Source organism: Maribacter aquimaris, from assembly GCF_014596745.1.
Classification (GTDB): domain Bacteria; phylum Bacteroidota; class Bacteroidia; order Flavobacteriales; family Flavobacteriaceae; genus Maribacter_A; species Maribacter_A aquimaris.
The window spans coordinates 115,343-162,081 of the sequence record NZ_JABTCF010000013.1; the positions used below are offsets into that span (position 1 = coordinate 115,343).

At 42.5% G+C, this 46,739-nt stretch carries 29 protein-coding genes and 1 tRNA gene (1 of these 30 cut by a window edge); 23 read left to right on the top strand and 7 right to left on the bottom strand.

Features of this window, described 5'->3' with window-relative positions; genetic code table 11:
- From HPE56_RS17555 to HPE56_RS17580, 6 genes are all read left to right on the top strand, one after another.
- Nucleotides 1-760, top strand: the 3' portion of a protein-coding gene (locus HPE56_RS17555; RefSeq protein ID WP_188245059.1) for a pyridoxal-phosphate dependent enzyme. The gene continues 176 nt to the left of window position 1, outside the view; the window shows 760 of its 936 coding nt (coding positions 177-936); its start codon lies beyond the left edge, outside the window; its stop codon occupies nucleotides 758-760.
- A gap of 114 nt (nucleotides 761-874) precedes the next feature.
- A complete protein-coding gene (locus tag HPE56_RS17560; protein ID WP_188245060.1) occupies nucleotides 875-1,045 on the top strand; it encodes a DUF6747 family protein in 171 nt (56 codons plus the stop codon).
- 113 nt (nucleotides 1,046-1,158) lie between these two features.
- Nucleotides 1,159-2,262: an acyltransferase family protein gene (locus HPE56_RS17565; RefSeq protein ID WP_188245061.1), complete on the top strand. Its 1,104-nt coding sequence runs from the start codon at nucleotides 1,159-1,161 to the stop codon at nucleotides 2,260-2,262.
- 325 nt (nucleotides 2,263-2,587) lie between these two features.
- Entirely contained in the window at nucleotides 2,588-3,802 is a 1,215-nt protein-coding gene (locus tag HPE56_RS17570; RefSeq protein WP_188245062.1) for a DNA polymerase Y family protein, read from the top strand.
- Between the two features lie 1,074 nt (nucleotides 3,803-4,876).
- Nucleotides 4,877-7,891, top strand: a complete 3,015-nt coding sequence (locus tag HPE56_RS17575) for a DNA polymerase III subunit alpha (RefSeq protein ID WP_188245091.1) — start codon at nucleotides 4,877-4,879, stop codon at nucleotides 7,889-7,891.
- 160 nt (nucleotides 7,892-8,051) lie between these two features.
- Entirely contained in the window at nucleotides 8,052-8,660 is a 609-nt protein-coding gene (locus tag HPE56_RS17580) for an SAM-dependent methyltransferase (protein ID WP_188245063.1), read from the top strand.
- Nucleotides 8,661-8,680: 20 nt separating this feature from the next.
- Here the strand turns inward: HPE56_RS17580 and HPE56_RS17585 are convergent, their stop codons facing one another.
- Together HPE56_RS17585 and HPE56_RS17590 are read right to left on the bottom strand one after the other, a co-directional pair.
- The gene (locus HPE56_RS17585) at nucleotides 8,681-11,092 is read right to left on the bottom strand and encodes a TonB-dependent receptor domain-containing protein (protein ID WP_188245064.1); all 2,412 of its coding nucleotides are present in this window, start codon (nucleotides 11,090-11,092) and stop codon (nucleotides 8,681-8,683) included.
- Between the two features lie 540 nt (nucleotides 11,093-11,632).
- The gene (locus tag HPE56_RS17590) at nucleotides 11,633-12,934 is read right to left on the bottom strand and encodes a serine hydrolase domain-containing protein (RefSeq protein WP_188245065.1); all 1,302 of its coding nucleotides are present in this window, start codon (nucleotides 12,932-12,934) and stop codon (nucleotides 11,633-11,635) included.
- Nucleotides 12,935-13,334: 400 nt separating this feature from the next.
- Here HPE56_RS17590 and HPE56_RS17595 point away from each other — a divergent pair, with 400 nt between their 5' ends.
- From HPE56_RS17595 to HPE56_RS17650, 12 genes are all read left to right on the top strand, one after another.
- Nucleotides 13,335-13,796, top strand: a complete 462-nt coding sequence (locus HPE56_RS17595; protein WP_188245066.1) for a DUF1572 family protein — start codon at nucleotides 13,335-13,337, stop codon at nucleotides 13,794-13,796.
- Between the two features lie 267 nt (nucleotides 13,797-14,063).
- On the top strand, nucleotides 14,064-15,518 hold the full coding sequence (locus tag HPE56_RS17600) for a sulfatase family protein (RefSeq protein ID WP_188245067.1): 1,455 nt from the start codon (nucleotides 14,064-14,066) through the stop codon (nucleotides 15,516-15,518).
- Between the two features lie 307 nt (nucleotides 15,519-15,825).
- The gene (locus HPE56_RS17605) at nucleotides 15,826-16,278 is read left to right on the top strand and encodes a hypothetical protein (RefSeq protein WP_188245068.1); all 453 of its coding nucleotides are present in this window, start codon (nucleotides 15,826-15,828) and stop codon (nucleotides 16,276-16,278) included.
- A gap of 38 nt (nucleotides 16,279-16,316) precedes the next feature.
- A complete protein-coding gene (locus tag HPE56_RS17610) occupies nucleotides 16,317-16,541 on the top strand; it encodes an NrtR DNA-binding winged helix domain-containing protein (RefSeq protein ID WP_188245069.1) in 225 nt (74 codons plus the stop codon).
- 83 nt (nucleotides 16,542-16,624) lie between these two features.
- Nucleotides 16,625-19,495 carry a glycoside hydrolase family 2 protein gene (locus tag HPE56_RS17615; protein WP_223170361.1) on the top strand — a complete coding sequence of 957 codons (2,871 nt, stop codon included), beginning with the start codon at nucleotides 16,625-16,627 and terminating at the stop codon, nucleotides 19,493-19,495.
- A gap of 139 nt (nucleotides 19,496-19,634) precedes the next feature.
- The gene (locus HPE56_RS17620) at nucleotides 19,635-20,519 is read left to right on the top strand and encodes a hypothetical protein (protein ID WP_188245070.1); all 885 of its coding nucleotides are present in this window, start codon (nucleotides 19,635-19,637) and stop codon (nucleotides 20,517-20,519) included.
- A 245-nt stretch (nucleotides 20,520-20,764) separates the two neighbouring features.
- On the top strand, nucleotides 20,765-24,217 hold the full coding sequence (locus HPE56_RS17625) for a methylmalonyl-CoA mutase family protein (protein ID WP_188245071.1): 3,453 nt from the start codon (nucleotides 20,765-20,767) through the stop codon (nucleotides 24,215-24,217).
- Nucleotides 24,218-24,351: 134 nt separating this feature from the next.
- Nucleotides 24,352-25,974, top strand: a complete 1,623-nt coding sequence (locus tag HPE56_RS17630) for a glycoside hydrolase family 43 protein (protein ID WP_188245072.1) — start codon at nucleotides 24,352-24,354, stop codon at nucleotides 25,972-25,974.
- A gap of 155 nt (nucleotides 25,975-26,129) precedes the next feature.
- Entirely contained in the window at nucleotides 26,130-26,498 is a 369-nt protein-coding gene (locus HPE56_RS17635; RefSeq protein ID WP_188245073.1) for a DUF7009 family protein, read from the top strand.
- Between the two features lie 39 nt (nucleotides 26,499-26,537).
- Complete coding sequence (locus HPE56_RS17640; protein WP_188245074.1) at nucleotides 26,538-28,844, top strand: FdhF/YdeP family oxidoreductase; 2,307 nt, start codon at nucleotides 26,538-26,540, stop codon at nucleotides 28,842-28,844.
- Between the two features lie 351 nt (nucleotides 28,845-29,195).
- Nucleotides 29,196-31,109: a DUF5018 domain-containing protein gene (locus HPE56_RS17645; RefSeq protein WP_188245075.1), complete on the top strand. Its 1,914-nt coding sequence runs from the start codon at nucleotides 29,196-29,198 to the stop codon at nucleotides 31,107-31,109.
- Between the two features lie 452 nt (nucleotides 31,110-31,561).
- Entirely contained in the window at nucleotides 31,562-33,478 is a 1,917-nt protein-coding gene (locus HPE56_RS17650) for a DUF5018 domain-containing protein (RefSeq protein ID WP_188245076.1), read from the top strand.
- A 347-nt stretch (nucleotides 33,479-33,825) separates the two neighbouring features.
- Here the strand turns inward: HPE56_RS17650 and HPE56_RS17655 are convergent, their stop codons facing one another.
- The 3 genes from HPE56_RS17655 to HPE56_RS17665 are packed head-to-tail and all read right to left on the bottom strand — an operon-like array spanning nucleotide 33,826 to nucleotide 37,456.
- Nucleotides 33,826-35,001 carry an acyl-CoA dehydrogenase family protein gene (locus HPE56_RS17655; RefSeq protein ID WP_188245077.1) on the bottom strand — a complete coding sequence of 392 codons (1,176 nt, stop codon included), beginning with the start codon at nucleotides 34,999-35,001 and terminating at the stop codon, nucleotides 33,826-33,828.
- A 57-nt stretch (nucleotides 35,002-35,058) separates the two neighbouring features.
- Nucleotides 35,059-36,066, bottom strand: a complete 1,008-nt coding sequence (locus HPE56_RS17660) for a tRNA1(Val) (adenine(37)-N6)-methyltransferase (RefSeq protein WP_317173226.1) — start codon at nucleotides 36,064-36,066, stop codon at nucleotides 35,059-35,061.
- The gene (locus HPE56_RS17665) at nucleotides 35,981-37,456 is read right to left on the bottom strand and encodes a sulfatase-like hydrolase/transferase (protein ID WP_188245078.1); all 1,476 of its coding nucleotides are present in this window, start codon (nucleotides 37,454-37,456) and stop codon (nucleotides 35,981-35,983) included. The genes HPE56_RS17660 and HPE56_RS17665 overlap by 86 nt, the downstream gene beginning before the upstream one ends.
- 56 nt (nucleotides 37,457-37,512) lie before the next feature.
- On the opposite strand from HPE56_RS17665, the gene HPE56_RS17670 reads away from it, so the two are divergent.
- Nucleotides 37,513-38,553, top strand: a complete 1,041-nt coding sequence (locus HPE56_RS17670) for a sugar phosphate isomerase/epimerase family protein (RefSeq protein WP_188245079.1) — start codon at nucleotides 37,513-37,515, stop codon at nucleotides 38,551-38,553.
- A 35-nt stretch (nucleotides 38,554-38,588) separates the two neighbouring features.
- Here the strand turns inward: HPE56_RS17670 and rimM are convergent, their stop codons facing one another.
- A complete protein-coding gene (gene rimM, locus HPE56_RS17675; protein WP_188245080.1) occupies nucleotides 38,589-39,116 on the bottom strand; it encodes a ribosome maturation factor RimM in 528 nt (175 codons plus the stop codon).
- Between the two features lie 15 nt (nucleotides 39,117-39,131).
- On the bottom strand, nucleotides 39,132-39,734 hold the full coding sequence (locus HPE56_RS17680; RefSeq protein ID WP_188245081.1) for a 30S ribosomal protein S16: 603 nt from the start codon (nucleotides 39,732-39,734) through the stop codon (nucleotides 39,132-39,134).
- Nucleotides 39,735-39,961: 227 nt separating this feature from the next.
- Between HPE56_RS17680 and dnaE the strand changes: the two genes are divergently transcribed.
- The 4 genes from dnaE to HPE56_RS17700 all read left to right on the top strand — a co-directional run bounded on the left by dnaE (nucleotide 39,962) and on the right by HPE56_RS17700 (nucleotide 45,978).
- The gene (dnaE, locus tag HPE56_RS17685; protein WP_188245082.1) at nucleotides 39,962-44,395 is read left to right on the top strand and encodes a DNA polymerase III subunit alpha; all 4,434 of its coding nucleotides are present in this window, start codon (nucleotides 39,962-39,964) and stop codon (nucleotides 44,393-44,395) included.
- A gap of 102 nt (nucleotides 44,396-44,497) precedes the next feature.
- Complete coding sequence (trxA, locus tag HPE56_RS17690; RefSeq protein WP_109651383.1) at nucleotides 44,498-44,815, top strand: thioredoxin; 318 nt, start codon at nucleotides 44,498-44,500, stop codon at nucleotides 44,813-44,815.
- A gap of 81 nt (nucleotides 44,816-44,896) precedes the next feature.
- Nucleotides 44,897-45,826: a DUF58 domain-containing protein gene (locus tag HPE56_RS17695; RefSeq protein ID WP_188245083.1), complete on the top strand. Its 930-nt coding sequence runs from the start codon at nucleotides 44,897-44,899 to the stop codon at nucleotides 45,824-45,826.
- A gap of 75 nt (nucleotides 45,827-45,901) precedes the next feature.
- Nucleotides 45,902-45,978, top strand: a tRNA-Asp gene (locus HPE56_RS17700).
- Nucleotides 45,979-46,739 lie beyond the last annotated feature (761 nt).

Consider the following 46,739-nt stretch of genomic DNA (forward strand, 5'->3'; position numbering starts at 1 on the left):
ACAATTGACCGAGGGGCAAAGGGCAAAAGGGGTGGTTACCCATTCTTCGGGCAATTTTGCCCAGGCTTTATCATTGGCAGCGAAGAGCCTGGGGGTTAAGGCCTATATCGTAATGCCGTCTTCAGCCCCCCAAGTGAAGAAAGATGCCGTTAAGGGTTATAGCGGGACAATTATCGAATGCGTACCTACCCTTGCGGCAAGGAATGCCATGGCCCGGGAAATCCAGTCGAAAACAGGGGCGACCTTTATCCATCCTTCCAATGACCTGAATGTGATTGCAGGGCAGGGCACCGCTTGTATGGAGTTGTTGCGGGAACAACCCGACCTGGATGTTGTGGTCGTGCCTGTTGGGGGTGGCGGACTCATTGCCGGGACTGCACTGGCAGCCCATCATTTTGGGACTCATTGTAAGGTGGTCGGAGCGGAGCCTTTTGAGGTCGATGATGCATACCGCTCCTTGAAAAGCGGAAAAATAGAATCGAATGACACTACGAATACCATCGCAGACGGACTCAAGACCCAACTGGGGGATAAAAGTTTTCCGTTGATCCAGAAATATGTGGAAGGCATTGTTCGTGTTGGCGAGGATGAAATAATAGAGGCCATGAAGTTGGTTTGGGAGCGTATGAAGATCATTATAGAGCCTTCCAGTGCAGTGGCCTTTGCGGCCGTGTTGCGTAAAAAAAATCGATTTATCGACAAAAAAGTTGGAATCATCATTTCTGGCGGGAATGTCGATCTTAAAAACCTTCCATTTTAATCAAAAAGCAGTGTTTCAGCAACTTTTTATCCCCCTTAAACCAAAATAACACGTTTTTTCCAAGCGTGGAATGGGCTTTGTAATCTTACTATAAACATTAGTAAAATTTTGATTATGAAGACAACACTACTTATTAAGAAAATTTATTTGGATGGATTTCGGGATTTGGGACACTTGATTGTGAAAAATTATTTCAAGGTTTTTGCATGGTTCTGTTTTGTGATGTTTTTTATAGCACTATATGCTTTCGTATTTAGAGTGTCTACAGGATTCGCTTTTGATTAGGGGATATCTCACTTTTAGTGGTTGGTTCTGGAAAGTAATAAGGAAAATAGTGGTACTTTAGTGAGTGGAGTCACGTGTCACTATTTGTAGAATCTAAGCCAACCAATACAAGTATGAAAAGATTTAAAGCACTGGATGTCTTCCGGGGGTTGACCATTTGTTTGATGATCGTTGTGAATACACCCGGAGATCACCTTTTCACCTTTGCACCATTACTACATGCCAAATGGCACGGATTTACACCAACCGATTTGGTTTTTCCTTCCTTTCTTTTTGCCGTGGGCAATGCTTTTGCTTTTGTAAAAACACGCTGGGGCGATAAGTCCTTGTCCGAGGTTTTTGGAAAAATCCTAAAACGTACCTTGATTATTTTCCTACTGGGATATCTCATGTATTGGATTCCGTTCGTGTCATGGACAGACACTGGGGACCTTGCATTTGTTCCTTTTAGCGAAACAAGGATATTGGGGGTATTGCAGCGAATCGCATTATGTTATTTCATGGGGGCCATCATGATCTATTTTTTGACAAACCGACAACTTTTAATAGGGTCGGGAATCCTATTGTTGGGGTATTGGTTGTTGCTCTATGCCTTTGGTGACTATACGTTGGAAGGCAATTTCGTTAGAACAATAGACCAGTTTGTTTTTGGTGATGCCCATTTGTATATGGGTGACGGTATCCCTTTTGATCCGGAAGGACTCTTAAGTACCCTGCCGGCAATATGTAATGTGATAGCAGGGTATTTGGTTGGGAAATATGTTATTGATGGAGGGGTCGATTTTAAAAAGCTCGCTAAAATGCTAATGGTCGGGACCGGCCTATTGATCGTGGCGTATTTTTGGGATTTGAGTTTTCCTGTCAACAAGAAATTATGGACAAGCTCTTTCGTCGTCCTTACCGTAGGGATGGATATGATACTGCTTTCAGTACTGATTTATGGGATAGATTTGGTCAGAAAACCCGTGAACTTCAACTTCTTTGAGATTTTCGGGAAGAATCCCCTGTTCATATACCTACTGTCTGAATACTTGGCAATAGGAATGCACTTTGTAAGGGTAGATGGCGAGCAGTCTTTGTTCAACTATATTTATGAAAAAGGTTTCAGTTGGATCGGCCATTACTTCGGGTCGCTTGCCTTTGCCTTGGCTTTTATGCTATTGTGCTGGACTGTTGGTTGGTGGTTGAACAAGAAAAAAATATACATCAAGGTGTAGTTCTTATCGATTCAAGAAAACCATTTGTAAACACCTTATTCCCTTTAACACAATTGAAAAAGCATATTGGATCCAAGAATTGGAAGCCGATACGTTAAATATTTTTATTTATATGGAAATAATCCAAAAAATAGGAAATATTCCATAATTTAGCTGTCCCTTTTAGTGAAACCTAGTTTTGGCAAGCATGTAATGCGATGACAAAATAAATGGTTGAACTAACCCTGACGTTTACAGTCAGGGTCTCTGTTTGATTTTATTTTGGAGTTGTTCTATTCAAAGAAACCAAGGTTTACTAAGAGGAATATTATTTCGTAGGATAGTTATGCAAAAGACCATACTTCATTTAGATTTGGATACTTTTTTTGTATCCGTAGAACGGCTCTTGAACAGCGAGTTGCAAAATCGTCCCCTATTGGTGGGTGGTACCAGTGATCGGGGAGTGGTGGCGGCCTGTAGTTATGAAACCCGTGGTTTTGGGGTGCATTCCGGTATGCCCATGAAAATGGCGCGGGAATTATGTCCCGAGGCAGTCGTCATTAGGGGTAATGCGGGCACGTATAGCAAGCATTCCGATATGGTCACCGAGATCATCAAGGAACAGGTGCCCTTGTTCGAAAAATCGAGTATTGACGAATTTTATGCCGATCTCTCGGGCATGGACCGCTTTTTTGGTTGTTATCAATATGCTTCTGAACTCCGTAAGCGGATTATTAAGGAAACTGGCCTGCCTATTTCTTTCGGACTTTCGGCAAATAAAGTGGTATCAAAAGTGGCTACCGGTGAGGCCAAGCCAAACAATCAACTGAAAATCGATTTGGGCTATGAAAAACCTTTTTTGGCCCCTTTGTCGATAAAAAAAATACCCATGGTGGGCGATAAGACCTATCAGACCCTGCGCAATCTAGGATTACGGAAAGTAAAGACGGTTCAAGAAATGCCGATGGATTTGATGCAACGCGTGTTGGGAAAGAATGGGGAGGTGATCTGGAAGCGTGCCAATGGGGTAGACCATACACCCGTAATCCCTTTTTGTGAACGAAAATCCATTTCCAACGAACGTACTTTTGATAAGGATACCATAGATGTGGTAAAGCTGAGGGGTATTCTTTTGGCGATGACCGAGAATCTGGCCTTTCAATTACGCAGGGGAGAAAAACTGACGGCCTGTATTGCCGTCAAGATCCGTTATTCCGATTTTAATACGTATTCCAAACAAATGCGTATTCCGTATACGAGTGCCGACCATATCCTTATTCCCAAGATTTTGGAACTATTCAAAACATTGTACAACAGAAGGTTATTGGTGCGCTTGGTGGGCATACGGTTCAGTCATTTGGTATCGGGCAATTATCAGATCAACCTTTTTGACGATACAGAGGAAGCGTTGAATCTTTATGCGGCCATGGATCGTATGCGGGAACGCTATGGGGATAAAAGTGTGGTACGGGCTTCGGCCATGGGGGCTAGGACCATTGGTAGAATGCATAACCCCTTTAATGGGCAACCCCCGGCCGTATTGGCACATCGGAAACAGTAGGTTGTGGGTTGCTTGTCACCTCGAGCGCAGTCGAGAGGTCCTTGAAGCATTGCAACTATCAACATGGGTCTCGACTGGGCTCGACCGGACATTGTGGGGATGATTATTGCTCAACGGGCAACTGCCGATTGTGTTGGTACATCGAAAACAATAGGTTGTGGGTTACTTGTCACCTCGAGCGCAGTCGAGAGGTCTTTGAAGCATTGCAACTATCAACATGGGTCTCAACTGGGCTCGACCGGACATTGTGGGGATGATTATTGCTCAACCGGCAACTGCCGATTGTGTTGGTACATCGAAAACAATAGGTTGTGGGTTACTTGTCACCTCGAGCGCAGTCGAGAGGTCTTTGAGGCATTGTAATTATCAACATGGGTCTTAATTGGGCTCGACTGGACATTGTGGGGATGATTACTGCTCAACGGGCAACTGCCGATTGTGTTGGTACATCGAAAACAATAGGTTGTGGGTTACTTGTCACCTCGAGCGCAGTCGAGAGGTCTTTGAGGTATTGTAGTTATCAACATGGGTCTCGACTGCGCTCGACCGGACATATTGTGGGGGTGATTACTGTTCAACGGGCAACTGCCGACCGTATTGGCACATCGGAAACAGTAGGTTGTGGGTTACTTGTCGCCTCCAGCGCAGTCGAGAGGTCCTTGAAGCATTGCAACTATCAACATGGGTCTCAACTGGGCTCGACCGGACATTGTGGGGATGATTACTGCTCAACGGGCAACTGCCGGCCGTATTGGCACATCGGAAACAGTAGGTTGTGGGTTACTTGTCGCCTCGAGCGCAGTCGAGAGGTCTTTGAGGTATTGTAATTATCAACATGGGTCTCGACTGCGCTCGACCGGACATTGTGGGGATGATTACTGCTCAACGGGCAACCCCCGACCGTATTGGCACGGCGAAAACAGTAGGTTGTGGGTTACTTGTCGCCTCGAGCGCAGTCGAGAGGTCTTTGCGGTATTGTAATTATCAACATGGGTCTCAACTGCGCTCGACCAGACAGTATGTAACGATTTATTTTGCCAACACCCAATATCTAACATCTAAAATCTAACGTCTATCTATCTAAACTGTCACACATATTATAGCCTTCGCTTCGGAACCTTTTCCGAACTCGAACTCCTGCAATTGGCCCAAGCCAACCATGTGACCCAATTGGCACTGACCGATATCAACAACACCTCTGCCGGACTCAATTTCGTGCGTAAGGCCAAAGAGTTCAATATACGGCCTATCTTGGGCATTGATTTCAGGAATGGGATAGATCCATGTTTTGTGGGTATTGCCAAAAACAATGAAGGTTATCAAGAGTTGAATGCTTTTTTATCATGGCATCTGCACAAAGGGGAAGAGCTGCCTGCCATTGCCCCACATTTTGATAATGCCTATGTCATTTATCCTTTTGAGAAAGTATTGCTCAATGACCAGATTACCTTTTCCGATGATGAATATATTGGTATTTCGATTACCGACCTGAGGCGATTGCCTTTTTCCAAACTGGTGGAACTCAGGACTAAATTGGTGGTATTGCAACCCGTTACCTTTAGGAACAAACGCGATTTTAATGCGCATCGCCTCTTGCGGGCCATCGATAACAATGTGTTGTTGAGCAAACTTCCAAAGACCGAAGAAGCTTCAGAGGGCGAGAAGATGTATCCCGTACAGAATCTGGCAACAGCCTTTTCGGAGTATCCCTTTATTCTAGAGAATACCGAGAAGTTGATGAATTCCTGTAGTATACATTTCGATTTTTCGGAAGGACGCGAACCCCAGAACCAGAAAACCTACTTAAAGACACAGGAAGAAGATGAAAGATTGCTCGAGGAACTATGCCAAAAAGGATTGCCGTATCGCTATCCCGAAGTGAACGAAACCATTTTGAACCGATTGCACAAAGAGTTGGGATTGATTAAGAAAATGGGGTTCATATCCTATTTTCTTATCAATTGGGATATTGTTTCCCATGCCCGAAAGAAGGGGTTTTTCTATGTAGGCCGGGGTAGTGGCGCCAATAGTATCGTGGCCTATCTATTGCGGATTACCGATGTGGATCCCATAGAGCTCGATCTATATTTTGAACGCTTTATTAACCTGTACCGGGTGAATCCGCCCGATTTTGATATCGATTTTTCATGGCGTGACCGAGAGGAAATGACCCAGTATATTTTTGATACGTTCAAGAATGCGGTGCTTTTGGGAACGTATGTCACTTTTAAGCATCGTGGTGTGGTGCGGGAACTGGGCAAGGTGTTTGGGTTGCCCAAAAGTGAAATCGATCTATTGGCCAATGGGCGGCACCAACCCTCACGGTTGGATGAGGTTTCGAACCTGGTCTTAAAGTATGGGGAATTGATTAAGGGCATGCCCAATTATTTGAGCATTCACGCGAGTGGTATCCTGATCAGCGAAAAGCCGGCACATTATTTTTCGGCCACCCATTTGCCTCCTAAGGGTTTTGCTACGGTTATGTTCGATATGGTCATTGCCGAGGATGTCGGACTGTATAAGTACGATATTTTGGGGCAACGGGGTCTGGCAAAGATTAAGGAGACCTTGGAGATTTTGGAAGCGAGTCGCCCTGAGGAAATGCCAAAGTTTGATATTCATGATATCAAGGCCTTCAAGAACGACCCCAATATCAATGATATGATAAAGACCGCCCAGTGCATGGGATGTTTTTATGTAGAATCACCCGCCATGCGTATGTTGCTCAAAAAATTACAGGTAGATAATTATTTGGGTCTAGTGGCAGCAAGTTCGATCATACGGCCAGGAGTAGCTAAAAGTGGTATGATGCGTGAATATATTTTGCGGCATCGCAATCCGGGGCGGGCCAAGGAAAAGGCACATCCGGTAATGTTGGATATCATGCCCGAGACCTATGGCGTCATGGTCTATCAGGAAGATGTGATCAAAGTGGCCAACTGCTTCGCTGGGCTTGATTTGGGTGAGGCCGACGTACTACGAAGGGGTATGAGTGGTAAGTTCCGGTCGCGGGAAGAGTTCCAAAAGGTAAAGGACAAGTTTATCGACAATTGCCGGGAAAAAGGGTATGACGATAAGCTTATTTTTGAGATTTGGGAGCAGATAGCCAGTTTTGCAGGCTATGCCTTTGCCAAGGGGCACTCGGCTTCCTATGCCGTGGAAAGCTATCAGAGCCTGTTTTTAAGGACGTACTATCCATTGGAATATATGGTGGCCGTACTCAATAATGGGGGCGGATTCTACCGGGCCGAAAGTTATATCCATGAGGCACGGATGCTTGGGGCCACTATTCACGCCCCCTGTGTGAACAAAAGTCAACCCGCTAACTGCCTTTACGGTACACAGCTGTATTTAGGTTTTATGTACTTAAAGGAGTTGGAAAGCCGGGTTATGGAACGTATCCTTAAGGAACGGACAGCGAACGGACCTTTTACCTCTTTGGCCGATTTTCTAGATCGGGTAGTCATCTCTATAGAGCAGGTAAGCATACTTATCCGTATTGATGCTTTTCGGTTTACCCAGGTCAATCAGCACGAGTTGTTGTGGCAGGCGCATCTGTTCCTCTCCAAGGGAATGCGGGTGGAGCATCCCAAACTGTTTCCACCGCGGCATGAAAAGTTCAGTATTCCCAAGATGCATACCACCGATCTTGAGATGGCCTTTACCCAATTGGAACTCCTGGGCTTTTGCCTGTGTAGTCCTTTTGGGTTGTTGAAAGAGCCGCTCAGGAACGACCATGGTAGTAGGGACTTGGAACGCTATTTGGGTAACCATATCGATATTTATGGTTATTTGGTTACGGTCAAGAACACCAGTACCCATAATGGGAAGCGCATGTATTTCGCTACGTTGTTGGATCAACACGGGGAGGTGTTCGATACGGTATTGTTTCCGCCCGTAGCGGCCAAATACCATTTTAGGGGCAAGGGGGTGTACCGTTTTTACGGTAAGGTGGTGAGTGAGTTTGGGTTTTTGAGTATCGAGGTCATTAAAATGTTGAAACAGGATTATGTGCAAGACCCCCGTTATGCCGATATGAAAACTGCGAACAAGGTGTTTAAAAAGAAGGAAAAAAGAATGGAAAATTAAATAGAAGGAGGAAGGTAATAGGGATCAATTTGTAGTTTGGTCAATTTTTGAATTATCGAAATACGTATGCTTGACAACATTTTTTAGATATCTATGTACCTTTAATCTTATTTTAAATCAAAATGCCGAATTTTTAGTATAATCTAAAAAAGAGAAAAATATGTGGGACGAACGATATGCTGGTGAGGAATATGCCTACGGTATAGCACCCAATGCTTTTTTTAAAACCGTAATTGATGGGCGGAATCTTAGGGGCAGTATTTTATTGCCAGGGGAAGGAGAAGGGCGAAACGCTGTATATGCGGCAAAAGCCGGCTTACAGGTAAGTGCTTTTGACATCAGTATGGAAGGAAGGAACAAAGCCTTGAAATTGGCGGAAAAGGAAAAAGTGACAATCCATTATGAAGTCGGGGAGTTTTTCGATTTGTCCTTAGTGAATAAGGAATATGATGCGGCAGCCCTTATTTTTTCGCATTTCCCACCCCAAATCGCATCAAAATACCATCGCAAAATAGCTGATTTACTAAAACCAGACGGACTTATGATTTTAGAAGGGTTCAGTGTTGGACATTTGGCGTTGCGAAAGTTGAATCCGGCAGTGGGCGGTCCTGGTAATATAGAAATGCTGTTTTCCAAGGATTCAATACAAAGGGATTTCCCGAATTTCGAGATCCTGCAACTTGAAGAGGTTGATGTTGAGTTGAAGGAAGGTGCCTTTCACAATGGTATAAGTAAGGTGATTCGGTTTATAGGCAAGAAAAAAGGATAGTTCCCAAAAGACACAAAGAATTAATTCGCACTAAGGCGATCGCGCTCTATTTTGTCTATATCATGTTGATTGTCCTCCAACCTGAAATTACCAAAATTCAAAGTAAATCCTAGACGTATATATTGGGTTTCAGGCTTTACAAAATAAGCATTGTCCTGATTAAGGTATTTGGAAGATATACGACTGTTGGCTTTGTTCAACAGGTCATTCGCCTGTAAACTGACCACGGCCCTTTTGTGCCATAGGCTTTTTCGCAAACCCAGGGTAAGGTTTGTTGTTTCTTCCTTGGTGTAGGAACCCTCCATAAATCCGGATAGGTAGGTAATGCCCACTTCCCCCTTAAAGGTACCGTCTTTGGATAGGTTGAGATAATTGGTAAAATCAATGTAGCCACCGTCCACGGAGTTGGCAACGGTTTGGTTATTGCTTTCCAAGGCGACAAAGGTCTCATCCTCGTGAAAAATGGAAATGTAGGTATAAAGATACCACCAGTCGGTCACTGTTTTGCCGTAATTGAAATCGAAACCATAGGATGTGCTTTCAAGAACATTTTGTGTAATATCCCGTAAAACAAGGTTTTGGTTGTCCTGAAAAGCAAGGGTGGAAATATAGTTGCCATTGTCCCGATAATAAAAGTCGAAATAATAACTTCCTTTCAAGGTATAGTTTAGGTTGAAGTTATGGCTGAAATTGGGGCGCAGGTTTGGATTACCCTCGCTAAAGTTACTTTCATTGATATAATATCGGAACGGATTTAGATCCTCATATCTCGGTCGGGTCAATTTTCGGGAATAATCAAAGGAGAAGCTGTGGTCGTCATGGGGGGAGTAGGTCAGATAAAGGGTAGGGAACAGCTCAAAGTACATTAGCTCATTGATTTCCAAAAGGGAAGCTGAAAATCCGGAACTTTTGGTCTGCTCCGCACGTAGACCGGCTTTGAAACCAACTTTTCCCCAGTCCTTGGATGCACTAAGGTAACCTGCATAGACTTCTTCATCATAACGGTAATCATCGGACAGGTTTGCGATATGCAGCTGTTCCTCATTTGTGGTATTGTAATAGGCAATACTACTATTTGATTTGATAAAGGACCCTTTTAGTCCAGTTTCAAAATCAACGCTTCCAACGGAAGTCGTTATGTCGAATTGGGTGGTGTAGATTTCAATATCTTGGAGGTTATCCGTATAAAAACCGAAGGTTCTCATAAATTGGTTATCGGCATCAAAATAGTCAGACCTCGCATGTTGGCTATTGGTACGGCTATATTTTGTGTAATGGCCGTTCAACTTAAAGTCACCCTGTTCTTTAAAATTGTGTTTGTAGGTGAGATCCACAGAAATATTGTTCTTGTCCTCGAGTAGATTACTTTCAGTAATAAAGGTCGAATCCAATAGGCGTCCTGCATTGCGCATTTCGGTAAACTGTATATTGTCGAATTCCTTGTTGGGGGAAACCGACGCGGTCGAGGCTAAATTGAGGGTGTTCCTATCATTGATCACATAATCCAAATTCAGTTGAGCCGTGTGGTTTTTCGCTCTTGTGGTCTTATCATAATCCGTTGACCATCTAGAAAATATGCCGCTATTATTCATGAAATTGGTAGTGCTTTCGGTATTTTGAAAGTCCTTTCGCTGGCCATAATTATAAGAGGCAAACGCATTTAATTTTTCAGTTTTGTAAAAATGGGAGGTTCCTAGGGTGTATTTTGGAAAAATCGATTGGGTATAGGTACTGTTGATGTTTCCTTTGTAGCCCATGGAAATGTTTTTGTTGGTCACGATATTAAGGACCGGTCCGCTTTCGGCATCGAACTTCGCAGGGGGGGTATTAAAGACCTCGATCGATTTTATATGTCCGGCCGGATAATTATCCAATAGTTCGCGTACTTCTTGCGATGACAATTGAACCTTATGGTCATTGATATAGACTGTGGCCTTTTGGCCACGCACCAATAAGTCTTCCTGCATGCCTATTACTCCGGGGGTGCGTTGAAGAATATCCCAAGAACTACCTTGTGATACTACGGTATTCTCGACATTGAAGATTAGCCGGTCTGTTAAACGTTCTATTTGCGGTTTCATGGAATTAACGACTACCTCATCGAGATTTTCGATATTATGGTCAATGATAATCGTACCTATTTTAACATCCTTGGAAACCTCAATGCTGATCAAATCCGAGGATTTCGCAACATAACTGGCTTTGATAAAATAGGTGTTTGGGGTAATATTTTGTATTGTGAAATCGCCTTTTTCGTCCGCTGAAACCCCACTTGCCATTACACTGTCCCCTACCTGAAGTAAGAACACCGATGCAAAGGGGATGCTTTGGTTGTCTATGTCCTTAACCGACCCGGATACCGAAAAGGTTTGTGCCTTCATGGGTAACGTAATGGCCAATGATATCACTAAAAGTACTGGTATAAATTTCACTTAACAATTTTGTTACGCCAAATCTAACAAAAAATGTCACTTTTACTTACAAAAAGTCTTTGGATTATTGATTATCAGCTTGGTATTCTAGACTTTTGCCTTGTTTCGTTTCTTGGAGGGTATCAAAGAAAGTGTCTTACATTGGAATATCTAATTTTATTGCCCCACTTCCTTCGGTTTGGGATAATATCATGCCTAAGATTGTTCTTTTACGGGCTCTTCTAGTTTGCTTTTGGTGCTTTCGGGAGGTCATTCAAATAAAATTGTAACCTTTTTGGCTATACTTCACCCGATACTTCTTTTTGTTTTCATTGTCTACGGTTTAATAGGGATATTTGGTTTAACCGGAATATGGCACTTGCCGTTAGGGATGGTTTGGTAGCTTTGATTTTCCTACAGCCCGTTTGAAAATATGCAGTTGTGGACTAAAATTGGGGATACATATAATTGGGGAAGGACTTTGGCTTTATTCTAGGAACGACTATCTCAAAAACGTGATGTTGTATGAAGGGGGGCTTGTCGTTTCCAGTGGGCTAAAGCTTATAGGGTCGTTGCGGCAATCTGATGATGTAATTCCTTGGGGGTAGCCCGACTGTAAACCGCTTTGACAATCTCGTATAAATCTGGAATTACCGTCTTGGCAAGGGGTGAATTATTGTTCATCAATACGCAGATTCCCAAATCCGCTTCAGGATATACGGCAATCTCGTTTCTGTAGTTATTGACGCTTCCACCATGGTGCCAGATGGTTTTTTCATAGGTGCTATCCCCTTCAGTAAACTTGTGGATTCTCCATCCAAAACCGTAATACGACCTTGTATGGCCCGGCCATCGTTGATAGTATTTACGATGTCCTGAAATCTCAATAAAAGGGTTGAACGCCTCGTCGATGGCCTCGCTTTTCATGACCTCGGGATTGTGTCCCAATAAAAAACGCATCCAACGGCCCATATCGTGGGCGTTGGAACTGATGCCGCCTGCAGCTACCGCATTGTAATAATTGTCCTTAAGATGGGACGCCTTCCAGCCATTCCGTGTTTTAACATGGGGCATGGCAATGTTGGCCTCATGGGTCAAGGTCTCATAATCGGTAGTCGTGGCACACATTTCCAAAGGTTTGAAAAATCGATTGTCCAATAAAGTGTTGATTTTTTTTCCGGTTGCTTTTTTCATCACTTCCCCACAAAGTGCGAACATGGCATTTTGATAACTGTACATGAGTCCCGGCTGGCTTATGGGCATTACTTCCTTAAAACGTTTGGCTATATCCTTTAAGGGTAGTCCTGCCTCAACAAGATTCGTATAACTGTGGTATGGCGTACCCGAGGTATGCGATAAAATATTCGCCAGAGTCACTTTCTTCGTATTTGTGCCATCGCCCAATTGAAATTCAGGAAGATAATCGCTCACCTTATCCGTCCAATTTAATTTTCCTTCACTTTTGATATTTGCGGCCAATATGCCGGCAAAACCTTTTGATAACGAACCCAGCCTAAAAACGGTTTCCCCGTTTACCGTACTTTGTTCAGCACTGTTCTTTTTACCAAATCCTTCAGAGATTATAATGGAGTCCCCTTTTACAATACTCACCCCTGCCCCAATAACATCCCCTTTGGCAATGGCTTTTTTAAAATAGGCGTTTAAGGCAGTTTGTAGTTCTTTTTGTCGGGATGCGTAAAGCAATGCGTCCTTTTTGTTTGTTGAAGTTTTTTCCGTGGTTGTTATTGCTGTTCCCGCTTTTTGGGTACTATCTTTTGACTTGTGACTTACTAGGCGTGAAGTAAGCGCCGATAAAGTAAAGACAACAAGCGCAGATGCGATTAAAATTCTATATCTCTGCATTGACGAACGGTTCTTTGATAGTTTAAGAGGGATAAAAATAGGATGAATTGCTTAAATAACGGCTGAAATGCTTCTTTCTTATGATTTTTGACCATTTTTTACGCGTTTTTAACATTTTGCAGGATTAATGCACCTTTTTGTTTGGGGTAAATGGGGTTTGCCCACCAAAATGATGGCCAATTTCCCTTAGTAAGGGATTGGCATTCCTCCCAAAACAATAAAAACCCCCAATGACGTACGTTTTTGGGTTGAATTATACCCGCTTTCGATGTATCTTGCTTCGTATTCCTTTTTAGTAGAGCTCCTGTGAAGTAAGGAAGTAGGGAAAAATTGGGCCAATACTGGCCTCGATATATTAGGTGAAGTGTAAATGCTACAGGTATCAGACAATGCCCAGAATATGAAACAAACACATCAATTGGCCAACCGACTTCGTGAAGTTGTTTTAAATGGTACATGGATTGCGAACACAAACTACAAAGCACAATTGGAAGGGACGGATTGGAAGGCCGTTACGACTAAAATCGATGCATTGAATCCAATTGCGATTATAGCCCAACATATTCATTATTATATCCATGGAATAAAGAATGTATTCGAGGGAGGAAATCTTGATATTAAGGATAAATTCAGTTTTGACTTTCCACCCATTGAATCCCAAACAGCATGGGAAACCTTCCTATCCCAATTTTGGAAGGACACTGAAATGCTAGTTGATTTAATAAACAACTTGCCTGAGGAAAAATTGAAGCATGCATTTGTTGATGAAAAATACGGCACCTATTTTAGGAACATCGACGGAATGATAGAACATTGTTATTATCATTTGGGGCAAATTGTCCTAATCAAAAAGTTGTTATGAATAACCGTCAGCAAGGTAATCGTGCTACTATGGGTTAAAACCTATGAAAGATTTTATCTTCCTTTCAAAATCCAATGCTTTTCATGGGTTGAAAAACAAGAATTGCCCTTATCTTTATGGGAGTTTCCGGTCTATTTATTTTTGGTAATGGTTATTGTTTGGGAAAGGTCATATCTAGAGGGGTGTTTTCCATTAAATAGTTGTGCCGAAAGGTGGAAATACGCATAACCGGATTCGTAGATCAATAATAATTTACTTTTTTAAGCAATGGGAAAATACTTCACTTTAATTCTAGTGTCCACGGTTTTGTTTGTTGGCTGTGATCGAAAAAAACAAGAACAAATTGCCGAGAAGCCCAATGTGGTGGTCATATTTATAGATGATGAAGGTTATGGGGATGTAGGATCCTATGGGGCAACGGGTTTTGAAACGCCCAATTTAGACCAAATGGCCAGTAAAGGAATGAGGTTTACGAATTTCTACGCTGCCCAGCCAGTTTGTAGTGCTTCACGTGCGGGACTGTTAACAGGGTGTTACCCAAATAGGATTGGATTCTCAGGGGCTTTGTTTCCTAATGATTCGATTGGGTTGAATACCCAAGAGTATACAATGGCCGAAATGTTCAAGAATCAAGGCTATGCAACTGCCTGCTTTGGAAAATGGCATTTGGGTAGACCAAAGGAGTTTCTTCCCTTGCAGCATGGTTTTGATGAGTTTGTAGGTTTGCCTTACTCCAACGATATGTGGCCAAATAGCAATGTTACAGGGGAACGGTTAGATCATAATGGTTGGAATTATCCGGATTTACCTTTGATTGTCGGGAATGAAGTTGCGGGATTGATTACCAGTCTAGAAGACCAGGATAAACTGACGACGCTTTATACCGAAAAAGCGGTTGATTTTATCAATAGAAATGCGGCACATCCATTCTTTTTATATGTACCGCACTCAATGGGGCATATCCCTCTTGGGGTTTCCAAAAAGTTCAGAGGCAAAAGTGAACAGGGCCTATATGGCGATGTAATGATGGAAATAGATTGGTCGGTAGGTGAAATTAGCAAGGCATTGGAGAAGAATAATGTAGCTGATAATACGATTTTTATTTTTACGACAGACAATGGACCTTGGCTGAATTATGGTAACCAGGCAGGTTCGTCAGGAGGTCTTCGGGAGGGGAAAAGTACGAGTTGGGAAGGAGGGCAACGCGTTCCTTTTATTATTCGCTGGCCCGGTAAGACTCCTGAAGGTACTGTATGTAATCAATTGGCATGTGCGGTTGATTTGTTGCCCACCTTCGCATCGATAACAAATGGTAGTTTATCTACCAATAAAATTGATGGGGTGGATATCACATCACTTTGGAAAGGTGATTTTAAAGCTACCCCACGAGAGACCATCCTTTATTATTATGGCAAGAACAATCTAAATGGTGTACGAAAGGGAAATTGGAAGTTGGTCTTGCCCCATACCTATGGTTCCTATAATGCAAAACCCGGTAATGATGGCCATGGGGGTAAACGGATAACAACGATTGTGGAGGAGCCCGAACTTTATAATATGATGAGGGATCCGGGGGAACGATTCAATGTAATTGGATCCTATCCGGAAAAGGCGCAGGAACTCATGGAAGTTGTTGGGCAATCCCGGGCAGAATTGGGTGATTTGAATGTCGGAATCGAAAAAGGGACCGGTAATAGGGAGATTGGTAAGGTAGGAAAATAGCACAGTAAGTGTTTGTCTTGGTGTATTGTCATTACAGTCGCATATCAAAAAATGCTGTTGGTTACTAGGCGAAACTATGGGCCCATGGATCATAAGAAAGCGAATTCGGTTTGCACGATGGGAGGTTTTTGGGATTCCGATTTCCTAATCTTGCTATTAGTATTAATTTCAGAGTATGCCGCATATACTAAAAAACAACAACCTAGGGATTTATTTTGACTTTCCGGAAGAGGGCCATGCCGGTTCATGATTCGACTGGTCAGGAAAAATCACCGGGGTTAAATTCGAGGGTTGTCCGATCACTATTGTGGAAAGGACGGATTACGAAGATAGGACGCATTTGGGGAAGGGGTTGTACAATGAATTCGGTATAGATTCCGCCTTGGGTTTTGAAGATACCAAAATAGGAGAGTGGTTTCATAAAATCGGGGTGGGCTTATTGAAAAAAGAGAATCAAGAGTATCTATTCAATAAAGCCTATCAAACGCAACCGGCCCTGTTCGAAGTCAGTACTACCCCCATTGATATTACAATCCGTTGTACCTCGGAAATAGGGAATGCCCAGCAACAGGTTATCATTGGGTCAAACGAAATTGGATTCAGGGGTACGCCCAACGACCAATTCTTTTTCAGTAATCTTTCGGGAGGGGAGGATGTGAATGCTACTTGGGAGTTATATCAATATGAACATAAGATTGGCATCTGTGAGAGGGGTAATTTCAAAACCAATAAAATAAATCTTTTGGGTCGAAACATGTAATGGATCATAAATCCATTTTAATGGAAGCAAGAAATTGATTGAAAGAAGATATAAAGCAGGAAGCACTTACTTATAATTTATTACCTAGTACATTTACCATGCCCGAACTGCATCAAACAATTTTGGAAGAAAAGATAGATTGTAGTAGATTTCAAAAAAAGATGTTGGCAACGGACTTATTCGATAGATTACCGATAAAGGCCAAAAAAGATTCTCCAGGTCGAAATCCTTATGGATATAGACTGAAATCAGATGAATCATAGAACGATCATAGGTGAAATAGCGGGCATGCCCTCTGTTTTTTTATGGCTGATCAAACAACTTTAGAATTAAATAAACCAGAGGAATGAATTTAAAAAAACAGCGAAGGATGGGTAAACATGTTCAATGGGTAGTATTGTTAAGTTTCTTTACCTCTGGAATGTTTTCTCAGGAGAATCCAAAAAATATAGGCCTGACAAAACCACAGCCTACCATCACACTGCCTGTTACAAAAGGAGCCTATCAAGAAAGTGTTCGAAAGATAAAGACCGAACCTCGAACGCAACTCCTTAAGGTGAAAGACAATGAATATATCATATCCAACGGATGGGAAATGATCGAGGCCCTGAATGTAAATAAGAATGGGAAAGAAATTAGTGAAGACATCAATACGAAAAAATGGTATAATGCGACTGTTCCCGGCACCGTGCTAACAACATTGGTAGATCAAGGGGTTTATCCCGACCCTTATTTTGGTCTGAATAATTTGGCCATACCGGATTCCCTCAGCCGAATGGATTGGTGGTATCGAACATCGTTTTCTAGGCCCCAAAAGAGCATGGGTAAAAAAGTTTGGTTGCTACTGAATGGCATCAATTACACTTCTAATGTTTGGTTGAATGGGACTCATTTGGGTGATGTAAAGGGTGCCTTCATAAGGGGTGAATATGATATTACAGCACTTTTACAAGATACTAACCATTTGGCGATCCATATTCTGCCTCCCCCCCATCCGGGAATTCCACACGAATCCTCTTCCTTAAGTCCAAGAGGCCCAAATGGTGGCCAATTATGTCAAGACGGACCTACGTTTATAAGTTCTGAAGGTTGGGATTGGATGCCGGGTATACGGGATCGTAATATTGGTATTTGGCAAGATGTACGTTTAAAGACAACTGGTGCGGCAAGGATTATCGACCCCCAGGTGATTACAGACCTGCCTTTGCCCGACACTTCCTTTGCCCGTATTAATATCAAGACAGAAATAGAGTGTTTCGTTCCTGATGATTATATAATGGAGATTGAGTTGGATGGAAAACAATTGTCCAAAAAGTTGAAATTGGTATCTGGAAAGCAAGAAATTATTTTGACGCCATCTGATTTTCGAAATTTGAAAATGAAGGATCCTGAGCTTTGGTGGCCAAATGGCTATGGGGACCAGAATCTTTACAGTATTAAAATGACCCTTCGTAATTCCAAATCAGGGTTGGAGGATCGGAAAACGGTAAGGTTTGGGGTACGGGAGCTTTCTTATGAGTTTGCGGTTTCAGATAAGGATGTTGATTTTCAGCGTATTGATTTTAATCCTATCGATGCATTTACTATAAAAGAAGAGGCATTATTTGACCCATTGAACCATGTAGCCTATAAGTCGGATATAGTTTTGCCAACATTACATCAGGGTGTTGAACTTAATATGTTCGATAAATTGGAAGGTGATAATCCCTACTTGGTAATCAAAGTTAATGGACAACCCATATTCTGTAAAGGGGGTAACTGGGGTATGGATGATGCCATGAAAAGAGTAAGTAGGGAACGGCTGGAACCATATTTTAAACTTCACAAAGATGCCAATTATACGATGATACGAAATTGGACGGGCGAAAGCACCGAAGAGGTTTTTTATGAACTTGCAGATGAATATGGTCTATTGGTATGGAATGACTTTTGGATGTCTACTGAAGGTTACAATATGCCTCCGGCAGATTTTGGTTTATTCATGACGAATGCCACGGATGTAGTAAAAAGGTTTCGAAATCACCCTTCAATAGCCATTTGGTGTGCTAGAAATGAAGGATATGCCCCAAAAGGATTGGATAAATCCCTTGCTGATTTGGTAGCAAAAGAAGATGGAACACGCCTGTATCAAAGTAACTCCAGATACCTGAATCTAAGACCCAGCGGCCCATGGAATTATATCCATGATTACAGTTATTTGTTTAAAGAACATGCTGATGGTTTTTCTACGGAGATTGGAACCCAATCATTTCCCACAGCAGAATCAATGAAAACCATGATGGCAGAGGAGGATCTTTGGCCAATAAGTGAGGTTTGGTATTATCATGACCTACATACTGGGCATCAGGATTATAGAGCAGCACTTATAGATGATTATGCAGAGGCGTTCTCTTTGGAAGATTACTCCAAAAAAGCACAAATGTTGAATTATGTTAGCCATCGCGGTATTTTCGAAGCTTGGAACAGTCGACTTTGGGATGATGCTAGTGGCGTGCTTTTGTGGATGACACATCCCGCATGGCCAAGTATGATTTGGCAAACATATTCGTGGGATTATGAAACCTATGGGGCGTATTATGGGGCTAAAAAAGGTTGTGAGCCAATTCATATTCAAAGAAATACCAATGACGGAAAAGTCTTGGTGATCAATACAACCTTAAATGAATATAAGGGACTAACCGCATCCGCTACCGCAATTGATGGTTCGGGAAGTACACTTTTTGAACATAAAACAAACATTGGGGTCAATCAAAACTCAAAGAAAGATTGTTTTTTCTTCAACATACCTGATTCATTTAAGCTTCCTGAGGTATATTATATAAAATTGGAACTTACTGATCGATCTGGAAAAATGATAGCTGACAATTTTTATTGGGAAACGATAAATAATAATCATAAATATTACGATTTTAATATCATGGATCAGGTAGTGGTAAAGGCAGAAGGAAACCATCAAATCAGTAATGGTAAATTGTCAGGGAGTATAAAAGTTAAAAACCCTTCGGAAGCTATTGCCTTGGCCTTAAAACTGAATCTTCGTAACAGTGCAACGAACGAACGGATTCTTCCTGCCTATTTTAGCGACGGTTATTTTTCACTATTACCTGGGGAAGAGAAAGTATTGTTCTTTGAGTGCGATAAGGCTGATCTCCCGGATGATCTCAAAATAACGGCGGAAGGTTATAATGTTGATAGTCAAACCTTAATAGCGTGGTAGTATTGAAATTTTGTTGAGTTGGCTTAGTTGATATTTCGTAAATGATTCCTGGATTCCTGATTATTGATAGGGGGCGATTATATTTGCTATGATGATTTAAAGGAATTTATACTTTTTCTGATGAAGTCAATTTTATTCTATGCCGCATATACTAAAAAACAACAACCTAGAGATTCATTTTGACTTTCCGGAAGAGGGCTATGCCGGTGCGCGATTCGACTGGTCAGGAAAAATCACCAGGGTCAAATTCGAGGGTTGCCCGATCACTACTGTGGAAAGGACGGATTACGAAGATAGGACGCATTTGGGGAAGGGGTTGTACAATGAATTCGGTATAGATTCCGCCTTGGGTTTTGAAGATACCGAAATAGGAGGTTGGTTTCATAAAATCGGGGTGGGCTTATTGAAAAAAGAGAATCAGGAGTATCTATTCCATAAAGCCTATCAAACGCAACCGGCCCTGTTCGAAGTCAGTACTACCCCCATTGATATTACAATCAGTTGTACCTCGGAAATGGTTAACGGCTATGCCTATGTGCTAAATAAAAAAATTACCATTGTCGAAAGTGGTTTTGTAATCGATTATACCCTGCATAATGTTGGACAAAGGACAATTCGCACCGATGAATATGTACACAATTTCATGGCCATAAATAACAAATCGATGGGGAGGGATTATAAATTGGGATTTCCTTTTCCGTTACAACCTGAGCGGTTTGGTGAAACTTTGAATACCGAGCAACAGGTTATCATTGGGCCAAACGAAATTGGCTTTAGGGGTACGCCCAACGACCAATTCTTTTTCAGTAATCTTTCGGGAGGGGAGGATGTGAATGCTACTTGGGAATTATATCAATATGAACATAAGATTGGCATCTGTGAGAGGGGTAATTTTAAAACGAACAAAATAAATCTTTGGGGTTGGAAACATGTCGTTTCCCCGGAATTGTTTTACCCTATTACAATTCAACCGGGAGAAACCACTAAATGGTCAAGGAATTATTCCGTTTTCAGGATAAACTGAAAATCCGTACAAACCTAATGCTGTCCGGAAAAACATACGAGGATTGGAGGCTATGGAAATTGGGGTTGACCCAAGAAAGTAGGGAATGTAAGATCACTTGGTTGTTGTTTTGTCCGTTCACCAATAAGGTCCTAATAAGGCAGCTGACATAGCTTAATCTTGTATTTTTGAATCATTCCAAATTATTTCTCCTTTTTATTGAATATTCCGTAAATTACATCTCTTAAAAAGGGTATTAATTACAGATGAAACAAATAACTCCATATATTCCTAAGAATAAAGTTCGCATTATTACGGCAGCCTCCCTTTTTGATGGACACGATGCGTCCATTAATATCATGCGTCGTATTATTCAGGCCACTGGGGTTGAGGTTATTCACCTCGGCCATGACCGAAGCGTTGATGAGGTTGTGAATACGGCCATACAGGAAGATGCCAATGCCATTGCCATGACTTCCTATCAAGGCGGACATAACGAGTATTTTACGTACATGTTTGATCTGTTGCAGGAAAGAGGGGCAGACCACATCAGGATCTTTTGTGGCGGGGGTGGTGTAATTCTTCCTGAGGAAATAAAGGCTTTAATGGATTATGGGATTACACGGGTATACTCGCCGGATGATGGCCGTGCCATGGGTCTTCAGGGGATGATCAATGATCTGGTTAAAAAGTCCGATTTCCCCATTGGGGACCATCTTACCGATGAACTTCAACGTATTGAAGGGAAAGAGCACAAGGCCATTGCAAGAATGATTTCCGCTGCTGAAAATTTTCCGCAAGTGGCAAAGGATAATTTAGAGGCCATTCGGGAAATAAATAAGGTATCAGAGATACCCGTATTGGGTATTACGGGTACTGGCGGTGCCGGAAAATCCTCCCTGGTCGATGAATTGGTACGTCGTTTCTTGATCGATTTTCCCGAAAAGACCGTTGGTATTGTATCGGTAGACCCTTCCAAACGAAAAACGGGAGGGGCCTTGCTCGGCGATAGGATACGGATGAATGCTATTAATAATCCTAGGGTGTATATGCGCAGTTTGGCGACCCGTCAAAGTAATTTGGCGCTCTCAAAACATATACAAGAGGCTGTCGATATTTTAAAGGCAGCCCATTATGACCTGATTATTCTTGAAACCTCGGGAATTGGACAATCCGATACCGAGATAATAGAACATTGCGATGTGTCGCTTTATGTGATGACTCCCGAATTTGGGGCCGCTACCCAACTCGAGAAAATTGACATGCTCGATTTTGCCGACCTAGTGGCCATCAATAAATTCGACAAACGCGGCGCCCTTGATGCCTTACGTGATGTAAAGAAGCAATACATGCGCAACCACAACCTGTGGCATGCAAATCAAGAGGATTTACCTGTTTTTGGTACCATAGCATCACAATTCAACGACCCGGGAATGAATACCCTTTATAGGGCTATAATGGACCGACTGGTTGAAAAGACCGAGGCGGACCTAAAATCCAGCTTGGCTATTTCCAAGGAACGATCCGAGAAGATCTATGTGATTCCGCCGGCCCGTACCCGTTATCTTTCAGAAATTGCAGAAAGCAATCGGTCTTATGATGAAAAGGTGAATGTGCAAGTGCAGATTGCGCAGCAACTTTATGGCATCTTTAAAACAATTTGTGCTGTTGTAGGGCTTTCTGATGATAGGGGGAAATCCTATTTAAACAAGTCGGGATTAAAACAGGAAGCCATACTGGAACAAGTTCTCGATGATAAAGAAAAACAACAGCTTCTCGTGTTGTTGTTCAAAGAATTCGACCGTGCTAAAATGGACCTCGATCCATACTATTGGGAGATGTTGTTGCAATGGGACGAAAAGGTGGGAAAATATAAGGATCCTATATATTCTTTTAAAGTAAGGGGTAAGGAAATAAAGATAGCAACGCACACCCAAACACTATCGTTCAACGATATTCCCAAGGTAGCTTTGCCAAAATACCAGGCATGGGGTGACCTTTTGCGGTGGATGTTGCAAGAAAATGTACCTGGTGAATTCCCATTTACCTCGGGCTTATATCCCTTTAAAAGAACTGGGGAAGATCCCACCCGTATGTTTGCCGGAGAGGGAGGTCCTGAACGTACCAATCGACGCTTTCATTATGTGAGTATGGGGCTGCCCGCCAAAAGACTTTCAACCGCATTCGACAGTGTAACCCTATACGGTAACGACCCCGACCATCGTCCTGATATCTACGGGAAAATAGGTAATGCAGGGGTGTCAGTCTGCTGTTTGGACGATGCGAAAAAACTGTATTCCGGCTTTGACCTCGTAGATGCCATGACCTCGGTGAGTATGACGATCAACGGTCCCGCCCCTATGTTGTTGGGGTTCTTTATGAATGCGGCCATAGATCAACAATGTGAGTTGTATATCAAGGAAAACGGCCTCGAAAAAGAGGTTCGAAAAAAGATAGAATCGATATATCAGGAAAAAGGCCTAGAGCAACCGCATTATAATGGTGCGTTGCCAGAAGGACATAACGGTTTAGGATTATTGTTATTGGGTGTGACAGGGGACCAAGTGCTACCGCAGGAAATCTATATAGGGATTAAGACAAGGACACTCTCCCAAGTCCGGGGAACCGTACAAGCCGATATTTTAAAGGAGGATCAGGCACAGAATACCTGTATTTTCTCAACGGAGTTCGCACTGCGGTTAATGGGCGATGTACAAGAGTATTTTATTAAGGAGAAGGTGCGTAATTTTTATTCGGTATCCATTTCGGGGTATCATATTGCGGAAGCAGGTGCCAACCCCATATCGCAATTGGCATTTACGCTTTCGAATGGTTTTACGTACGTGGAGTACTATTTGAGCCGAGGTATGGATATCAACGAATTTGGACCTAACCTATCCTTCTTCTTCAGTAATGGTATTGATCCCGAATATGCGGTAATTGGTCGTGTGGCCCGTAAAATTTGGGCAAAGGCCATGAAAGAAAAATACGGGGCCAATGAACGGGCCCAGATGCTTAAGTACCACATACAGACCTCGGGACGGAGTTTACATGCGCAGGAAATCGATTTCAACGATATACGAACGACCCTGCAAGCCTTATATGCCATTTATGACAATTGCAATTCCTTGCATACCAACGCCTATGATGAGGCCATAACCACACCAACTGAGGAATCGGTTCGTAGGGCAATGGCCATTCAGTTGATCATCAATAAGGAACTGGGATTGGCGAAGAACGAAAACCCCATTCAAGGGGCCTTTATTATTGAGGAATTGACCGATTTGGTCGAAGAGGCGGTGTTGTTGGAGTTTGACCGCATCACAGATCGTGGTGGTGTCCTAGGGGCTATGGAAACCATGTACCAACGAAACAAAATACAGGAAGAGAGTCTACACTATGAGACGTTGAAACACTCTGGGGAATATCCCATTATTGGGGTAAATACCTTTTTGAGCTCCAAAGGGTCCCCAACCATTATGCCGGCAGAGGTGATTCGTGCTACCGAGGAGGAAAAGCAGTTTCAGATCCGGACCAAGGAAAACCTTCATAAGTCGAATGCGGAGCAGGTAGAAGGACTCATCAAAAGCCTGCAAAAAGCGGCCATTCATAATGAAAACCTTTTTGAAATGTTGATGGAGGTTACCAAAGTCTGTTCCTTGGGTCAGATTACTTCGGCATTGTTCGAGGTAGGGGGGCAATATCGCAGGAATATGTAAAAGGAATGTTCGTGGAAACGGTTAGAAAAACAGTTTTACAACGATAAAATATGATTGATGCTTTTTAGGATTAAGCACTAATTTTAAGGGTCGTAAATGATTTTAATTACTTTAAATAGTAAATTCCGAACCCTATGAGAGTATTGCTTGTTTTTTTGTTGATAGTGTTGAATTTTCCCGTTTGTGCACAAGACGCCATTGAAGGCTCCCAAAGTCCAAAGCGGGCGAATCCTTTTGCCGCCTTGCCAGATCCTAATGAACCCGTGACCTATACCAACCCCGTTATTCCGGGATTTTATTCCGATCCGAGTGTTTGCAGGGTGGGGGAAGACTATTATTTGGTTACCAGTACTTTTGAATACTTTCCGGGAGTGCCTGTCTTCCATAGTAAGGATTTGGTGAATTGGGAGCAGATAGGGCATTGTATCCATCGCAGGGAGCAATTACCCCACGGTATCAATATTTTTGCAGCTACACTTCGACACCATAAGGGCACTTTCTATATGATTACTACGAATGTCGCCAATGGCGGTAACTTCTATGTTACGGCATCCAACCCGGCCGGACCATGGTCCGATCCCATTTATGTTGATGTTCCAGGTATTGATCCCGATCTATTTTTTGATGATGATGGTAAAGCGTATGTGATATCATCCCCATTCATACTTTATGAAATCGATTTGGCCACAGGGAAATTGTTGACCGAGGGTCGAAAAGTATGGAATGGCACTGGAGGGCGATATGCCGAAGGCCCACATCTTTATAAGAAGGATGGATTTTATTATTTGATGGGGGCCGAAGGGGGCACCGAAGAAGCCCATTCCGAAACCATTGCCCGTAGCCATAGCGTTTGGGGTCCTTATACCGACAATCCGGCAAACCCTATATTGGCCCACGCGAATGCCGCAGGACAGGGAAACCCGATTCAGGGCGTTGGGCATGCCGATATGATCAATGCCCATGATGGGTCGCGATGGATGGTGTTTCACGGCTATAGGAATATAGCCGATGTGTCAGGAGGGGTACACCATATATTGGGGAGGGAAACTTGTTTGGCTCCCGTCGATTGGCCCAAAAATGGTTGGCCGGTCGTAAACGGAAACGGTACAGTGAACGTAAATATGACCGTGCCGACCCTGCCGTTGAAACCTTTTTCCAAAAAATCCGGCAAGGTTGAATTTGATACGCCAAAGTTAGGACTCGAATGGAATTACATTCAGCTTCCCGAAGAAAGCAATTACCAACTCGATGCTGCGAAAGGCGTTTTACACCTAAAAGGTTCCGATGGGGTCATTGGGGATCATGGCTCTCCAACTTTTGTAGGGCGAAGGTTGCAACACCTACATTTTACGGCGACTACCCTAATGGAATTTGATCCTAAAAAGGAAAACGAGGAAGCGGGAATGATCCTCCTCAACAATGGTTCCCATTTTGATCTTTTGGTACATCGGAAAAATGGAAAAAGGCTTTTGGTGGTGAAGCTGCAATTTGGTTCCACAACCTATACTTCGGAAGCCATTGAATTGAAACCTGGTCCCGTTCAATTAAGGGTTACGGGGGAAAGGACTTCTTTTACCTTTTCCTATGCCCAAGAAAATGGTGTTTTTAAGGATGTGGAAACCGTAGATGCCAAATTTTTGGGTTCAGAGGTCGTTGGTTGGTTTACAGGGGTCTATGTTGGATTGTATGCCACGGGAAATGGCAAAAAGAGCAAGGAACATGCTACTTATGATTGGTTTGAATATGAAGGGCATTAAGCGTATTTCCATTACTTGCTAAGGTATGGGACCGTATTTTATTTCCTTGATGGTTCTATTTCGGTCAATGATTTTGGGCAGGAAAGTTTTGCTCTGATTGGGCGGTAGAATAATGTACTTATTACTTATATTTGAATAGGCCAATAATTAAAGCGATGAAAATACGGATCAAACAAAATTCTGTTCGTTTTCGGTTAACACCCACCGAAGTGGAAAAATTCTGCAAGGAAGGTGCTATAGCGGAAGCTACCCAGTTTAAATCCACAACCTTTAATTACGGGGTAAGACAAAAACAGATTGAAAATTTGCAGGTAGATTTCACTGGCAATGCCATTACCCTTTATGTGCCCAAAAGCTTTGCAAAAGATTGGAATGACAATAATATAGTGGGATTGGACCATCGGGAGGAACTTCCTGATGGTAGTACGTTTTTTCTGTTGCTCGAGAAAGATTTTGCTTGTTTGGATAACACCCACGAAGACCAGATCGATAAATATCCCAATCCCAAAGCAGGTCAATGCTGATCGTAGAGTCGTTAGCCATAGTTTGATTACATTTAGGACATGGATGACGAATTTTATAGGAAAGTATCCCTTTATGGATCCAAAACCTTTACCAATATTAAATTAACGGCACCTGCGGATTATGCTGCCGGAATCCCTGGGGTAAAGGCTGCTTTAGCCCATACATTAAAGGAGATGGGTGCCATACGTACCTTCAAGGCTTTATCGAAAATGAACCAAAACGATGGATTCGAGTGTCCCAGTTGTGCTTGGCCGGATCCTGATAAACCTTCAAAAATTGGGGAATTCTGTGAAAATGGAGCCAAGGCGTTGGCTGATGAGGCCACGACCCAATATGTCGGTAGGGATTTTTTTAAGCAACATTCCGTTGAAGAACTTTCAGACCATTCCGATTTTGAATTGAATAAATTGGGTAGACTTATAGAACCTTTGGTCTTACGACCTGGAAAGGTGCATTATGAACCTATTCCATGGGAAGATGCCTTTGCGCTTATTGCATCCCAATTACACAAATTGTCTTCCCCGGATGAGGCTATTTTTTATACTTCGGGTCGTTCAAGTAACGAGGCGGCTTTTTTATATGGAATGTTCGCAAGGGCTTTTGGTACCAATAATATGCCTGATTGCTCCAACATGTGCCACGAAAGTAGTGGCGTGGCCTTATCGCAAACTTTGGGTATTGGTAAAGGTTCTGTAAAACTGGAAGATCTTCATGGGGCCGAAGTCATCATTGTGGCTGGACAGAATCCCGGTACCAATCATCCCCGTATGCTTTCCGCTTTGGAAAAATGCAAGGAGAATGGGGGTAAAATCATCAGTGTCAATCCGTTGTTGGAATCCGGTCTTGTCAATTTCAAGAATCCACAAAGTGTAAAAGGTATGGTGGGTGGCGGAGAAAATCTTACAGATCTACATTTGCAAGTGAAGATCAATCAGGATATTCCCTTAATAAAGGCCATTATCAAAAAACTGGACGATCTTGATGCCTCCAATGGTTTGGTGTTCGACCATGATTTTATCGAAGATTCCGTGGACGGTTATGAAATGTTGAAGAAAGACCTTCAGCAGTATGATCTTGGGAAGCTTATCGAATTGTCTGGGGTGGCCGAAGATAAAATAAATGAAGCCGTTCAACTGCTGTCATCCAAATCAAAGATCGTGGTATGTTGGGCCATGGGGCTTACCCAACACAAAAATGGGGTAGCCACCATTCAGGAATATGTAAATTTATTATTGCTTAAAGGAGCCATAGGAAAACCCTTTGCGGGTACTTGCCCGGTACGTGGACATAGCAATGTACAAGGGGATCGGAGTGTGGGTATTATGCATTATGTAAACAAGGGCCTAAATAAAAAAATCGAAAAGCATTTGGGTTTTGTCCCACCCGATAAAGAAGGCTATGATGTCGTTGGGGCTATGAAGGCGATGCATGATGGGGATGGAAAAGTATTCGTTTGCCTTGGGGGAAATTTTCTTATGGCGGCCAGTGATACGGAATATACGGCCAAGGCCATGCAAAAATGTGAACTCACAGTGCAGATCAGTACAAAACTCAATCGTTCGCATTTGGTAACAGGTAAAACAGCATTGATCTTACCTACTTTCGGTCGGTCGGAAAAAGACATGAAAAACGGCAAACAACGTTATATAACCATAGAGAATAGTATGGGACGGGTACGGCAATCCAAGGGATTGTTACAACCGGCTTCAGAAAATATAAAAAGTGAGCCCGATATTATCGCAGAAATGGCCGACACCTTTTTTAAGGATGGACATCCTTTGGATTGGAAGGCCTTGGGTGAGGATTACGATTTGATCCGGGCGTATATCGATAAGGTGGTAAAAGGGTTTGATAGTTCTTTGGAAAATTTAAAGGGATCGGGCTATTATTTGCCGAATAATGTGCGGGAACGTGATTTTAGTATGTTGCCCAATGGTAAGGCCCAGTTGACCAGGAACGTGTTGCCCGAGCATGTACTTGCAAAAGATGAATTTCTATTGATGACCATTCGCTCCCATGACCAGTTCAATACGACGATTTATGGTTTGGATGATCGGTATAGGGGTGTTTATAATGAAAGAAGGGTCTTGTTTATGAATGAAAGGGATATGGGACGGCAGGGATGGCAAAAACTGGACGTCGTCGACATTCATAGTCTATACGATAACACCCAAAGGACAGCCCATAAATTTTTAGTTGTTCCCTATAATATTCCCGAAGGGAATCTCGGGGCTTATTTTCCTGAAACCAATGTCCTGGTACCGTACAATCATTTTGCGGATAAGAGCAAGACACCCATTAGTAAATCGATCGTGGTGAGGTTGACAAGGTCTGACACCAACTAAAAAGAGTCCGATCAATGAAGACCAGACTCTTTTACGAGAACACTATATGAAAATGAAAAAAATTTATTTCGTTTTTATTACATAGTAAATGTACCCAGCCCTTCCCTTTAGAAAAAAGAATTGATGCGTAGCAAGCAAATCTTGTGGTGAACACCTGTTTTTATGTTTTTTAATGGATTATCATCTTTTTTAGGATTCCTTTTCACAGGAATTCACCTTCGTTCAATAGGGAAAACCGAATAGGTGTAGCTATGGGTTCTCTTTTAAGGCAAAAAAAGGAAGAAGTATTATCGTGCAGCGGCAATGATTATCGTTTTATGGCGTTTAACAAAATCAATAAACAATCAAATTATGCTCAAAAATCCCCTAACTTTTGTTCTAATGACGATGTTGTTCATAGGATGTTCCAAAAGTGAATCCACAAATCCTACGATTATTCCTGAGGAAATCCTAAGCGAAGCCAAGGAAATATCATCGTTTAAGATTACACTTGGCAGTGAGGAATATACGGGCATAATAAGGAATGACAGTGTTTTGTACACATTCCCAGCTACTACCGATTTAACGGCATTGGCACCTGTAATCACTTTTTCTGAGAAAGCCGAAATTGATCCCGCGTCCGGGGAAACTGTTGATTTTACCAATCCGGTTAAATACACGGTGACGGCCGAGGATGAATCCAAAAAGGAATATATGGCCGTTTTGGATACCTATGATTCCGAAAAGGAGATCAAATGGGTTTCGTTTGAGGTTTCCGGTTCCTATAGCAGGGGAATATACGCCCAAAATCCTGCAGATATAGATACCCTGTATTATACGTTCACCTATGCGGATATAACTGATTTACAAGCGGAGATTGAAGTTTCGGAGGGGGCTACGATTGAGCCTGATCCTGCTGGAATAAGCGATTATTCTTCTCCGGTAAAGTTTACGGTAACCGGGGCCGATGGGACGACGGACGAGGTTTTAATATGGGCAAGGAACTGGACTTTGAAACAATTGAAAATAGACGGATTTGTCTATAATGAATTTGATGAAGTTGCTTCAGGAGGTGATATTACATTTGAAGTGAACGAACTAACGCCCTATCAAGATAGCATTCAAGTACGATTGTTCAGTGAACTGGAATCCTTTGATCTCGAAATCAAGAGTATCAATGAAGAGACCAAGGAAATAACGGCGACCCTACCCGAATCCTATACAAATAATAGATTTGCATTGGAAGTTTCGATAGCAAGTGATAATACGGATGAATCTGACGGATTTAGGCTACTCAACGGAAAATTGAACTTTACAGAAGTAATGACCCCGTACAATAACGGAAACCCGATACCCATTGAAACAGCCGTTTGGCCAGGGCATTATTTAGACATTTTTGTGTATTTAAAGGATGATGCCGTTGATGATCATGAATTTTTCCTCCTAAAAGATGGCATTTATTACGCAATGGCAGTGAAGCAAACCTTTAATAATTTTATAACAACTGGGGTTAGGGTCGAAATGCCTGATCTTCCGGATATATTGCCTGAAGGTGGTACCGATTACAAACTAGTGATACGTAATGTTGAAGGGGAAGAAACTTTTGATTTAACCAATAGTGAGGGCAATAAAATCAATGTAGTTTTGGCTCAAGCGCCGGAGGTGAATTCATTAAGTACCTATACCGTGCAAAAGGATGGGACTTTTAAGATTATTGGTGAGAATTTATCTGTAGGGCCGATTATTGGGTATACCAATTCATCGATTTTGGGTGATAGGAGTAGAATAAGACTTAGTGATGCGCAAGGAAGCAGTTATTATGTATATAGTGACACTGTGGATGCTAACGGAAACCTCGTTATTGATCTGTCCTCGCGATCTTATATGCCTTCCGGTTCGTATGGGATATTTTTCTCAAGTAATGTGAAGTTGTTTTCGGAAGTTGAGACGGGTCTAACGGTAACGGTAACACAACCACCATCAGAGCATCCTAGCTTAGAGGTGTCAAATGCTAAATTATATGGTAAAAACCATGGAAGCTTACCGAAACAGATTCTTTTGACCTTTAATGAGAATATTGATAATTATAACATTAAAAGTATTGTAACAGGCAGGGAAGAAGCTGTTGTCATCGAGAATTATTTTTTCTACCCGACAACGGTTCTTACAGGGGCCTTGACCGATGATGCATACGATCTTACTTGGCGTGACCGGGATGGTTATGTCGTTGTAGAGGATAACGGCGTAGATTATAGGATTTATTTCACATTGCAAATGGAATTCTAGAGCAGGTCTAAATGTGTTTAGAATGCCCCAATTCAATATATGTATTGATTTGGGGCATTTTTAATGGATACTATTTTTGAATGTTTTCCAAACTAAAAAGAGTCCGATCAATGAAGACCGGACTCTTTTACGAGAACACTATATGAAAATGAAAATTTTTTATTTCGTTTTTATTACATAGTAAAAGTATACTACAGGATCCGGCGATGAAAAGAAATGATGTGAAGTACACAAAAGTTGTGGTGTATATCTATTTCTTTGTTTTTCAGAGGGTAACTATCTTTTACTGGGTGACTTTCCACTTTTGTTAAACATTTGTTGGTTGGTAAAAATCGGAAAGTTGCGACTCAGTGTTTTCCCTTTCGGTTAAAAAAATTGGATAGCCTATAAAATACAGGGGCAATGATTGTGGTTTTATTCCGTTATTTCCATTCAATAAAATCAACAAAATTATGTTTAAAAATCCCCTAGCCCTTTTTCTTTTGACATTACTGTTTATAGGATGTTCAAAAAATGAATCTAATGAATCCCCCGAAATTCCAGAAGAGGAGATTTTGAGTGATGCCAAAGAAATTATCTCATTTAAAGTTAGTCTTGACTCGGAGGTTTATACTGCCATTATTAGGAATGATAGTATCTTTTACACGTTTCCATCGACTGCGGATCTAACAGGATTGGCACCCGTAATAACCTATTCTGAAAAAGCGGGTATAGAACCTGCCTCGGAAGAAGTTGTGGATTTTACCGATCCGGTTAAATATACGGTAACGGCTGAAGATGATTCCAAAAAAGAATATATGGCTGTTTTGGACAAATATGATTCCGAAAACGAGATTAAATGGGTTTCATTTGATGTTTCTGGGTCTTATAGCAGTGGAATATACAATCAAAATCCTGCGGATATTGATACCTTGTATTATACGTTCACTTATGCTGATATAACTGATTTACAAGCGCAGATGGAGGTTTCCGAAGGAGCTACTTTAGAGCCTGATCCAGCTGGAATAAGTGATTATTCCTCTCCTGTCAAATATACCGTAACAGGAGTCGATGGAACATCAAACGAGATTTTTGTTTTGGCCAAGAATTGGCCCCTTAAAGCATTGAAAATAGACGGCTTTGTCGATAGTGAATTTGCCGATGTTCCTTTAGGTGGGGATATTACCTTCGAGGTGAATGAGTTAACGCCATATCGTGATAGTATTCAGGTACGGTTGTTCAGTGAGTTGGAATCCTTCGACCTTGAAGTTAAGGGCATTAATGAAGAAACCAAGGAAATAACGGCAACCTTGCCCGAGGATTATACGAATAATAGATTTGCTTTGGAAGTGTCGATTGCTAGTGACAATACCGATGAATCTGATGGGTTTAGGTTATTAAAAGGAAAATCGAATTTTACAAGGGTAGTAACCCCTTATAACGATGGTAATCCAATACCTGTTGAAAAAGCGATTTGGCCGGGACATTATTTAGATTTGTACGTTTATATCAAAGATGACGCGGTGGACGATCATCAGTTTTTCCTTTTAAAGGATGGTATCTATTATGAATTGATCAAGAAGGATGACTATAACGTTTCCATTACGTCGGGTGTACGGGTCGAGATGCCCGAGCTTCCAGATGTGTTACCTGCGGAAGGCACCGATTATAAGTTAGTGATACGTAATGCGGATGGAGAGGAACTATTTGATTTAACCAATAGTGAAGGAAATAAGATAGAGGTTGTTTTCGCCAAGGAGCCGGTGGTCAATTCATTAAGTGTTGATACGGTTCGTAAAGATGGGACTTTTAAGATATTGGGCGAGAACCTGTTCAATGGACCCGTTATTGGTTATACCAACTCATCTTTTTTAAGGACAAGAAGTAATGTATTGCTTAATGATGGTATGAACAACTATTATTATGTATATAGTGAGGAGGTAGATGCTAACGGAAACCTTATCGTTGATCTTTCCACTCGATCGTATATGCCTACAGGCACTTATAATGTAGCCTATTCCAGTAACTATACGGTGTATCCTCTAGAATATATCGGTTATAGTATCACCTTGACACAGCTGCCGTCAGAGCATCCAACATTGGAGGTTGCCGAGTCAAAGCTTTATAGCGATAGTAATGGCTTAACGCCGAAACAGATGCTTTTGACCTTTAATGGGAATATTGAAAACTACAATGTAAAGCGCATCGTTACAGGTAAAAATGAGGCGGTATTGGTAGAGAATTATTTAACTTATCCTACCACAGTTTTGACAGGATCTTTGTCAAATGAGGATTATGACCTAACTGTGAATGATCGCGATGGTTATGTTGTTGTCGAGGATAATGGTATTGAGTATAAAATCTATTTCACCATGCAATTGGAGGACTAATAAAAGAGCTATCCAAAGAAGTACTAATGCCCTGGGTAAATCAATGTATTTATCAAGGGCATTTTTTTGTAAGTGGGGTATTGTTATAACTAAAAAGAGTCCGATCAATGAAGACCGGACTCTTTTACGAGAACACTATATGAAAATGAAAATTTTTTATTTCGTTTTTATTACATAGTAAAAGTATACTACAGGATCCGGCGATGAAAAGAAATGATGTGAAGTACACAAAAGTTGTGGTGTTTGCCTTAGATTTTGTTTTGAATGCTCAAGACAAGTTGCTTTAGGAAACACCGAGGACCGTCAATAACGGATAATCTTTAAAACGTAGGAACGATGTCTTTTTGCTAAAAGGCGGGTATTCCCGTAATATCTGCTCCTGTGATCAATAGGTGAATGTCGTGCGTTCCTTCATAGGTAATAACACTTTCGAGGTTCATCATATGTCGCATAATACTGTAGTCGCCGGTAATACCCATGGCACCTAATACCTGTCTTGCTTCTCTGGCTATTTTTAATGCCATGTCCACGTTGTTGCGTTTGGCCATGGAGATTTGTGCCGTAGTAGCGCGGCCTTCATTCTTTAATTGTCCCAATCGAAAGGCCAACAATTGGGCTTTGGTGATCTCGGTGATCATTTCGGCCAATTTTTTCTGTTGTAGTTGTTTGGCTGCAATGGGTTTCCCGAATTGGATTCGTTCCTTGGCATACCGCAGTGCCGTATCGTAACAATCCATAGCGGCCCCAATGGCACCCCAAGCTATACCATATCGGGCAGAATCCAGGCAACCTAAAGGAGCACCAAGGCCATTTTTGCCCGGCAACAAATTTTCTTTAGGAACTTTTACATTGTCGAAAATCAATTCCCCAGTGGCCGATGCCCGTAACGACCATTTGCCATGGGTTTCCGGGGTAGAGAAGCCTTCCATGCCACGTTCAACGATTAGTCCATGAATACGACCTTCCTCATTTTTTGCCCATACAACGGCAATATCCGCAAAGGGGGAATTCGAGATCCAGAGTTTTGCTCCGTTCAAAAGAAAATGGTCGCCCATATCCTTGAACTTGGTTTCCATACCCGACGGATTTGAACCATGGTTGGGTTCGGTAAGGCCAAAGCAGCCCATAAATTCCCCAGAAGCCAACTTGGGTAAATATTTTTTGCGTTGTTCCTCAGTCCCATATTGGAAAATAGGATACATAACCAGTGACGATTGTACAGAGGCTGTAGAGCGTACCCCGCTATCCCCACGTTCAATCTCTTGCATTATGAGTCCGTAACTTATCTGGTCTAATCCAGCGCCCCCATATTCTTCTGGAATATAAGGTCCAAAGGCCCCGATTTCGGCCAATCCCCCTAAAATATGTTTAGGAAATTCCGCTTTTTGGGCATACTCTTCAATGATGGGTGAAATGTCCCGTTTGACCCATTGGCGGGCAGCATCGCGTACCAACAGATGTTCTTCGGACAATAGATCATCTAAATTGTAATAATCGGGAGATTCAAATAGGTCAGGCTTCATAGCGATGGATTTTAATCAAATATAGATAAAGAAATATAACATATCAAAGGCTCAATGTTACATATTTAAATAAAATGCTTGGGTCAAGGCAGTATAATCATTGGTATATTGGTGTCTTTCCGCCTCAATAATAAGTTCGTTTTCATCAATTTCATGTTCGATAAATGAAAATTGCAATAAACTTCTTTTTGTGTCAGCCGTCTGCGTGCCCTTTACACGGGTAATTCGTGAAGGGTGAAGTCCATTTTGGGCGGCCAGGGCAATAAATCGGCTTTCTTCCTTAAAAGGGATAATCGTCGAGAAGGAACCCTCCTTGGTCAATAGTTTTGAAACACCTTCTACCAATTCATCAAAGGGTAAGGATGTATTTTGTCTTGCGGCGTCCCTAGCGGAATCCCCGCTAGTAACATCTTCTTTATAGAAAGGTGGATTGGATACGATGAGGTCGTAAAGTTCGGATTCATCGGGTTCTACTTCCGTGTATTCATCTACAAATTCGTCAAAACCAGCATGAAAACAAAATAAGCGGTCACCCCATGGTGAATTTTCAAAATTCTCCGTGCATTGCTCAAAAGCATCACCATCCAATTCTATAGCTTCTATGTTGTCCGCTGCGCTACGTTGCGCTAACATTAATGCTATAATTCCTGTACCAGAGCCAATATCCAAAATGTTATACGTGTTGTTGTCAATTTCGGTCCATGCCCCTAAAAGAACACCGTCCGTTCCGATTTTCATGGCACAGCGATCTTGATGTATTTCGAATTGTTTGAACTTGAAGGGTTTGGTCATATTGGGTATTGCTGTTTGTTCAGGGTAAAAATAGGGTGTTTTGATATTCCTGTCTTTGTAGGGGTCTTTTTTTTCTGAACAAAACATCGTGTTATAGTGTTGTTCTTTACCTGATTCCTGCCTTCGCAGGAATGACAGAACGATGGATTTTTGTAAAAGGATTCCTGCCTTCAAAGGAATGACAAAACTATTTTTGTACAATACGGCCAGGTTCCCGTGTCTCGGTACCTTCCAGTTCCAAGAGGGAATCGCCCAACCTATGGCGCATGTCATTGGCAAGTAATTTTATCTCGGCAACGATCTCAGGATGTTCATCAGCAACATTTTGGATCTCACTGACGTCGTTTTTCACATCGTACAATTCGATTTCTTCCAAGTCGACCATCCGATAATCGCCGGGAAGTCCATCCTTTCCGGGTTCTTGTCCTTCCATGGTGCGATAGCGGTGTGGAAAATACAATTTCCATTTTCCGTACTGGACGCCAAAAAGCTCATTGACACGATAATAAAAGAAATACGCCTTTTGGGGGCTTTCGGTAGTTTGACTTGAAATGACATTCCAGACATTTTTGCCGTCTATGGTCAATTCAGGGAGCTCCGAATCGGTAAGGGCTGCTAAGGTAGGCAGTAGGTCAATAGCCATCACAGGAACGTCTACAATTTTCCCCGCTTGTAATTTATCTGGATATTTAATGATAAAGGGTTCACGTTGCCCACCTTCCCAAGCTGTTCCTTTGCCCTCCCGATAGGGCAAGGCACTTCCCGCATGGTTGCCATAGGACAGCCATGGGCCATTGTCCGAGGTAAAAATAACAATGGTGTTGTCTTCAAGTCCGTTCTTTTTTAGGGCCTCAAGGATTTGCCCAACAGACCAATCAATTTCCATGATTACATCACCATACAACCCTCTTTTCGATTTTCCCTTGAACTTATCCGAAACGAATAAGGGTACATGGGGTTGTGGATGCGGTACATATAAAAAGAAAGGATTATCCTTGTTCTTATTGATGAAATCAACACTGCGTTCTGTAATCTGTGTGGTCAATTGTGATTGTTCGTTCAAGGTATCTATGACGGTTTCGTTTTCGTAAAGGGGTAGGTCTGGAAAATTAAAGATAGGACCTTGTTGTGGGTGCTTGGGCCACATGTCATTGGAGTAGGGGATACCGAAATATTCATCAAAACCATGGCGATTCGGCATAAATTCAGGATAATGTCCCAAATGCCATTTTCCGAAAATGGCGGTTTTGTACCCCTGGGCCTTCAGCATTTCGGCTATAGTGGTCTCTGAACTGTTGATACCATGGGTGTTATCGGGTCCTAAGGCATTATGGATTCCAATGCGGTTGGGGTAGCAACCGGTTAATAAGCCGGCGCGCGAAGCGGAACACACGGCTTGGGCCGCATAGTAGTTCGTCAATTTCATCCCTTCGGAAGCCATTTGGTCCAAATGTGGGGTTTCTATATTGGGGGATCCGAATATGCCCACATCCTGATAACCCTGATCATCCGTCAAAATGAGGACAACATTGGGCTGACTGATTGGTTTTTCGGGTAGGTGTTTTTGTTTTTCTTTACAAGAAAGACCGAATACTACTAAAAAGTAGACCAGAACATATTTTACTTTGGATCTTTCGTCAATGGTAATATTTAGGAAGGTCATAAGAAATCTTGTTAGTGAACATGAAATTAGTTAATTTTATGAAATAATTAGATTCCATGAAACACAAAGTAAAACCGGGTAGAAGAAGATTTTTGGCAAATGGCTTGACGTTGGCCGCAGGCTCTACTTTGATAGGCCCGTCCCTTTTTGGGGCTCCTTCGATATTGAAGTATTACAACAAACCAAACTCCAAGATCAATGGGGTGCAGATAGGGGTGATTACCTACTCTTTCCGAAGCATGGAAGATCAAAGTGCGGAGGCTACCTTGAAGTATGTTTTGGACAGTGGTGTCAGTGCTGTTGAACTCATGGGAGATCCTGCCGAAGCCTTTGCAGGTAAACCGGAGAACCCTGTGGATCGGAAGGCTTTCTCTCGTCTTTGGAGGACAAAACGGGAAGGGAAGTTGACAGGGGACCAAGAAAAGGAAATGGCTGAATTACAGGCTCAAACGGATTCCTATAATAAGCAAGTGGCAGCTTGGAGGGCTAAAGTACCTATGGATGCCTTTGCGAAACTGCGAAAGATGTATAACGACGCTGGCGTAACCATCTACGCCTTTAAACCCAGTGCTTTTAAAAAAGGCAATTCGGATGCTGAGATTGCCTGGGGTATGAAAACGGCAAAAGTTTTAGGGGCAAGCCACGTTACTGTGGAACATCCAAGTGATGATGCCCATACCCTGCGATTGGGTAATATGGCCAAAAAACATGGTGTTTATGTAGGGTACCATGGCCATGAGCAGCAGACCCCTACCTTATGGGATACTGCATTGGGGCAATCACCATACAACGCCATGAACTTGGATTTTGGGCATTATGTCGCTGCAGGAAATAAAAACCCCCTTCAAATCATTAAGGATAAACATGAGCGTATCAAGAGTATGCATATCAAAGACCGTCAGACCGTTGCCCATGGTAAGGGTAATTTGGTGTGGGGTTCAGGGGATACGCCAATCATTGAGGCACTTCAATTGATGCGGGATAACAAGTATGCTTTTCCGGCTACGATTGAGTTGGAATACGGGATTCCGGAAGGTTCAGATGCTGTAACGGAGGTTCAGAAGTGTTTGGCCTATTGTAAGCAGGCCCTGAAATAGGGGGTATCCGCTTCCATTTTCGGAATTTTGTTGGGTTATTCCAGATACAGGTCTACCAAGCCTTCAGGGGTTGTGACATGGATGGTTTTGTTCTCCCGATCCACTTTGGTAATAATCTGGTCATTGATAGGGATCAATAACTCCTTTTCTTCTTTTTTGACCTCAAACAAGGCTTGTGAGGTGGTGTCGTTGATGCTTTCGATGATACCAATATCACCATGGATGCTATCGATAAGGTTGAATCCGATGACTTCGTGGAAATAGAATTTGTCCCCACTTAGTTTAGGGAGAAAGGAAAGGGGTAAGTAAAGTTCGCAACCCATGATACGGTCGGCATCATTTTCGGTTTTGACCTCCTCAAAGTCGACACGTAAGAGACTGCTTTTATGAAGACGGCATTTGTCAATAAAAAATGGAACCAGATTGTTTCCCAGTGAAACAAATACTGATTCCATATTTTCGTAAATCTCAGGTTCATCGGTATCGAGTTTTACAAGTACCTCCCCTTTGAAACTATATTTTGAAACGATTTTACCTAGGTAAAAACAAGAAGACTTGTCCATCGTTTCCTGTGTTGTTTACTCTTTTTCCTTTGTTTCCTCAGGAGCGGCTTCCTCAGCAGCTGGTGCTTCCTCGGTAGCAGGAGCTTCAACTGCAGTTTCCTCTACTACTTCAGCGGTAGCTTCTATCTCTGCTTCAGCCTCTTCCCCTTCAGGGGTTTCTGGCAATGCGGCAGCGGCAGCATCTGCAGCCCGTTTTTCGTTTATTTCTTTTTCAGCAGCCAATGCTTTGGCCCTGGTATCTGCTTTAACTTGGTCTAAGCCACTTACTTTGGATGCTACGGATTGTTCTTTTTCGGCCAACCAAGCTTTGAATTTTTCTTCAGCTTGCTCCTCGGTCAATGCTCCTTTACGAACACCACCTAATAAATGGTGTTTCAATAAAATACCTTTGTATGAAAGAATGGCTCTTGCCGTATCAGTAGGTTGTGCCCCGTTGTTCAACCATTGTACCGAATTGTCAACATTGATTTCGATGGTTGCTGGGTTGGTATTTGGATTGTAAATTCCCAATTTCTCCAAGAATTTACCATCTCTTTTTGCACGGGCGTCCGCGGCTACGATCCAATAAAAAGGTTTTCCTTTTTTTCCGTGTCTCTGTAATCTAATTTTAACTGGCATATCACATTAATTTTGTAGGGTGCCCGACCCTCGGTTATTAATTCTCTTTTATTTGTCCCCTTAAAAGGGCTGCAAATATACTTCAATTCTTTAAATGTGCAATAGGTTTTTTGGTTAATTGTACACTTAAGGTAGGTACGTTGATAACTCCTGATAACTACCATTTTTTCTAACGCTTCTTTTTGTATAATTTTATAGGCTATTTTTTTCCTACTAAAACACACTGGATGTACCTGATTTTTGATACCGAGACTACCGGCTTACCCAAGCGATGGGATGCACCGATCACAGATGTTGACAATTGGCCCCGCTGTATACAGATTGCATGGCAATTGCATGATGGGATGGGTAATTTGGTCGAGAGTCAGGATTATTTGGTGCGTCCCGATGGTTTCAATATACCTTATGATGCGGAACAGATTCATGGTATCTCCACGGAATTGGCCGCCCAAAAAGGGATTGCATTGTCCGAGGTTTTGGAAAAATTCAACGTGGCCATGTCCAAAACGAAATTTATCGTTGGACAGAATGTAGGTTTTGATTTGAATATCATGGGGGCGGAGTACCATCGTCTTGGGGTGGCAAACCCATTGCAGGAGCTTCCTGTTTTGGATACCTGTACCGAGCAGACCGCCTTGCTATGTAAGATACCCGGTGGGCGTGGGGGAAAATTTAAACTACCCACCCTTACCGAACTTCACGAGTTTTTATTCAAGGAGCCTTTTGCAGATGCCCATAATGCCACTGCCGATGTCGAGGCGACTACGCGCTGTTTTTTGGAATTGGTGCGTCAAAAGCATTATACCCAAGAGCAACTGGATGTGCAACCCGATTACTTTCAAAAATTCTCTGAGGCCAATCCGAAGGAGATAGCACTCATCGGGCTAAAACACGTCAATCTTAAAAAAGCTTCCAAAAAAATTGCCGATGCCCTTTGGGAGAAGGATACCGGTGGAATTTCAAAGGAAGAGATCAAGGAAAACCTAGCGACCTTGGAAACGGCCAATTTCGCCCACCTCCACAATCATACGCAGTTTTCCATTTTACAGTCAACGATAAGTATCCCTGCCTTGATCTCGGCAACCGCCAAGGCCAAAATGCCTGCGGTGGCGATGACGGATCACGCAAATATGATGGGGGCCTTTCATTTTGTCAATGGGGTCATCAACCATAATAAAAAGGTTGTTGACAAAAACAAGGAAAATCTAAAGCGTTACGAGGCCACGAAGAACGGAACGCTGGAAGAGGGAGAGGAGCCCTTGGAAGAACTTCCGGAACCAGAGGTCGAGATTACACCGCTTATAGGTTGTGAATTTCAGGTATGTGAGGATCACACCAATAAGTCCCAAAAGGATAATGGGTATCAAATAGTGATGCTGGCCAAAAACAAGACGGGATATTTGAATCTGGCAAAAATGTCTTCCATTGCCTTTATTGATGGGAAGTATTATGTTCCCCGTATAGATAAAAAGGTAATTGAGCAATACAAGGAGGATATTATTGTATTGACCGGTAACCTTTACGGTGAGGTTCCCAGTAAGGTGTTGAACGTAGGTGAAAAGCAGGCAGAGGAGGCCCTCCTTTGGTGGAAAGAAACATTCGGGGATGACCTATATATAGAGATTATGCGGCATGGTCAAGAGGATGAGGACCGTGTAAACCAAGTATTGATCCAATTTGCCAAAAAACATAATATAAAACTGATAGGTACCAACAATACCTATTATCTTGAAAAAAAGGATGCACATGCACACGATATCTTACTTTGTGTAAAAGATGGTGAAAAGCAGGCGACCCCCATAGGTCGTGGTCGTGGGTATCGCTATGGGTTGCCCAATCAGGAATATTACTTTAAGTCCTCGGATGAAATGAAGGACCTTTTTAAGGATATTCCCGACGCGATCACCAATATTCAGGAGGTTATAGATAAGGTAGAGGTGTTTACCCTTGCCCGTGATGTGTTGTTGCCGGCTTTCGATATTCCGGAGGAGTTTCAGTTTGAAGAGGATAAGCTCGATGGCGGTAAACGCGGGGAGAACAAATACCTACGTCACATAACCTATGAAGGGGCGAAAAAACGATACGGTGAGATAACTCCGGAAATTGACGAACGAATCGATTTTGAGCTGCAGGTCATTGAAAAAACGGGATATCCGGGTTATTTCTTGATTGTAGAGGACTTTATTCGGGCAGCCCGTAAAATGGATGTGTCCGTAGGTCCTGGTCGTGGATCCGCAGCGGGTTCGGTTGTTGCTTATTGTTTATGGATCACGAACTTGGATCCCATTAAGTACGATCTGCTTTTTGAGCGTTTCCTAAATCCAGATCGTGTATCCATGCCCGATATCGATATCGATTTTGATGATGAAGGCCGGGGTCGTGTCATGGATTATGTGATCGATAAATATGGTTCCAATCAGGTGGCCCAGATCATTACCTATGGTACCATGGCGGCAAAATCATCCATTCGGGATACGGCGCGTGCCCTGGACCTGCCTTTGGGTGATGCGGACCGTATGGCCAAGTTGATCCCCAACATGTCCAAGCTTAAAAAGATCATAGGGGTAGATGAAAAGACACTAAAAGCGAAGTTCAACAGCGAGGAGCTTGTTAAGATCAACGAGTTGTTGGCCATTTCGGAAGGGGATGGTTTGGAGTCCGAGACCTTGAACCAAGCGTATGTTTTGGAAGGCTCTGTCCGTAACACCGGTATCCATGCCTGTGGGGTGATCATCACACCCGATGATATCACCAAGTTCGTACCCGTGGCATTGGCCAAGGATTCCGAAATGTACTGTACCCAGTTTGACAACTCGGTGGTAGAAAGTGCGGGCTTGTTGAAAATGGATTTCTTGGGGTTGAAAACATTGACCTTGATCAAGGATACCGTTAAAATTGTAAAAGCAAAACACGGCATAGAATTAGATCCGGAGAATTTCCCTTTGGATGATGAGAAGACCTATGAGCTTTTCCAGCGAGGGGAAACCGTTGGGGTGTTCCAATATGAATCCCCAGGGATGCAAAAACACATGCGGGCATTAAAACCAACCGTTTTTGCCGATCTAATTGCCATGAACGCCTTGTACCGTCCCGGTCCAATGGAGTACATACCCAGTTTTATAGCCCGTAAACACGGTACCGAGGAAATCATCTATGACCTTGATGCCTGTGAAGAGTATTTATCGGAAACCTACGGAATTACCGTGTATCAAGAGCAGGTGATGCTTCTTTCCCAGAAGCTGGCGGATTTCACCAAAGGTGAGGCCGACGTTTTGCGTAAGGCGATGGGTAAAAAGCAAAAGCATGTCCTTGATAAAATGAAGCCTAAGTTTATAGAACAGGCTTCCGCAAAAGGGCATCCGGTGGATAAACTGGAAAAAATCTGGAAGGACTGGGAAGCTTTTGCAGCCTATGCATTTAATAAATCACACTCTACCTGTTATGCTTGGATAGCATACCAGACCGCCTATTGTAAGGCACATTATCCTGCGGAATATATGGCAGCCGTACTGTCCAATAACATGAACGACATAAAGCAGGTGACCTTCTTTATGGAAGAATGTAAGCGTATGGGCTTGGATGTGTTAGGTCCCGATGTCAATGAATCCTACTATAAGTTTGCCGTGAACAAGGACGGGGCCGTACGTTTTGGAATGGGGGCCGTTAAAGGTGTTGGCCGAGCTGCGGTTGAAACCATTGTTGAGAACAGGAAGGAAGGACCTTACAAATCGGTTTTCGATTTGGCAAAACGTATCGATCTACGGGCGTCTAACAAAAAGGCCTTTGAAAGTTTGGCCGTTGCCGGTGGGTTCGATTCTTTTGGAACGACCCATAGGGCCCAATATTTTCATCATGATGGTGACGGGGTTACCTTCTTGGAGAAAGTCATGAAGTATGGATCAAAATTCCAGGAGAATGAAAATTCTTCCCAGGTGAGTCTTTTTGGTGATGCCAGTGAGGTGCAGATTCCCGAACCCGAAGTACCCCCTTGTGAGGAGTGGGGCACCATGGAAAAACTACGTCGGGAAAAAGAGGTGGTGGGCATCTATATTTCGGGCCACCCCTTGGATGATTTTAAAACCGAGATCAATGCGTTCTGTAATGCGGGTGTCTCCCATGTCCAGAATTTATCGGAGATCGTCAATCGTGAAATCTCCATTGCCGGTGTGGTATCCGATGTACAGCACCGCATTTCAAAGAACGGGAAAGGATGGGCGATGTTCACTATTGAGGATTATACCGATTCCTTTGAATTCCGTATTTTCGGGGAAGAGTACTTGAAATTCAGGCACTTCCTCATGATCAATTCCTTTGTCTACATTAAGATATTCGTTCGGGAAGGATGGGTAAATCGTGAGACAGGTAAAAAAGGGGACCCAAGAATGCAGTTCAATAACTTTATGTTGCTTCAGGATGTCATGGAGGCCTTTGCCAGGAAATTGACCATTAAACTTAATATCGACGAGCTTCGGGAAGAGAATATCGATGATTTAAAGAATACCTTGGTCTCGCATACGGGAAACCACCCCTTGAATTTTGTGGTTTACGAAATGGAGGAGGAAATAAAGGTGAATTTATCCTGTAGAAAGCAAAAGGTTCAGATAACCAGTGAATTGTTGCATCAGTTGGAAGAGAAAGAGGTGCACTATAAATTAAATTAACCATCAATTTAATTGATACAGCAATAGGGAAAATGTATATTGCGTTAGTAAGGTTAAGGTCAAATAATTGACTAAATTTGCATAATACTAAAATATACAGAAATGGCATTAGAAATAACAGATGCTACTTTTGACGAAGTAGTCTTGAAAAGTGATAAACCAGTAGTAGTGGATTTTTGGGCAGCTTGGTGTGGTCCTTGTAGAATGGTAGGTCCTATCATTGATGAGGTAAGTACCGAATACGAAGGCAAAGCAGTTATCGGCAAGGTTGATGTCGATGCAAACCAAGAGTTCGCGGCAAAATACGGGGTACGTAATATCCCAACGGTATTGGTATTCAAAGATGGTGAAATCGTTAATAGGCAAGTAGGGGTCTCTCCGAAGAAAGTCTATACCGACGCTATCGATGCACTATTGTAAAAAGAAAATTCTTTAATGTAAAAAGGCCCTGACGGTACAGTCGGGGCCTTTTTGTTTTATCTTAGTAGTTCATTCAAATATATGGATCTTAGGTCAGCATTAGACAAAGCAAGCTTATTCCCAAATTTGGAACTTTTGGCCCAACAAGTGGTCGAAGGGTTTATCAGTGGTATACATAAGAGTCCGTTTCATGGATTCTCTGCGGAATTTGCCGAACATAAGATATATAACAGGGGCGAAAGCACCAAGCACATCGATTGGAAGCTTTTTGCCAAGACCGACAAGTTGTACACCAAAAGGTATGAGGAGGAGACCAATCTGCGATGCCATATGATCTTGGACAATTCGGCCTCTATGTATTATCCCGAAATTGAAACCCCGACCTTGCACAACCTTAATAAGATAGGATTTGGGGTGTTGGCCATTGCCGCGATCATGAATGTGTTAAAAAGACAGCGTGATGCCGTAGGTCTCAGTGTTTTTTCGGACACCTATAATTTCTATTCAACGGAAAAGGGGAGTGAAAGACACCATCAAATGCTTTTGTCGAAACTCGGTGAGATCAGTTTGGATACCAAGCCGGCCAAGCAAACCGATATCTATAACTATTTACATTTGATAGCGGAAAAAATAAAAAGAAGGAGTCTTATTTTCTTGTTTACCGATATGTTTCAGACCACCATGGATGATGATAAGATATTCGAGGCCCTACGCCATTTGAAATACAACAAACACGAGGTTGTGTTGTTTCACTTGTTGGATGCGGACAAGGAACTGCATTTCGATTTTGGGAATTCTCCCAGACGTTTTTTGGATGTTGAGACCGGGGAACATATAGACCTTTTCTCCGACAATGTAAAAGCAGGTTATGAAAAAGCCATAAAGACGTATTTTGAAACGCTTAAAATGAAATGTGCCCAATATAAGATTAAGTATGTTGAGGTTGATGTACGGGGCGATTTCTCAAAGGTATTGAATACTTTTATGGTAGAGCGGCAAAAATTCCTTTAGTGTTCTTGAATATTTTATAAGAAATTGTTTGCGGAATTCAATTAGCAGTGTATATTTGCACTCGCTAAACGCCACGGTCTGGTAGTTCAGTTGGTTAGAATACCTGCCTGTCACGCAGGGGGTCGCGGGTTCGAGTCCCGTCCAGACCGCCAAAAGCCTTCAACGCAAGTTGGGGGCTTTTTTCGTTTTAGCCAAAATAGGATATATATCGAATGGTTGATGGATTGGGACAGTAAACGGTTTAAAGGTCGTGAACACCTGTCTCGACTATGCCGTTAGGGTCGCGGGTTCCCCCGACGCTTCGGGGCCGTCCAGACCGCTTAAAGCCTTCAACGCAAGTTGAGGGCTTTTTTCGTTTTAGCCAAAATAGGATATATATCGAATGGTTGATGGATTGGGACAGCAACCTGCTTAAAGGTCGGGAATATCTGTTCTGACTATGCCGTTAGGGTCGCGGGTTCCCCCGACGCTTCGGGGCCGTCCAGACCGCTTAAAGCCTTCAACGTTAGTTGAGGGCTTTTTTCGTTTTAGCCAAAATAGGATATATATCGAATGGTTGATGGATTGGGACAGTAAACGGTTTAAAGGTCGTGAACACCTGTCTCGACTATGCCGTTAGGGTCGCGGGTTCCCCCGACGCTTCGGGGCCGTCCAGACCGCTTAAAGCCTTCAACGCAAGTTGGGGGCTTTTTTCGTTTTAGCCAAAACAGGATATATATCGAATGGTTGATGGATTGAGACAGCAACCTGCTTAAAGGTCGGGAATATCTGTCCCGACTATGCCGTTAGGGTCGCGGGTTCCCCCGACGCTTCGGGGCCGTCCAGACCGCTTATAGCCTTCAACGCAAGTTGGGGGCTTTTTTCGTTTTAGCCAAAATAGGATATATATCGAATGGTTGATGGATTGGGACAG

Excerpts from the sequence above, each read along its gene's own strand:
- HPE56_RS17560 (WP_188245060.1), top strand. The coding sequence starts at position 875 with ATGAAGACAACACTACTTATTAAGAAAATTTATTTGGATGGATTTCGG.
- HPE56_RS17565 (WP_188245061.1), top strand. The coding sequence starts at position 1,159 with ATGAAAAGATTTAAAGCACTGGATGTCTTCCGGGGGTTGACCATTTGT.
- HPE56_RS17570 (WP_188245062.1), top strand. The coding sequence starts at position 2,588 with ATGCAAAAGACCATACTTCATTTAGATTTGGATACTTTTTTTGTATCC.
- HPE56_RS17580 (WP_188245063.1), top strand. The coding sequence starts at position 8,052 with ATGTGGGACGAACGATATGCTGGTGAGGAATATGCCTACGGTATAGCA.
- HPE56_RS17590 (WP_188245065.1), bottom strand. The coding sequence starts at position 12,934 with ATGCAGAGATATAGAATTTTAATCGCATCTGCGCTTGTTGTCTTTACT.
- HPE56_RS17595 (WP_188245066.1), top strand. The coding sequence starts at position 13,335 with ATGAAACAAACACATCAATTGGCCAACCGACTTCGTGAAGTTGTTTTA.
- HPE56_RS17600 (WP_188245067.1), top strand. The coding sequence starts at position 14,064 with ATGGGAAAATACTTCACTTTAATTCTAGTGTCCACGGTTTTGTTTGTT.
- HPE56_RS17615 (WP_223170361.1), top strand. The coding sequence starts at position 16,625 with ATGAATTTAAAAAAACAGCGAAGGATGGGTAAACATGTTCAATGGGTA.
- HPE56_RS17620 (WP_188245070.1), top strand. The coding sequence starts at position 19,635 with ATGCCGCATATACTAAAAAACAACAACCTAGAGATTCATTTTGACTTT.
- HPE56_RS17625 (WP_188245071.1), top strand. The coding sequence starts at position 20,765 with ATGAAACAAATAACTCCATATATTCCTAAGAATAAAGTTCGCATTATT.
- HPE56_RS17630 (WP_188245072.1), top strand. The coding sequence starts at position 24,352 with ATGAGAGTATTGCTTGTTTTTTTGTTGATAGTGTTGAATTTTCCCGTT.
- HPE56_RS17635 (WP_188245073.1), top strand. The coding sequence starts at position 26,130 with ATGAAAATACGGATCAAACAAAATTCTGTTCGTTTTCGGTTAACACCC.
- HPE56_RS17640 (WP_188245074.1), top strand. The coding sequence starts at position 26,538 with ATGGATGACGAATTTTATAGGAAAGTATCCCTTTATGGATCCAAAACC.
- HPE56_RS17645 (WP_188245075.1), top strand. The coding sequence starts at position 29,196 with ATGCTCAAAAATCCCCTAACTTTTGTTCTAATGACGATGTTGTTCATA.
- HPE56_RS17650 (WP_188245076.1), top strand. The coding sequence starts at position 31,562 with ATGTTTAAAAATCCCCTAGCCCTTTTTCTTTTGACATTACTGTTTATA.
- HPE56_RS17655 (WP_188245077.1), bottom strand. The coding sequence starts at position 35,001 with ATGAAGCCTGACCTATTTGAATCTCCCGATTATTACAATTTAGATGAT.
- HPE56_RS17660 (WP_317173226.1), bottom strand. The coding sequence starts at position 36,066 with ATGACATGCGCCATAGGTTGGGCGATTCCCTCTTGGAACTGGAAGGTA.
- HPE56_RS17665 (WP_188245078.1), bottom strand. The coding sequence starts at position 37,456 with ATGACCTTCCTAAATATTACCATTGACGAAAGATCCAAAGTAAAATAT.
- HPE56_RS17670 (WP_188245079.1), top strand. The coding sequence starts at position 37,513 with ATGAAACACAAAGTAAAACCGGGTAGAAGAAGATTTTTGGCAAATGGC.
- rimM (WP_188245080.1), bottom strand. The coding sequence starts at position 39,116 with ATGGACAAGTCTTCTTGTTTTTACCTAGGTAAAATCGTTTCAAAATAT.
- HPE56_RS17680 (WP_188245081.1), bottom strand. The coding sequence starts at position 39,734 with ATGCCAGTTAAAATTAGATTACAGAGACACGGAAAAAAAGGAAAACCT.
- dnaE (WP_188245082.1), top strand. The coding sequence starts at position 39,962 with ATGTACCTGATTTTTGATACCGAGACTACCGGCTTACCCAAGCGATGG.
- trxA (WP_109651383.1), top strand. The coding sequence starts at position 44,498 with ATGGCATTAGAAATAACAGATGCTACTTTTGACGAAGTAGTCTTGAAA.
- HPE56_RS17695 (WP_188245083.1), top strand. The coding sequence starts at position 44,897 with ATGGATCTTAGGTCAGCATTAGACAAAGCAAGCTTATTCCCAAATTTG.